Genomic DNA, 57,671 nt, shown 5'->3' with positions numbered 1-57,671 from the left:
CCAGACAAAACCGCGTTGTCCGGCTCTCCAGGCAATACGCTTCCAGCATAATGCCCCACCCCGCTCGCCAATTCGTCTTCATGCGTCCCCTCGATAATCGGCATGCGTGCATCCAACTTGGGGATGAGCAAATCGGCGAAGTGTTCCCCACGCTTTGGACGCTCCTCTTTGGGCACCACCACCCACTGGTCAGCATGTTTGCGCGGCGGCGCTGACTTAAGCTTAGGCGCCTCTTGCCCCGAGCCGGCCGCCGTCGTCACCACCTGCAGTTTTTCGATATAATTCACTGCGGAATAACTGGCGTAAGCGACGCCAGCCGTGACCAAAGCGAGCGCGATGACGCGGTCCCACTTCAAGAACGCTTCACCCGGCTCCGTCTGAACGCGTAAAGCGAACCGATTAGCGCCGTGGCGCCTCCGATCAACACCCCGTTCAAATCATTGCCAGCGGTATTTGGCAATTGCCCCCCATCCACCGTTTTGGGCATCTCGGTTGAGCGGGTGTCGGCAGTCGTCTTAATGGCGTCCTGTTTGGTTTCGGCATCCTTTTTCTCCGTTGAGAAAGCCTCCAGCGACACTTCCCCTTCGACCACCCGCACCGGTTCTTCAATGTGTTGGTTGGTGGATTGGTGTTGCTTGGATTCCTTCTGCGGTTCCATCGTTTGTTCTTCTGATTGATTGAGCTTAGGCGAATGATGACTGGATAAACGATCGTTGGTGATGTGATCTTTGCGGGCAGGCTGTTCAGACTCGGATGTTGGTTGCGATTTTTCTTTTTCTGCGACCACTTCACGAGGCTTTTCTTCGCTTGGAGGCAATTCTGGGGATGTGGATTTCACTTCATCCGGTTGATGTTGTTGCACTTGTGGTTTTTTAGGGATTTCGACCTCTTGCGGACGACGGTCTTCAATGCGGCGTTCCAAGCCCACATTCTTTTGCTCTGGAGCCGGTTGTTCCTGGGTGACTGAAGCTTTGCTCGGCGGCAAGTCAACAGGTTGGTTTGTGTCGGGGCCCACCTCATTTTCGGCAAAGGCGGAACCGACGCCCACCGTTAATCCTGTAACGAGGCAAAGTGATAAAGCAGCAGCAGTATGATTGGGGTTTCTTGCGGCAAATGATTTAGGTTTGCGACGGTTTCCTTTTTGATTAGGATATTCCAGGTCAAACTGCCTCAACAGGTTGGAATAGATGTTACGGGAATGAACATCCGTACGCCAAGAATCCAAGATTTGTTTGGGATCTTTCATAAAACCCCCTCCTCTTATATTGAAGAAACACTTATCAACTGCTATTGGTTATCGATGCCGACCGTATCCGCGCCGAAAGCCGGGAGAAATTGCCGTATCATTTCACATTTTACTCAAATTAACAATATTTTGACATGACTCCCCAGTATCTCGGTCGTTCTCCCATTCTTTTTCCTATAATATTACACAAATCATCACGTTTTCAACACAATTTTGTAAAATTTGCACCAAGGATTATTCTATTCTCCATCGAAATGATATCCTGCAATTTTTCTTTATCCGCTCTTTTTTTCATGACATCGATAACCATAATAAACCATTTACATATACTTAATAAATACGGTTTTTGTTAAATATTAAAAAAATTATTATAATTAATATTCTATCCCTGCCTTGTTCCCTTGCCACCTCTTATACAATAAGACAAAGGAATAAACCGGAAAATGGTTAAACTTCTATTTTCAGCATCGGCAAAAACCGTCCGGGAATCGACCCCGAAGGAACTTTCCCAATCTTGACAGCGCCCATCTTCAAATAAAATCCTTCTGCATGGGGATCGCTATCTACTTTCAAACTAGTGAAACCGTGTGCACGAGCAACATTCTTTGCATGTTCCAACAACATGCGGCCCACTTGTCTGCCCATCGCAACCGGTTCGACAAACAAAGCCTTTACAACAGGCGGCCGTCCTTGGAGGATATAAAATCCAAGCAATCGCCCCGCCCGCTCCGCCACCACCACTTCGCATCCGTGCACCATTTCCGGCGTCACCGTCAGCTCATCGGCCACCTGTCGCATAAACGCTTCGTCATAGCCCCAATGAGCCTTTGAACGAAGCGCCAGCTCTGTGATGGAAGCCGCCTCATGAGCCCGGGCCCGACGAATAACGACCGATTCCATCGCTACCATCCTTTTCTTTTCACCATCGTTAACGTCGCGCTCCCATCCTGTCAACGCCCTAAGAGATGGGTTAGCGCCGGAGCCAACTCCGGAAAACGGAATGTATACCCGGTTTGTAATAATACGCGCGGCAAAACACGACATCCCCCAAGCAACAACTCTTTTCCCATCTGTCCCAATGCCAGTCGGACCAAGGGTGACGGCACATGAAACTTGGCTGGCTTGCCCAGCGCATCAGCCACAGCCCTGGCAAAGTCATGGTTAGTGATTGCGGCGGGGCTCACCACATTGACAGGGCCCGCACACTCTTCCTTCTCCAAGAGGTGTGACACCACATGCGGAATTTCATCCAGCAATACCCAGCTTATTGGTTGCCTTCCGGAGCCCAGTTTGCCGCCCAATCCCCATTTGAAAGGGTACAGCATTTTTGGGAAAGCTCCCCCTTGATTGCTAAGCACCATGCCAAACCGCATGTTCACCACCCGGATACCACTTGCTCGTGCATCCTCTGTTGCCATCTCCCATGCTTCCGCCACCTCGGCCAAAAAGCCTTTTCCTTTTGGGCTGTTTTCATCCACTTCTTCTGTGACTGGACGATCACCATAGTAGCCGATCGCTGAGGCGCTTAACAGCACCTTTGGGGGGCGGGCCATTGCAGCCAACGCTTGGCACAGAAAACGTGTGCCTTGCACCCTGCTTTTTAAGATGCGCTTCTTCTTCTCCCTGGTCCAGCGCAAACCGGCAATGCTTTCACCGGCCAGATGAATGACCGCGTCCATGCCTTCCAGCTTGCCCGCTTCCAACTCTCGGTGCGAAGGATTCCAGTAGATATGGGGCTCTTCGCAAAGCGCCGTCCGAACCAGCGGAACCACTTCATTCCTTTGGCTACGCAGATGCTTCACTACTGCCTCGCCGATCAGGCCTGTCGCTCCGGTCACCGCGATTTTCAACAGATCGTTCCTCCCCATCGCTTCATCCCGCTATCATTTCCATTGTTTCATCCTCTTTTGAAGGTCGCCAGTGAACAGCTCCAACACCAATCCATCCGGATCAGTGAATTGCACAGACCAGCCGCCCCCACGTTCAATCGGCTCCCGCACCAAGGGAACCCTCTTCTCGCGCAGGGTGTTCACCGCCGCGAAGAATGCTTCTTCTGAAATGGAAAACGCCACATGATCCATGCCAAGTCCCTGTGGTGACCCCGCTTCCTCCGGCTTCTCCAGCAGGCAAATCCAAGCATCACCCCAAGACAAATACACATCGGTTCTTCCTCGATGAACCAAGGTCATCCCCAGCACATCGCAATAAAAAGGCAAACTCTTTGCCAACTGCTTCACGCGCAATGTGAGATGGTTAAATCCAAGAACATCCAACCGCTTCCTCTCCTCCGTTCCTTGTGACAAACGGGGATCTGTCCAGCAAATCATCCAACTCGTAATGCACAAGACAGCCGGCTGTTCAACTCCGGCTATCTGCCACTACTTTGCCAGCTTGACTTGCCACACTCTCCCCTAAAACCGACGATCATTGTTACATGATCCTTTGGCGCAAAGCTTCTATCACTATTGTAGACCATTATGTTTGAAAAAACAAAATACATTGGAAACTGTCACGAAACGGCAAATATCCGGAAACCCAACAGCGACTTCGGCTCCCGCACCTGTGTCCGCCCTCCCCTTTCCTTTGCCGAACCGCCAATTTTTCATCTTATACCATCACGGTGAAACGGTACACATCCCGTCCGACCAACCGGCGATAACCGTCAAACACCTGGTACGGAATCTCCACCGTGAACGATTGTTTGAACAGATTGGGGACAAGTCGCAGGCGATCCCGCCCTTCCCAAACCCATTGATATCGTTCTCCCTGATACAAAATCCCATCTTTAAACCATGGATGGTTCGGTTTTTCCCCCGGTTCATTAAAACAAAGAGCCAGCGACAAATCGTCGCAAAAACGGAGCAACCGGAAGTTGGCCGAAATATTCTCCTCTTCCTCTTCGGTAAACAGGGGGCGGAGTTTGTTTTGGCGGCTATACTCTTGCTCGCGAAATTTACGGGCCACCGGATCGTCAATATTGGTGAAAAAAGATGCGTAATGTTTGCTGCATAAGAACCCCGCATAGGGATCATGCGCTACTACTTTGGTGATGCCATCCGTGTACGCTTCTAACTTGGGCAGCATCGGGTAATCTTCAAAAGAGTAGGGCTCATTGGTCTCATCATTCCACAGCGGCGACTGGTCTAAGCTCTCCCATCCCCAATCATGGTGTGAGATGGCGTACAGTGTTTTGGCGAGTGGGCGGATTGGTTTAGCCATTTGCGCCGCTAACTCACCTGAGAGCAAACCATGATCGTGCTGTTTAATGAAAACATAGTAGTTCCCTTTCTTTCTAACAATCATCGCAGTCCCTCCCCCTTTCGCTCATTATACAAAAAGCCCCGGCCAAGCGGTAGATTACAGCAACCGGGACTAACCGCATTTTTTCCTTTTATCTGCCACATTAGGTACCCTTGGTGCATCCACTGCATGAAAAAAGCCAGCTGCGTTTCATTGCTGGCTTTTCTCTCTTTGCTGTTGAACAAGAACTGCTCCCTACAATGCATCATCCATAAACCGGGCGGGGCTGGGTTCTTTCTCCTGCACCGTTTGGTTGCTGTGCTGTTTTTCATGTTGCAAGGCCTGCTCCATCAGTTGAATGATTCCCTCATTGAAACTGAGGTTCCGTTTACGGCAATAATGGGCGAATTCTTTATCCAGTTCTTTTTTCAACAAAATCATGCGCTCCACTTTGCTGTCTTGTGTGCGATCTACATTTTCCTCCACAAATTTCATGAACAAGTCCACATGAAAACCCTCCCCAAAACCGCTCTTTGCTCAGTGTCATTCCATTCAATCCTGTAGCGGCGCGCCCCTAAGATGACCACTTCACCATCGTAGCAAAACCCGTGGCTAAGGCGTGTCTGATGAATAGATCAGCGGCTCCAAATCCGTTTTCCATCCACTTGATTAGCCAGACACGGCCTAGTCCTCCTCTGTGGTTTGAAAAGATGACAACCGTTTCCCCCAGGCATTTTCAAACACCAAATCACCCAACGCCAATCGCTTTTTCCAACCCAACTCCTCCAGCATCGGCTTGTCTCCAAACCGCTTAGGATATCCGACGCACAGGTAAGCGACGAGTTCCACTCCTTCTGGAAGTTGAAGCAACTTTTCCACAAAAGGCTTGTCCAAAATGCTCACCCAGCCGATGCCGATCCCTTCCACCCGGGCCGCTAACCACATGTTCTGAATAGCAAGGCAGGTGCTATACAAATCGGTTTCCGGCATCGGCCCGCGTCCCAACACAAACGGAGCGTCCCGGCGCCGGTCACAAGTCACCGCCACATTGACCGGGGCCTCCATAATCCCTTCCAGTTTTAGCGACCGATACAGCTCTTTCCGCTCCTTCTCCGTCAACTGCGCCAACTGCTGGCGATTGGTTCGCTCAAACGAATCTTTGATCTGACGGCGGATGTCTCTTGAAGTGACCATGATGAAATTCCAAGGTTGCATAAAACCGACGGAAGGGGCATGATGCGCCGCCTCCAAAATACGGTGCATCGCCTCTTCAGGTACCGGTCGGCTTGAAAAATGGCGAATGTCCCGCCGAGCCTTTATCACTCGATGCACCGCATCCCTCTCACTCGCTGTAAACAAATCACTCACCCCTTGTCCCCCTCCTCTTCTCACTTGCCCAGCCACTTCGGACGTTGCGCCTGCCAAAAAGCCCGTATATCACCTTATCTCTATCTTATCTGATATTGCATTTTGTTCACACTATCCAGCCCCATTCTAACCGTACATTTTTTACTTGGCATCAGCGTTTTTATCTTTTTTTCATTAATGTTACACACGGATAACACAGACGGCTCACACCTCGCACGAGGCATCTTCCGTTCGGAGGTGCCACGCAGTTTTCTTATGTTACAAACTGTTACAAACCAGCTTTCCGATCCAGATTTCCCAGTGATTCCAAGCGTCTATGCTCCATTTGGCGTAAAGGTTCCGTCTTTTTTTTGACCATAAGTTACCCCAACATTACATGTGGTTTACAGTTGCGTAAAATCCGGGACAAACCGACAACCTGCCCTATATAATGATCACAGATAAGTCAAACGGAGGTGCGACGTAATGAACAACGCATCGATCGGATTATTCAACGCTACTTTGATCAGCATTCCTTGCTGGGCAATGATCTACTTTACTTGGCAAGCACTGATTGGTTAATCATTGATATATCCTTCGGCATCACGAACATAACGAATTTGATTTTCGGTTCACATACACATAATCATCACAGGAGGAGATCTTGATGAACAACGCATCGGTCGGATTATTCAACGCTACCTTGATCAGCATCCCTTGCTGGGCAATGATTTACTTCACTTGGCAAGCACTGATCGGTTAATCATTGATATATCCTGGTATCATGAACAAAACGGATTTGATTTTCGGTTCACATACACATAATCATCACAGGAGGAGATCTTGATGAACAACGCACCGGTCGGATTATTCAACGCCACCTTGATCAGCATTCCTTGCTGGGCACTCATCCTGTACGGCATGAACTTGTTCTTTTAATCCTGCATCCATCATATCCTGACGAATGCGAACCTCTCCCGGATGAGAGGTCTTTTTATTTGCAAGCTTGTCACCGCATGATTGCCTTCGATATAATGAATCGTTGAAAACAAGCAGGAAACGAGGTGGTAACGGATGACGGGACCCATTTGGTTGCAATGGTTTTATGTTCTTTTTTGGATTGCATTGATCAGCTTGATGGCCATCGGTGGATACTTTATGTTTCGCAAATTCCTTAAAGCGTTACCAAAAGAGGACGGCAAGTCGATTCTCGATTGGCAGGAATACTACATAAAGGAAACACTCCATTTGTGGACCGATGAGCATAAGGCGTTACTCAATGATCTGGTCTCTCCCGTGCCCGAACTCTTCCGCGACGTGGCCAAACAAACCATCGCCGGCAAAATCGGGGAGCTGGTGGTGAAAGAGGAAGCGAAGCAATTGTCGCAGGATCACATTATCCGCGGCTATATCCTTGCTACTCCCAAACGGGATCACAAGTTTTTGATAAAAAAACTAACAGAGCGCAACATTGACATTGCACCTTACCAAGAGTTGCTCAAGTGAGGCCCCTGTGCCAATCTTTCTTGCATCAACAGTTTGATCATGATATGATTGGATTGAGCGTTAAAAGTGGGTGCTTCAATCAAGTTTCATCTTGCGGCCTCTTTGTTTCAAAGTAACAAAAGGTTCCAAGTGCTTGAGGAATTACCGCTTTTGAATTGCCGCTTTTCTTAAATGTAAGGAGGCCCAAAAGATGAAGGGTAAAGTAAAATGGTTTAATGCTGAAAAAGGTTATGGATTCATTGAGCGTGAAGATGGTGGCGACGTATTCGTTCACTACTCCGCGATCCAAACCGAAGGCTTCAAAACCCTTGAAGAAGGCGAAGCAATCGAATTCGATATCGTTCAAGGCGATCGTGGTCCTCAAGCAGCCAACGTTATTCGCGTAACAAGATAAGGATGACCAATCCAAGCACTTCCTTCATGGGAAGTGCTTTTCTTGTACCCATCAAAAACATGGGAGAAAATAAACACTGGGGAACAGCTGACAAGTGATCCCCACATCATATTCATATATAGGAAAGATGGCCGATCAAATGAAACAATCACCTTCCCACAACAAATGGATTACCTACACCATTACCGAAGCGTGGGCCAACCGTACGGTCGAAGAAGTGCTGAAAGGTCCGCTTCTCATCTCTGGGCGTATGCTAAACCGCTTGACACGCAGCAAAGGCATTCTGCTCAATGGGCGTGCGCCCTATCTTAAGAAAAAAGTAAAAACAGGGGACCGCTTGAAAGTCGCCGTCCGACCCCAGGAACAATCGGATCTGACTCCGGAGCCGGTGCCATTTGGGCTTATCTATGAAGACACCGATCTTATAATTGTTGACAAACCGGCTGGTGTGGCCGTCCATCCGGTACGCCCTTCTGATCGAGGTACCTTGGTACATGGCATTTTACACCACTTAACAAAGCAAGGCCGGGTCGGAATCGTCCGGCCTGTCCATCGTTTGGACCGGGACACCTCCGGGCTGATCCTCATCGCAAAAAACGCCTACATGCATCAGCTGTTGGATCGTCAATTACGCGAAAAAAAGCTGGAGCGGGTCTATTTTGCCCTCAGCGGTGCCCCGCTCCCACAAGCTTCCGGCACCATCGTCGCCCCGATTGGTCGTGATCCGCACCACCCCACACGTCGGCAGATTACAGAACGCGGTGAACCCGCAATCACCCATTACCGCGTGTTAAACCACAATGACCAAGCCACCCTCGCCCGCGTGGAATTGGAGACTGGCCGCACGCACCAAATCCGGGTTCATTTCGCCCATATCGGTGCTCCTTTGATCGGGGATCGGCTCTACGGCGGATCGTGCGCTCTTATGAAACGACAAGCGCTACACTCTGCTGAGATGGCCTTTATTCACCCACTCAGTGGCGAGCTGATGCGATTCACTTCACCAATCCCCGCCGACATGGCTGCAACCATAGAACAATTGGGTTTATAACCATATTTGTCTTGGCTTCATCGGCGCTTGTGGACAAATGCAAGCGCCTTCGGTTTTTCCTCCAAAGGCGCTATGTTTTCAGATCATTTTCAGCAATGCTTCTCTCCCTGTCATGCCCGCTCTGATGCCATGCTCCTCGGCCGTGTGCGTTACCATGGTCAATGGCGCGTCCATCAGCTGTTCCAAAGTGCGAACACCTTCCGCACGCGCAGCGATAATCTCCCGCTCTCGCAACCGTTCATTCAACAGCCCCACATCCAGTGCACCGCACATGATATAACCCTTTTCGGTGGTGATAACCAAGAGCGTCGTTTTCGGCAATGCCACTTCGATCCCCAACACGGTATGGCCTTCCACCTCAATCGGTTTCATCGCAATCATTTGGTTCCCTCCTCCAGATGATTCCTTATCAAGGTATGTGCCAACACCCAAAAAAGTGAGACCCATCACATCGCGGCAAAACCAAAAAAGCGGACACCCCATAGGGTATGCCCGCTTATTCATGCCCAAACGTCCAGGCTATCAATGCACTTGCGAAGAAGTCGGTGTCCCGCGAAACGATGGGAGCTTCCCATCTTGCATCATTTTCATCTTTAACATTTCCACCAAGTAGACGCCGACCATCTGAACCACTTCGTCATCAGTCATCTGCTCGATCATCTGCAACACGTGCTCCCGGGATTGTTCTTCCAAGATGCTGAGCACAATGGCCACCGCATCATCTTCGTCATCATTTAACTGATCTCGGTACAACGAGTAAACTTCATCCACAAAACTCATCGCGGCTATCCTCCTTATCCCTATTGTAGCGGAGTCCATACCATATTTCGAGGTCACCATAGGTAACCATTATCTTCCTCTCATATCCGGTGCCATCGTTTAACTTCGCACCGCGCCAAAGCGGCGGGCGTCTGTAATTGTTTCGCCAACAAATCCCGTAAGAACTCTGGCAAATAATATTTTTGTACTTTTCCCTCTTTCAAACCCATGTATCCGATGCCAAAGGTAAACATGTCAATCGTGGCCAAACTAACCAGCTGCTCTTCCTCTAGCCGGGAGCCATTTATCCTGATTTCCTTGATCCGTTGAAAAGGCGGCGCCTCCGGGTCATAAAACACTTCCATTCCCGATACACTAACCGTTCCCAACACTTCCCCCCGAAAGCCGAATCCACGAATCGGCAAGGTCATAAACTCATCAAGCAACGCTTCTTCCAGCGTCCGGCGAATCTCTTTCCCTTCGATCATCATCAACACGGGATTGATAGGATGAGGGCACACCGCGTGCAACTGTTGTCTGGTCACTGAACCCGCAGGAATCTCTGCTAAAAGCTGGCCATTGTTCACTAAGGCAGCTTCAGCGCCAACCCAGTCGCACAGCGCATCCGCCAACAGATTGGGCAATGGGCTTTCTCCATACCAGTCTACCCCCAACGGGCGGGACAGCTGATGAATCGGTTGCGCCATGTTTTCCAAGGCTTCTCCACGATAATGGGCAATCAGTTCCTGCATTTCCCGCTCCTCAGCTCGCCTGGCAAGCGGATAAACCCGTCCCTTGATCGTCCGCACACGGCCTGCGTCAGGGTCTACCTCGATTTCGATATGGCCGAGGTGCTGCCCGTGTTTGCCTGCCCCTGCCAGCCACGTGTCTCCCACCCGCTCCAGCTCTTCCAGCAAATGATGCGTATGGGCTCCAATGATCAAGTCGATCCCTGGCACTTCCTTCGCCAGCAACCGATCATTCATCAAACCCAGATGGGACAGGACCACGATCAAGTCCACTTCCCCGCGCAAGCGGCGCACATGCTCAGCCAAGGTGGAAACAGGGTCTCGCACATCCCAACCCATCAGCTCATAAACGGTTTGATACGGAATGGTCGCGGCCAGCATGCCGATCCGCACCGAACCCAGAGTGACATGGGAACAAGGGCGAATCCAAGCCGGCTGCCCCATGCGCTTCACGTCGTACACATTGCTGCTTAGCACCTGATACGGCGCATCCCGGTATACCGCCGCCAGCTGATCTTGGGAAAAGGTAAGCAACTCATTGTTGCCCAATGTCACAAAATCATAACCCATCCGTTCCAAGATGGTGCCGTTCACCCGACCATCGGTCCCTTCTGTTTCCATCCGCACCCGATCCATATGATCCCCGATGTCCAACAGCAAAGACCGCTCATTTCGCGCTTGCCACTGGGCGCGCAACTCTTCGATCAACGGCGCCATCTTGGACGTTTGATCCAGATGGCTGTGCAAATCATTGGTATGTAATAAATGAATGCGATCGACTCGCGTCACACGCGCCCCTCCTTCAAACCAAATTGAGCCCGTCCAAGATCATGCGCACAGCTGTCACTATAATCGCAATGCGCAACAGATTCAACAGGGTGCGACCGCTCAACTTTGCCGAAATCCAAGCCCCGGCCCTGCCACCCATCCACGCCCCCGGTGCCAGCACCAGCGCCGAAAGCCAGTGAATATTGCCTTGAACCACGTGCATCACACTGGCTGCAATCGAGGAAAGGCAGATAATCAGCATGGAGGTGGCGGTAGCCACATGTGGCGGAAACCGGAATAGCATGATCATCATCGGCACCAACAGCGAACCGCCTCCGATGCCAAACAACCCAGATATCACGCCTACCAGGAAAGAGAGGCCCAAGGCAGTCAACCGATGATAGCCGTACTCATACTCTGTTCCGGCTGGGTCAGTGTATGTCTTAATCACATCCAACCGCACAGGGCGAGCCGTCCCTTTCTCCTTGACGCGCAACAACCATGATACCAATAACATCAAGCAACCAAAAGCAGCGAAAAACGTGTCGGATTGAAACAGGCGAGTTATCCACGCGCCCACCATCGCACCTGGGCCACAAGCCAAAAAAAACACAAACCCGCTTTTCACATCCACCCGCCCCTGCTTGAGAAAAGACAAAGTGGAACTCAGCGCGGTCAAAACAATCAACAACAATGAAGTCCCTACAGCCACAGACGGTGTGATCCCTTGGAAAGCTGGATGAACCCCCGCCAGATAAATGAGCGCCGGCACGATCACGATGCCACCGCCCAATCCGACCAGACTTCCCAACGTGCCGGCTAGTAGACCGACCACAAACAACAGCATCCATTCCATTTTGCGTCATCATCCCATCTGCACTCTTCGGACGCGCTCAGCCGACAGCCCACTGGGGCCGTTCACCCCCTCGACTTAAAAAATGCCCAGCTGGCGCGGGGCCAAGCCCGCAAACTCTACTCCGAGCAACCGCATCATCAGATTGGCGCTGTCGACCGCATCCCCTTGAGAGTTATTATTGAATAGCAACGTGATCCGTTTCACCCTCTGTTCCAACTGCCGCACATAACCTACCCACTCCGCCAGCTCAGCTTCCTCATAACGGTAAGCATAGCGGACATCACGCCAATTGGGTTGGCCGGTGTTGTTCCAACCAGCAACATTGCGCCCATGAAAACGGACAATCGCCTGCTCCGGCACCGTCGCTGCCACCACCAAGGGTACCGATCCTTCTCCCGCTTGGGGTTCATCACAAATGACATGAATGCATTGTTCCCGTTCCAACAACCGAAGGGTTTTGTCGTGAAAGTCAGGATAAAACCAGCTTTGGTTGCGGAATTCCACCGCCACCGGCACATCCCGAAATGCTTCCCGCACCCGTCGGATATACTTCACATGTTTTTGCGAACAATCATACCACGGCGGAAATTGGAACAGCACCGCTTCCAGCTTGCCTGCGCGCAACATCGGTTCAAGCGATGCCCGCATGTCCTCGACCAGCTCCCGCCAAGGACGCACCGGTGCCTTCTCCAGCCGTCCGTGCCCAGTCAATTCCCGATACGCCTTCACCACAAATCGAAAACTCTCCGGCGTCTCATTCACCCAACGCTCCATCCGTTCCACTGGCGCAATCGCATAAAAGGTGCTGTCCACTTCTACCACCGGGAAATGCGCGGCATAGATCGCTAACTTCTCTCTAGCCTGCGTCCCTGGCGGATAGAGGTCATGATCTCCCCAGCCGCACACCCCGATTTGAATAGGATTGATGACGGAACTCATCTGTATGTTCAACCTTTCCGACTTGGGTTATGAATTTTATTTTATCATTTGTTAAGTCTTAAAAAAATGATAGACATAAGGGATTAATTGTATTTTGACCTGTTCATTCATCTGCCTTGTAGACATCTGAAATCGTCAAACCTGGGAGAGGATTACGAAAGAGCGCATATATATCCTTTCGCAATCCCTACAGAAATCCCCCTCAATTAAGGTAATTTTCTTTAAATATCATCATTCGTCTTTCTTTTGTATGAATGCATTCACCAGCCCTTGTATTACTAATCTTTATAAATAATTGATCGCCCATCACTTGTTCAACCTCCTATATTTTATATAATTCCAAACGAAATATATTGCTGACACAATCGAAGAAATAGTTAATATACCTAAAAGATCAAGGTCATACACACCAATGATGTTACCTGTTACAAATAAAACTAATTGGTATAAAAAGAAGCACACGCACTTTAGAGCTAGTTTTTTCATTATGTGTCCCCTCTTTAATGATGATTGGTACTAAATCGAGAAGTCATGCCAATTTATTGAGATTATTCGTAGGTAATGATATATTTTATGTGAGTTGTTCAAATTTTAAATAAATTAGTCGCGATTATCTATTTCAAGGAGGGTACACCATGGGAGTAAGCGGTAATGAGATTTTTCCTTTAATTATTGCTTTAGGTACTTTATTATTGATTCCTGTCAGTCTATTTGCTTTAGTTTTATTTATTCGCGCTTTACTATTAGCCATCCCTATTCTTAAAAAGCTCAACAAAGAAATGAAGTGAGGTAAAAACGTTGGTGAAAAAGCCAACAGTTTTTTATAACATGAATCTTACTTTTTCCACATAGTAGGATAAGTTTCTTAACAAGCCAACTGAAAATGCTAGTTACCAAATAAAAAACGCCTAGTAACCTAGGCGTGAGGCTGCTGACAAACTGCCTTGAAAGGCAGGGTCAGCAGCCTTTTTTGTCGAATCAATAAAAAACACTCTATAAGGAGTTTTTTCTATGTTTAGAACAAACCCGAGTAAAGAACATCAACCAGAACTAGTTAACATAGAAGAATTAGTTCCACGAGATCACTTGTTACGGAAAATTAATGAAACGATCGACTTCTCCTTCATTGCTGAGAAATGTAAAGAATTATACTGCCAAGATAATGGGCGTCCATGTCTTGACCCAATTATGTTATTTAAAATGCTACTCATTGGATATTTGTTCGGCATTCGTTCCGAACGCCGACTCATTGAGGAGATTAAAGTTAACATCGCTTACCGTTGGTTTGTAGGGTTATCTCTAACCGACCCAGTCCCACATGCATCTACTTTCAGTCAAAACCGTCGAAGACGGTTCCAAAGCTCCACTATTTATCAGGAAATATTTGATGAAATTGTCATTCAGGCGATCCAACATGGATTTATTCAAGGAAAAGAGCTTTTTAGTGACTCCACTTTTCTTAAAGCCAATGCCAATAAAGGAAAGTTCAAAAAACAATTAGTTAAAGTTACTCCCAAAGGATATATGGATGATTTAGAACAAGCAATTGAGCAAGATCGAGAAGAGCACGGAAAGAAGCCTTTAAAAAAAAAGCCCATAAAGGTTGAAACGAAAGAAATTCGTGTAAGTACGACCGATCCAGATAGTGGTTATATGGTTCGAGATGGAAAACCCGAAGGCTTTTTCTATCTCGATCATCGTACTGTCGATGGTTTACATAACTTCATTACAGATGTATTTGTTACACCAGGAAATGTCCATGATTCAGTTCCTTATTTAGAAAGGTTAAATCGTCAGAAAAGCCGCTTCGGCTTTTCGGTGAAAGCTGTTGCTCTGGATTCTGGTTATTTAACTATGCCTATTTGTCGTGAATTGAGAGGACAAGGAATCTTTACGGTTATTGCACATCGGAGTTTTCGACCAGATAAAGACCTCTTTCCGAAATGGAGATTTAAGTATATTCCTGAGCAAGATGTATATCTTTGTCCAGCAAAGCATCAACTTACATATCGAACGACCAACCGTGAAGGATACAGACAGTACAAATCCAATCCCGAGATTTGTAAGCAATGTCCTTTTCTTAAGAATTGCACAAAGTCAAAGAACCACACAAAAATCCTAACACGTCATGTATGGGAAGATGCAAAAGAGTGGGTTAGACAAAATCGCTTGAGCCCACGTGGAAAAACTTTATATAAGCGTCGAAAAGAAACGATTGAACGTAGCTTCGCTGACGCGAAGGAACTTCATGGTCTTCGATACGCACGCTACAGGGGGCTTGCAAAAATTCAAGAGCAATGCCTCCTAACTGCTGTGGCTCAAAACATAAAAAAGTTGGCTATGCTGCTTTCGAGAGCAGGTAAGGGAGGTGGTTTTAAGTTTATATGGGTTGATATTCATCCATTAATTGTTTATATCCCTTTTATATACAAAAACCCTGCGATCAACAAAGTTGATTCGCAGGGTTTGTCAACATTCTCAACGCCTAGTAACCTAGGCGTTTTTTCTTTGGATTGTTGTATGCTCAGAAAGTAATCATACGTTTTCTGAATCCCTTCTTCCAAACTCAACGTCGGCTCCCAATTCAATACTTCCTTGGCCCGAGTAGAGTCAAGTGCACTTCGTTTTACGTCACCTGTTCTTTCTTTTTCTCTAACCAGAGGCAGATCTTTGCCAGAAACTTTGAGAATGACATGGTACAGGTCTTCCGTGTATGTTTCGATCCCCGTTCCAATATTCAAGACCTGATCGTCACCTTTCGTCAGAGCAAGCACATTGGCACGTGCAGCATCTTCAACATAGAGATAGTCACGGGTCGTCCCTTTTGGCATATCCTCATATGCAAAGAGAACAGATGGACGATCAGCCAACACATTGTTCATGAAGATCGGCGTTACTCCACAATCGCCATCTGGAATCTGTCTTGGCCCAAATATATTTGCGTAACGCAATACAGTATATTTCATGCCAAATATCGCAGCATAGTAATGCAAATACTTCTCGCATGCCAACTTGTTGATGGCATACGGCGAAATCAGCTGTGGGTTTAAATTTTCAGGTGTTGGGATTTGATCGGTCTCCCCGGCCAAGGCCCCACCAGATGAAGCAAAGATCACCTTCTTGACATCCACCTTCTTGCAGATCTCAAGAACGTTGATTAGCCCCTCCACGTTGATTTTTAAATCTAAAAGCGGGTCTTCAACAGACTTTGGCACCGATTTTTGTGCAGCATGGATGTTAACCACTTCCGGCTGTTCTTCTCTTAAAACCTCTTCAAGTCGGTCGCGTTGTTCAGCAATATCCAGTTCATAAAAGCGGGCATCTGGATGGATATTTTCTCGCTTTCCTGTGGATAAGTTGTCCACAACAACCACTTCATGCCCTTCTGCCACATAATGATCAACGACATGTGAAGCGATAAATCCAGCCCCTCCGATTACCACGATTTTCATCTGTTTCACCCCGGAAATTTAGATTATTTGCTACTATTCTCCTCTTTTGGTGCATAACCACTTTGACAGTTGTGAGGATGAACGTTCCCCCTGCAATAATGATACCAATCCCTTTGTAATCTTTTTGTAACAATATTTCAACAATGTAACAAAAAAGACTTGTTCATTTATAAATTATCTTATCCAGAAACACATTGACCACCCTGATATCCATGATTTCCAAAGGTCTTTTACAAGTATCTCCTCTGATGTATGATTATTCATATAATTATTAATATATTTAAGGATGGGGTTTTGCTAGCCCATACGCAAATGCCGCCGTTATTAACATTCACATGGAGTTCATCTGAACTAAACGCAAGGTTTGTGAAAAATTACGTGGCCACGAACTTATTTTGCAAAGCAATGATAAAGGAAAGGGAGGCCATTGGTGTGGCAAAGTTCATTGTTCAGTTTCGTCGCGATCGGGACTACCTTATCTGGATTGGAATGTACCTTAAACAACTATTCCAGACCAAACGCTTTCCAGACTGGCAACGAATCAAATGCAGCCGTAGTCCCATTCAAATTCGTCTATACGATGCTCTCAAACGTGAAGGATATCGAGTCAAGGCCGAATATGAAACTTGTGGTTACCAGGTTGATTTGGTTATCAAGAAGTACCGCCTGGCCATCGAGTGTGATGGAGCCGCTTTTCACTCTAGTCCAGAACAAAAGAAACGCGATCGAAAAAAAACAGCGGTTTTGTCCAAACATGGTTGGAAAGTGATGCGCTTCAAAGGATGGCAGATCAATAAACAAGTGGAGAAATGTGTAGAACGGATCAATGAGTATACTGGTATCCACCGCAAACGCTGGTGGCAAATATGGTGATTTTTTATGAGGATTCATTGTTTGAACCCGTTCATTTATGTGACATTAAGATGCGGCCATCGTACCGCTGATATACTAATTTTCGAGAAATATCATTCTCCTCCCCGTTTCTGGCCATATCCTTTATATAAACTACCACGATCTGCTCCAATATTTAGTTCATTTAATCACCTATACGCTCAGCTATTACAAGCTATATTTATCAGAAATAACTATATTAAAAAGGGGGAGAAATATAAACAATATATGATTAGTGGAATAAATAGGCAGGCGCACTTTAAAAGCTCCCAGAAATGGGAGCCTTATTTTTTATGTTACTTATCCCATGGATTTTTTTTCTTGGGCGAAAGTGAATCATCCGCTTTGGCCTGCAAATATTGGCGTGGTACGGCATCATAATCACCGTTTGGCCCCTTTACCCAAGATGACTTTGGATGCTTCGGATTTAGATCAGACTTTGCATTTTTAAACCATTCATTCAAAATTAACCAACTCCTATCCACTAATTTTAACTGAACAAAATATTAATTATGACGAAATTGTTTAAAATCCTCTTTTAATCAAAAAAATTAATGAAAACTCGATTATGCTGTCCCAAGATGATATACAAAGGGAAGAAGATTTAACCTCTTTCTCCTCTCACCAATAAATTTTAGCAGTTTCAATAAAAGGAGATAGAGGTTTTATTCTTGTTTTTTTCAATCGATTTCAATGGGTCAAATTATTATGTTATTGCCTTATCGCAATCAGTAGCATTTTTTCTAGTATGTATTGTGGAACAACTTCACTTTATTAGAACCATGCCAACCAATCGCTACAAGTAAAAGCGGCGGAAAAACCTTTTCCCGTCACGCGTGAAGCGATTGGGAAAACGATTCCTCCGCCGCTGCCTATTTATCAGACAACCTTACTCCACTTATGACTCCACTCATCGTTCCGCTTCCATTGCATCTGCTTTCGTTCTATGAACCGTACCAAAAGGATGCTCAGGTGGCGCATAAATGGAATAAAGCTTCAAGGGTTTATTGCCTGTATTCGTTAAATTATGCCATTTTCCGGCAGGTACCATGATCGCATAATCATCATAAACTTCGGCTCTAAAATCCAATCGATCTTTGCTATCACCCATTTGAACCAATCCTCGCCCTTGTTCAATCCGTAAGAATTGATCCACATTGGGATGAACCTCTAACCCAATGTCATCGCCAACACCGATACACATCAAGGTCACTTGCAAATGATCTCCTGTCCATAAGGCAGTGCGATACGTATTATTTTGCTTTGTCGCCTTTTCAATATTCACAACAAAAGGCGTTTTTCCATAATCTTTTAATTCAATGCCGAATGGATTGAACGATAACGAACTTAATCGGTTAGCATGATGCATCTCGTTATGACAAGCACTTAAAAACACCTCGCCCACTGGCGAATGTTGAGTAAGCAAATAACTATTCCAATTTTCTTTATAATCCTTCGTTGCCACTTGAAAAGCTTTTTGTATTCCCTCTTCATAAGTATCAAATGTAATTTGATCAATTTGATAAACAGGCTGTCTTCCCGTGAACATCACATACAGATCAGTCAACTGATGCAAATAGGCTTTTTCATCTTCTAACGTGTGAAAAATCTCCCTTTTATGCTTTTGATTAGGTGCTAATTTGACTAGCCGCTCCAATAAATCAATCTCCGTCGCTTCTCTTTTTATTCCAGCAAGTATAGCATCACACACTTGGCGGTTAGGCTGTGGGAAGTTGCCGTAATAAAAGTATGGATTCATATAATGGGGATAGACCAATCTGCTCATTCCCTTCACCGTTTTTATTAAACATCCTATGCACTCTGATCAGGGAAAATACATTACTACGTACCTGTAGCTAGTGCTGCAGAACTGGTCGGGCATCCTTCAATCAATACGCCTCCACGCTCTTTCTTGCTAAGTCCACCGCTACTTACCAGTAATGATTAATTAACAATCCAAACATTGAGGAACAATAAACTGGTTGCTTTGTTCATTTCAGGATAAAACCATAAACAGTTGGCAAATTCCATAGTCATCTTTGTCATTTGTTTACTTAACCAGTGGTTGAATATACTTGCTCCCACGGGGATCTTGGCTGAAAAGCGGGATATCCTTTTCAGTCTTGCTCAGTGCTATGATCTAGATCTAATTTGTTGAAAAAGATATTTTTAGTAGCATTTAACATTTTATTAGGTAAGAGCTGAAAAATCGGGAATATAATGTAGAAACAAACTATATGGTTTGCTTTATTGCAAACCATCTATTCATTTAAGAGGTGATTAGATTGAATTCATTTTATATCAAGGTGGTAAGTAGTCTCATTGTCTTTTCCGTTGCTGTTGCCGGATGTTCCACACCCGTCTCCAAGACAAAAGAGGGAGGGTCGGGAGAGCAAAACAATGAAGTTAAAAAAGCGTATGCGACAGAGATCGAAGATATATTAAAAGAAGGTCCCGGCAAATATGCGGGTGATGCCTATCATAAAGAAAATGCCAACAGAGAATTGGATGCATTGCCTAAAAATCTCACGGGGGAACAAGCATACCAGAAGTTAGTTGAGCTTTTTGCAGAGGATTATCAACCCTATGTAAAAAAACTGGATACGTTTGATACTACATATACCGTTAGTAGCGACCCAGGCGACTTCAAAACACCTTCAGGCAAGCAGTTGAATGTCATGATCTTGATTGACTCCTCCGGAAGCATGGCTGGCAAGGTCGATGGCTTTTCCAAAATGACCCTTGCGAAACAAGCCGTTTCCCGTTTCGCTTCTTCACTTTCCACACATGCAAATGTCTCTTTAAGGGTGTATGGCCATAAAGGCAGCAATGCTGATAAAGATAAAGACCTCTCTTGTAAGAGCACCGAAGTCGTTTATCCTTTGGGCAAATACGATCAACAAACGTTTAGCAAAGCATTGGACAAGTTTAAACCCACCGGATGGACACCGATTGCATTGGCAATGAAAGAAGCTGCCAATGATCTGTCGAAAATAACTGGCCCCTCAAAAAATTTGATTTATGTAGTAAGTGACGGCATTGAAACTTGTGGCGGAAATCCGGTTCAAGTGGCGCAAGAGTTGAATAAATCCAATGTCAAAGCCGTGGTAAATATTATCGGATTTGATGTGGACAATGCGGGTCAAAAGGCGTTGCAGGAAGTTGCTAAGGCTGGTGGCGGCGAATATGCAACAGTCCGTAATGATGATGAGTTACGGCGATATTTTGATACCCAAAGAATGAAAATCTGGGAAGAATGGTTAATGTGGAAAGTTAGAAATACTAGTAACATTATTCATCAATTTACTCGAAAGGAACGAGAATTGCAAAATCTCACTTTTACGGGGCTTGGAATAGATAAACTATCTTCTACAGAGTCACATCATATGAGAACTGCCCTGAGCCATTTGGAGAGTACTGATAAATTGTCTATCGAAGAAGGTGATAAAGTTGAAGAGTTGATCAATAATCGTGCGGATAAAATTGATGAATATAGAAAGAGTCGTTATGACTCCTTAATAAAACTCTTAAAGGAGAACCAAGAGAAAATAGAAAAACTCGTAGAGCAAAAAGGCAAGGACAAAATGGATGAATATGATACCAACTAGGGCGTGTCTGGTGAATCCATCATGTTTTCCTGTTAGAATGTTCATAACAACAAAAGCAAGGAGACATCATGATGAGACGGCGTTATGAGATTACAGATGAGGCTTGGGAAAAGATCGAGCCTTTATTGCCTTCGAATGGGAAACGAGGCGGACAGTGGAAAGACCACCGAACCATTTTGGACGGAATCCTATGGAAGTTTGGGACGGGAGCTCCCTGGCGGGATCTGCCTGCACGTTATGGTTCTTGGAAAACTTGCTACTATCGTTTTACACGTTGGCAAAAGGATGGGACGTGGGATCGCTTGCTTAAGCATGTTCAGACTTACTCCCACGCCGTTTCCGATGTCGATTGGGTTGTTTTCGTTGACAGCACGATTGTCCGAGCTCATCAGCACGCCGCAGGCGCGCCGAAAAAAGGGGGACCCTCGCTTCCAGAATGAGGCACTCGGACGAAGCCGCGGAGGTCTGACGACCAAAATCCATCTTGCTTGTGACGGAAAAGGTCGACCGCTTGCTTTTACAATCACTCCCGGTCAACAGCATGACTGTACCCAATTACAAGCATTACTCGATTCCATTTCCGTTCCCTGTTTGGGAAAAGGAAGGCCTCGCAAGAGGCCGGATCATCTGATTGCCGATCGCGGCTACAGTTATCCGTCTTGTCGTCGATTTCTTCAAAAACGTGGGATTTCCCATACCATCCCCGAACGCAGAGATCAGGCGGAGCGTCGGGCAAAAAAGCCGGGACGTCCTCTGACCTTCAACAAAGAACAATATTCACGCCGAAACGTGATTGAACGCTGTATTAACCGCCTGAAGCAATGGCGTGGCTTCGCCACTCGTTATGAAAAACGGGCGGTTTATTTTTGTGCTGCCATTACCTTGATTTCCTTGATCATGTGGCTCAATTAATCATTCACCAGACACGCCCTAGAAACAAAGTTTAAAGGTCGTTATGGGGACAATGATTGCCGCAGCGATGTGGTTCATGGGGATAGACCAATCGGCTCATTTCCTTCACCTGGAAAAATACATTACTACGTACCCGTAGCTAGTGCTCAATCAATCATATGCGCCACGTCCCAGAGATCCCATCGTTTATGCTCATAATCAAGGAATATTGGGGACAAAAAAGGTCAATAACTGAATATAGGTTCGGTGAAGCAAGGTTGTTTGGATTGGTTTCCCCTCAAAAATTACGCGTCCCATACGGTGAGAAAACGTGCCATCTCCATAGGTAATGCCCACTGGGACAGAATCGCAGGATCTGTCACTCCTCCCCTCAGCCCCTAGGGATTGCCTGCGGGATGGCCGTTTTTCAAAACAAAAAAGATTCGGCTAATAAACTTTTCGATTTTGGCGCGAATGTGATTATTGTGGCGATCGTTGTAGCTGTTGCATTAATTGGATTAGGTTTAGCACTTGAATTAATCTAAATAGGTAAAAAACGACGATGAGTGGCATCACTTTTCTCATCGTCGTTTCTTATTGCATCCACATATGTCCTCAACTTTTAAAATCGGAGATCGGTGTTACTGTTCCCTTTTCTACTTTATAAACTTCATCACACAACTTCTCGATTTCCTCCATATAATGACTTGCCAAAAGAATACTTACCCCATCTTTGCGTAAGTTTAATAGAAGTTGATGAAGCATTTCCACTCCATCCGTGTCTAATCCATTTGTAGGTTCATCCAATAAGAGGAGTTTTGGTTGTTCCATGATGGCTTGTGCAATCCCTAATCGCTGGCGCATTCCCAATGAATACTTACGAACGGCCTTTTTATCACGGGGATCAAGACCTACTTGCTCCATTACTTGTTCAATGTCCGCATCAGATATTTTATTTCTTAGTGAAGCCAACATTTTCAAATTCTTAAAGCCACTATATTCAGGAATAAACCCTGGTGTTTCGATAATCACACCTACGTCTTGCGGGAAGGTTCCATCTTTGCCTACTTCTTTATCAAAAACAAAAATGCGCCCTTCTGTCGGATAAACAAAACCACTAATCATTCGAAATATCATGGTTTTACCTGACCCATTTCTGCCGACTAAGCCAACAATCTTCCCTTCTGCCACTTCCAGATTGACTTGACTAAGTATCTGCTTTTTATCAATGATCTTCGAAACGTTATCTAATTTCACTGCCAATTTAGATTCCATTATGAAAACCTCCGACTACGTTTTTATTGCAAACTATCTTTATGCGCATATCCGAATATATCGGCTTTTTTCACATACAAATAACCCATATACATAGAAAGGATCAAAACAATCGCATTATAAAATACGGACCAAGACAGGCTAAAACTGGGAACATACGGGTCTACCATGGTATGCCGAAGAAACATCCCCTGATTGCCTGGAAACCATCTTATCAACTGTTTGCCAAGTAAAGGACTAAAACAAGAAACGACATAAAGCACTGAAATAAAAAGAATTGGCTTAAATACACTCTTCCATTTCACAGCCAACGCTAGCTGTAGGACTGCCATCGCTAAACAGGTACTCCAGCATAATACAAATACCCATACTAGCATGGTAAATGGATGGATACCGGTAAACAGCAATGGCCCGTCAGTTCCTTGCCATTTGCCCAAATGAGCCGCCCATGAAAATTGGCTAGATCCTATCACTAAAATTGTACAGATAGCCATGAAATAATAAACAAATGAAGTTACCCCTAATGCAAGAACCTTCTTTATCCACCATTTGCTCCGCTTAAAATAGCGCGGCAAAACAAATGTTGCACGCTCCACCCATTCACTGCACGTAGCGTTCCCAATTAATACAAGGAACAATAAGTTGAGAATAAGCCATTTTGACCATTCATAAAATGATACATCATCCTGAGCAATGGGTCCCCCCAATGAAATCATAACAAGATCCCATACAGTGATTAACTCTTCATGACCACCTGATGAAGAACGGAGCATAGCGGCGCTACTCCAACTGACCAAGGCGAAGAGACCACATGCAATGATCGCGTACCATCTTTTTTTCATTCTGCCACTCCTAGATTTATGTCTTCCTTCGAGATTTTTACACTACCCCATATCCATAATAGAACGGCTACTACCATCCAGTACCCAACCGATATACCTACTTGAGACCAGGATGAGAAAAGATCATTTATATCCAAGAGATGATACACAAAATGTCGCGGAAATAACAATGCACTCTCTACTAACGGAATCCGAAACAACAATAAGACATAGCCCAAAAATGGAATACACGAAGAGATAATAAGCCCCCACACTCCACTTCGTGTATACATGGATGCAATGAAGGTTATAAGGCCAAAGGTAAATAACCCGAAATATAACAAACATCCTATTTGAAACAAGACGATACTGGGCGCCATGCTCCCTATGATCTGTGGTTGTACTGGCAAAGGGAACAAATGCTGTACCTTAGCCACGCTCCATCCCTCTTCCCACGGAAGATATAAGAATCCAATCAAATATGCATACGCCATTAGAAAAAAAACATAACACAAGGTTAATAAAGCAAGAATAACCACTTTACCAAACCACCAACCCGTACGACTACCAATGCGTAACATCCACTGTTCTTTACTGTCTTGATCAAACATTAAATCGCTGACCAAGAATAAAAAAAACGGAATCATAAAGATGAAAATATAACTATAGCTGAACAAATCAAATAAGATGTCCCATATATTTAATACATGTTGTTGAATTCCCATATTGTTTAGCTGAATGATAAATCGATTCGCTTCCTGGTAAAATAAGACAGGACAAATGATTAAGAATACATACCATCTAACTTTCATGAATTGACGCTTAAGTCCAATCCAAATGAAATGATAAAAGGAAGCACCCAAAAAATTCATTATTCCACCTCATGACTAGATACCTTTTTCCAAACAAACACTAAACTAACCATAAATATAATTAGTAGTTCGCCAAAAACAGTCCACCATGTTGAGTAGTTTGCAGTATGAGGTAAAAAAGTTGATGGAGGCTTTAAAGCACTAAGCATATCAATTTGTGCAAACACAAAGTTAAATACATGATAGAATATAAAGGGAATCGTTAAAATCAAATAACGTTTTCGTATGTAGAGTGATAATCCAAAGCCAAAAGTAGCATAAACGACTCCAAATACAAAATGAAGGAACACATAAACAAACATATAAAGCACGACATTCTCTGGTAACAAGCTTGAAAATGCTCCACCTATTTGGTTATCTACATCAAACGTCTTCGGATAAATACTTAGAGTAACAATAGTGAACACCAATGTGGGAACGCAAGTAACTACCCCACCAACCAACGCATTGATTAACAACTTTATTCTCACATAAGTACGATGTTCCATCCGCATCCGCACAAAATTTAGATACCCGCTATTACGTTCCATAGCATATGTATCCGCAAATGGCCAAACACAAATGATCGGTACCACAAACGAGTAAATCTCTAGTCCAAATACCCAAGGAAAATATGCCTGTTCAGCAACAATTGGTCGTGGTAAACCAGCCATCATTATCCCCACACTGCAAAGAGCAATCGCCACAAATAAAGCTAGAAAAAAGTTTTTCCCCAAAAATGCGCGTGATAATTCTTGTCTAAAAACAGCCATGTACTCATACACCCCTATCTAAAGATAAACCGCATTCAACGTTGAATGCGGTTTCTAATGTAAATAGTACGATCTACACCACTTAAAATGGACGTAAATAGAATCAAGCAAAAGAAGGTAAACTTTTTAAATTCCTCTCGCCAATTATCTTAAATAAAACTAACAGGTTAATTTAATATAAAATTTAATATATAGTCAATGAAAAAATCCAATAATCATACATATTCACGAAAACTACTCCTCACCTCTGGGAAAGGAGAATGCAGAAAAGATCCCCCTTTTGTCAGCACCGTTTTATGATTTGCGCATGCTTTACCACTCTCGCAATGAAAAGGAGACATCCCCGCCTTTTGAGGCGACTTCTTCATCTTCCAATGTCAAAAATCTAGCAATGGTGAAATCCAAACGATCCACCTCTCTCACTGTTTCTGGGCTTACGCCATTTAAGTTAATCAACATGAAATTATCAACAGGGACATTCGGCTCAATAATCTCCGTCAAATCATCATTTGTCCAAGCGGTAAACACCTTGTCTTGGCTAATCACATTAAAGGTTCCTTCACGGAGAATGGCTTGGCCCTTCATCAGTTTGAGGTGGCAAAAGGGGTAATGATAACCGTTGGTGCTGTCTATTTTAAGTGGCACTTCTGTTTTGTTTTCCACTCTGTACTTGACGTACAGAAAGTAATCTGTCATTTGCGGGTTGTTGTCCAACGCTCTCTTGATGCGCACGTCTCTGATGTCTGTGGCCCGCAAGAGTTTGATCTGTAGAAAAGAAACGGCCACATTGCCATCATTGAGCATGCGATCTTCCATTTTGGCATCCGTTACTTTTTGCACGGTAAAATCTCCATATGCCGGGTAGCGAATCATAGATTTGTCTTCATCAAACGGAATATTCTCATCTGTTACATAAAGTGTCTCATTGCTTCTCAACGTCCCTCCGCCTTGGTCACTTAAACATTTGGTGAATCGATTACTGAATTGCGTCACCTTGATGGGCTTTAGGACATCCGGATCCGGATCGCGGTTGGCGCACGAGCTTAAACACAAAACTGCGACCACAAGCAATACAGGGAGGCCGTTCATTTTATTCCTCCTTCGGGTTTCTTTAAAGGAAATGGTTCAAAGTCCATTTGCACATGATGCAAATACTTGTAATCATATTCTCTCGCAACCCCGTATTTGAGCCTTAATCTCACGAATTTTATCTCTTTCTGTTTTTCCGTTCCTGCTGCGACCCGTTTTCCAGTAGCATTGGTGACAGTAATGTCCACTTTGGGGCCATCCTCTTTGATCGGCATAAGTTGATATGTGTCATCGACAGTGTAAAATTGCCTTTGCCCATATCTCGTCTTCATGGTCCGCTTTTTGTTTGTCAGGTGAACGACGAGATACTGGTCCTGATAGGTGCCCACAATCAATTTGTTAGTCACTTTCCCATCCTCAACGACGAATGGATAAACTTGGTTATACATTGCGGCGCCTTGGCCTTGAATCACTGAATGGGAATAGGTGAGTACCAAAAAGAAAAAAAGGGAAAACAGAAATGTGAAAAAGCTGACCCAATACATGATCTGCTGTGATCGATCCGGCATGGTTCGCTTTTGAAAAAAAACATAAAACGAAATAACAATCAATGTAATCAAGGGAATTTCATTCAAGGTGGACAAGTCTTGTATCATGAACTGCAAATCAAAATCACTTTGCGCATTACCCCAGATGGCAAAAAGCCGATCGGTTTCTCTTGAGAAAATGAAATAGGCTCCAAGGAAAAGAACGAAACAGACGATCTGCGCCAGCACATGGATTCTGCGCTTTTTCCATGGCGATGGGGTGGCAATCCCCATCTGATTAACAATATGATATGTGCAAATAGCCATGATCCCATAAATGGCAAACAGCAACATCTCGATGAAGGTGACAATCAACCAACTGCTATTTAGCATTTCAGCGATGGTCACTTCCGTGTAATAATGAGGAATGCCAAAATAGGATAAATAACTGGCTTTATAAGAATACACATACAGATAAGCAAAAAGCGCGATCACAGCCAGAATAATTTCCACTGTCAAGATACGCATGATGATGGGATGTCTTTCAGAGAAGCGTACTTCTTGCGTATCCGGGCTGACGAGGTTGATTTTCAATTCGTTGTTTCCACGATACCATGAAAGAGGGCGTGTTGAGTGGCGGCTTGGTCCGTACCTTTTGTTTCGCAAACGATCCACCCCTAAGTATGCCGTTTATTATTCGTTTTCATTATTTTCAGTTTTATCTTATCATTTCTCGAAAGCGGGGTCTAACATGAAGCATTGGCATATCTGGCTCCCAGTCTCCCTTCTAATCATTTCAGGTTGCACTCTGTGGGGAAATGAGCCAGCACCAAGTACACAAGGGCGGCTTGTAGAACAGGGGAAAATCATTTACAAAGATCCCATCTACTATGAGAGTGGCAAATATTATGACCTAAAGCCGAGCGATCTACAACCGCTCCCTGCTTCAAGGATAACAAAATCAAATCCAAGCCTGATGGAAGCCAAAAAGATTTTAAGGGAATTGACCAGCACCTACTTATACATGTATCCAGAAGTGCAAATCATCGATCTTGACAACGACAACCAACCGGAAGTGATCGGTTTCTTTGAAAACATTGCAAACTTCGATGAAGACGGAGCCATGCGAATCTATGTAGCCAAATACAAAAACAAAAAGTGGGTTCTGGAACAAGGCTATTTGCTTGTTGATATTTTTTGCAAAAATAGACGTTTCTTCAAAGGGATGCTAACCGCAGACAAGCATGCAATTTTCTTGGCCTGTGAAAATAACAAGCATGAAAAATGGACCTACTATATTGTCACGATGAAAAACGGAAAGCCTGTGTTTTTGGCGGAAGATGTGCCTTCCCCTTCATGGGCGGTCAACGCCCCTCAAGCAAAGGATGAACCTTATTCCGATCTGCTCGGTAGCCATGTGCCTCTTTTCCCCAAAGACATAAACCAAGATGGAATCATGGAGATTCCCGGTCTTCACTTCCCAATGGAATACAAATCCGGCATCCCGATCATGGGAAAAACAAATCAATCTCCGCAAGTGGCTTGGTATCAAGTCCTGCCAAATAACACATTCACATTGGCCAAAACGACATTATATGACGTAAACAAAGAAGTCAGCAAATTAAAACAGCCATCACACCTTTTCGACCGTTTTCTGCCTGAAAACCTCGTCATCAACACGCCGGCATACCAAAAGGTGCTCAGCGAATTGGCAAAGTTAAAGCAGGACCCGGTGCGATTGGCCACATTTCAAAAAGGCTTGGAAGTGGGAAGCCATATCCTCATCGAAGGGGCAATGAAAGAAACGTCTCCTCATTTCCGAGGTGTACAGTCCGGCCATAGTTTGCTTATCATCCGCTCCGGTAAAACATATGCTCTTATACGTTTCAGCAACTATGCCTTCGCCATTGATCGGAATGGAGACACTCAATCTCTTAGCGCATTGAACAAAATCGACATCCTCAAGCCTCTAACGCCGCAAAATCCCTTTCCTTACACAGATGATCCCGGATATAATGCCTTACTTGATTCCCCTGAACTCTTTTACGCTCATCTGGAGAAATTTATCAACACCTTCTCACAAAGGAAACTAGAAGCTTCTGGCAAGGGGAATTATGAGATCGTGCAAGATCTGATTGCGAGGGATTCGCCCGCGGAAAAGGAAGTGAAGAAGGCCATTAGCAACACACGTGTGAAAAAAAAGGAGCCAATGAAACTGCTTAAGGCCAAGATCGATCGCCACAGCCATGTCATCCTGAACAAATCCCAACATAGCATACGGGTGTCAGAAGAATACCAACTAGCTCAATCTGGCAACACGACGAAGATAAAAGTGATAAACAACTATATTCTATCTATGGATGCATTCGGATTTAAGGTGATCCAACTAGGGCGTGTTTGGTGAATCAAGTTGGTAGGGAAGGAGCGGCGAAAAGTACCAACACAGTGTCCAGAGAAATAATATACTTGATATCAAGGGGGGAAAAGCCTCTCTTCCTCCCTCCAATCCATTACTAGAAACCAGGTGAAACCATGATCGAAACGTATGTGCAAAACGGTGTGAAAACCACCTTGATCGATCTCAGCCAATCTTTGAGCAATGATACGTCCTCCTTTGAACCCAACCCCCATCACATTCAATACTTTGATCATCAACATGGCATCAGCGTCTCCAATCACCTGTTAGGCCTGAATGAATCGCATTGGCCGGAAGGTAAAGCATGGGCGGTAGAAGAAGTGAAGTTGTCCACCCATGCCGGGACACATGTGGACGCCCCATATCATTATGGACCGACTGTCGGCGGTCAGCCGGCCAAAACGATCGATCAAGTACCCCTGCGCTGGTGCTACGGGGACGGGGTGGTGCTGAACATGACCCACAAAGGCAAAGGAGAAGGCATCACCATCGACGATATCCAAACGGAACTCACCCGCATCCGTTATGAGTTGAAACCTTACGACATCGTCCTCATCCGCACCGACACATCAAAAAAGTACAACGAAGCGCACTATGATCTCATCCACCCGGGCCTGCTGGCTTCTTCAACTGAATGGCTGATTGATCAAGGTGTGCGGTTGATAGGCATCGATGCTTGGGGGTTGGATCGCCCCTTCGACGTCATGGCGCAAGAAGCCAAGCAAGGGAAAACACAATTTTGGGAGGCCCACTTGGTCGGCCGGAAGAAGGAATATTGCCAAATCGAGAAATTGTGCAACTTGGACAAGATCCCGGTGCCCCATGGTTTCAAAGTAGCGGCATTCCCAATCAACATCCAAAACGCCAGCGCCGGTTGGAGCCGTGTCGTGGCCATCTTGGAGGAAACCGTCTGACGCGCGCCAGGGGATGATTCAACCTCGCGAATCATGGATCTGCTTCGACACCGCTTTGCTCCGCTGAGAAGCTTGCAAGGCAAATCGGGAACATCCCTCCCCAGCTGCGGTGTCCGACGCTTCGACTTCTATCACCGCTATTTGTTAAAATGATCCAGTGTTTGCCATTTGTCATAGACTTCCGTGTTACCCACACGATACAATAATGAAAGATCATTTGTTTGATTGTTACCCATCCTGCGAGGAGGGCTGGAGATGAAGCCGCCCTATTATTCAATTCGCCGTCATGTGATCCATGGAATCAACGCGTATTGCCTAGAGCAGTATCCGTATGAAGGATACGGCTTTTTGGCCGGGCGCGACTTTACGATCACCCATTTTTTCCCGATTCAAAGCCAGAATCATCGTACTTGCTCTTGGGAGTTGGAGCCAAGGTCTTACAGGGATAACATCAAGCAGATGCGCCAACTCCAGTTGGACTGGCTCGGTGTCATTCATTCTCATCCCGTTTCCCAAGCCTATCCTTCAGCCCGCGATCTGACCGGTTGGCATTTCCACGACAAAAGCTTGTGGATTATGTCGCTCAAGGATAAAGAATTCCAACTTTGCGCTTACTATATACAAGAAAAAAACATCCTTCCCATCATGTTTGAAATTATCGAATAGCACACCATAGGGAGAAGATTAATCATGTCTTTATCCATTTCCGCATTACATACTGACAAATACCAGCTGACGATGATGTACGCTCACTACAAAAACGGGACGCACCAAAACCGGCGGGCTTTTGACTTGTACTTCCGCAAACTCCCTTTCGGCAACGGTTATGTCGTGTTTGCCGGCCTGGAAAGGGTGGTTCAATACTTGGAAGGCCTTCGTTTTCAAGAGGAGGACATCCGTTTTCTTGAGCGAGAGATGGCATTTGAACCTGAATTTCTTGATTTGCTTCGCTCTTTTCGCTTTACCGGCACGCTCCATGCGATGCCCGAAGGAACACTCGCGTTTCCGGGTGAGCCCTTAATCCGGGTAGAGGGCAATATCATGGAACTGCAACTGATCGAAACAGCCCTCTTGAATTTTGTTGGTTACCAATCTCTGATCGCCACCAAGGCTGCCCGGGTTCGCCATGTAGCTGGACAAGACACGCTCCTCGAGTTCGGTACGCGCCGGGCGCAAGAAAAGGATGCAGCAGTTTGGGGCACGCGGGCAGCTTACATCGGCGGATTCGACGCAACATCCAACACGTACGCCAGCCAACGCTTCGGCATACCCAGTAGTGGCACGCACGCACATGCATGGGTACAAGATTTCCCCACTGAGCTGGAAGCATTCCGAGCATACGCCGCCGCCTTTCCCGAAGCCACCACGCTGTTGGTCGACACCTACGATACCCTGAAAAGCGGCGTGCCCCATGCGATTAAGGTGGGGTTAGAGCTGAAACAGCAAGGGAACAAGCTGGCTGGCATTCGTCTGGACAGCGGCGACCTCGCTTATCTGTCCAAACAAGCGCGGATCATGCTAGACGAAGCAGGACTCACCGATACCAAAATCACTGCTTCCAGCGATTTGGATGAGTTTACGATCCTCAACCTGAAGTCGCAGGGAGCCAAGATCGACGCTTGGGGTGTCGGCACCAAATTGATTACCGCGTTTGACCAACCGGCATTAGGGGCTGTCTATAAAATGGTGGCCCGCCTGGAAGATGGGGAATGGGCACCCACGATCAAAATTTCGTCCAATCCGGCGAAAATCACCACGCCGTGCCGCAAGAACGTCTACCGCATCATCGACCGCAAATCGGGCAAAGCGAGAGGCGATCTGATTACGGCCGTCGAAGAAACAATCGATGAAAGCAAACCACTTCATTTGTTCGACCCTGAACATCCATTCAGACGGAAGAAAGTGAAGCATTACCAAGCAATGCCACTATTGCAGCCGATCTTCCAAAACGGGAAGCGCGTTTATCAACTGCCTCCCCTATCGGAAATCCGCAAACACCACCAGCAACAACTCTCCTTGTTCTGGGAAGAGTATTTGCGCATTCTGAACCCAGAAGTATATCCTGTCAGCTTGTCTCGAAAATTGTGGGACACCAAGCAGCAGTTGCTTAACCGCATCTACGATTCCATCAAAGCAGAAGAATAATGTATGTCCCGGCTTTCTTAACCAAACACTGCCGCCTCCTGGGGAAGCGGCAGTTTTTTTGTCTTGATCTCATGGGCGCATAATTCCATAATGAAATGAATCCTTGCTTGAAGGAGTGTGAAAAGATGATTGTGATCCGCCCAGCCACGCTTGCCGATTTGCCAGCACTCGTTGACATTTACAATTACGCCGTCGTGGAGACGACTGCCACCTTCGATTTGGAAGCACAGACTGTGGCCGAACACAAAGCATGGTTTGCCAGCCACTCCCCTGAAGTCCATCCGCTGATCGTCGCCGAAGAAGATGGAACCGTCCTCGGGTACAGCGGACTCTTGCCATACCGCACCAAACCGGCTTACCGCCATACAGTGGAACTCTCCATCTACGTCCATCCTGAGGCGCAAGGCCGCGGACTTGGCAAACAGCTGATGCGATCCATCATTGCACGGGCACAGGAAATTGGCCACCATGTCATCATCGCCGGCATCACCGGGGGCAACGAAGGCAGTTTTCGGTTGCATGAGCAATTTGGATTCAGAGAAGTGGGAATCCTGCGCGAAGTGGGTTATAAGTTTGGCAAATGGCATGATGTTCACTTTTATCAATTGACATTGCCTTCCCGCTAAGCGGTCACAAGCGCTAAGAGACGATACCGGTCCAACTCGCCTTTCCCCCTCCTGCAACAGGGGAAAGGCCTCCCTGTCGCGAATACCTAAACATTGCAATTCATGCGAGAAAGGACGAGCAGGTTTGAAATGTTACGAAGAGTATTGCGCACACATCAAAGCACTGTGGCGTGAGAAGCAGGTGATCCTGCACCTTGTTCATCCTGAGCGGTTGGAATTGCGGTTTGACCCGTCCGCCGTTCAGTCGCTGATCCACAAGCACCAGCTGGAGGAACAAACATTCTACCAATGCCTTGAAGAAATTCCACGTTATTTGCTAGCCATCCTGAATCAAGACGAGGAACTCCTGATCGACATGGAGTTAAAATATTACGAAGAGGAAGGTATTCCATTAGCAGAAGGCGAGCAATTAAGCCGCGAAGTACAGGAGAAACTGAAAACGATCGAAAAGCTCTTCTACCATCCACAATTGTCGCAATCCCTCAAAATCAAACAAACAGCCAAAACCAAATTACTAAGCGGATGCAGCTGGGAAATCAATCAAAAGACATTCGACAACCAACAAGGCAGGCTGGAACCGCTCCGTTATGCCCAATTAAAAATGGAAATCGCATCACCGTCCAATCCCTCACGAAAACAGCCTTGGCTACGCTATATTTTGGACAACGAACCTCATAAAGATGAAGTGACATTAACTTTGACCCCTGATGACATCGACTATCTGCTGATGGAGTTGACAAAAATGAAAAAGGTGATGTCACGTGAATAAGCGCGATGGCCACTTCCCCTACCGAAGAGATAAAACGCGCACCAGCGAAGAAAAACAAATCACCGCTTTGCTCAGGTTTCTTCATCATTCCGCCGTCAAACAGGGTCTGGGTCTGTATCCCGGGCTAGAGGAAGAGCGGGCGCTATCCAAAGATCTGCTCACCCTCCGTCGGCAAGCGTTGTTTCCCCAGTCCCCGGCCAGACAGAACGCCAACTCACTGTGGCGCTTCATGCATGCGGACGCCTTTAGCAAGCTCCGCAAATATTTCACCCTTCTGGAAGAGCGTTTCGATGACATGCATGATCGCGTCCAGACGCTAGGCATTATCAAAGACCTCCTTCATCAGCTCAAAAACGAACTCCACCCTGATTTGCACAAATACGAGCGGCGCATCTGCCTCATCATTCACGACGCCATTCACAAAACCAAGGCGGAACGGTTGACTGCCGAACATCTCGACGTTCTGTCCCGCTCCATCGACGCGCTGGTAAACGGAAACTGCAACAAGCAAACGTTTCGACGCGTGGATCAGTGGTTGCGTCACCACGGTCTCAATTGGATTATGGGGGATGACGGTGAATGAAAACACTTTTTTTGGACACCACCATTTTGGCAGACCGGTATTTAGCCGACACCGAGCGCCAACGGCAAATTCGGCAGCAACTCAACGGCAAATCACTCACTACCTCCAATTATGTCATCGGCGAATTGAAAAACAGCTTTTTGAAAAACAGCATCACCCTTCATACTCTCTTGCTAGAGGAAGAGACAGTAGAAGACGCACTGGCTCGGCTCGGACAGCGATGCTTCAGTACACGGCAATTTGACCGTGTGTTAAAAGTGTTCGCCTATTTAGCCAAAAAGGTGGGATATGACAAAGAAGAATTGCTAGAGCGCCTGGACATCCTGATTGAAGATGAATTTGAAATTCTATTTATCGACGGCATTGATGAAGTGATCGACGAATGCCGATGCATTCGGGCTCATGCCACACCCGTCAAAGAAGGGAAACGGTGGATGCTGGATCTTGGTTGCCGCCAACAACCGCAACCCTCCTGCGGCATTGAAGCATTTTACGCCAAATGCCGAGAAGAATTGGCCTCGCTGACGCAAATCGCCGAAGCTGAGCGCATTATCAACGTGAACAATCTCACCGGCATGCTATCTGGGCAAAAAAGCAAATACGGACGTAATTGTTGGAGTGTGGGCGATGCGATCATTTGCGCAGAAGTTCCTGCCGACCAGTGGATTTACACCTCCAATTTGAAAGATTACGGCCCGCTCAGCAAACGCTTGGGAAAGAAATTATGGAGGGAAGGAACCGAACACCCCCCTTCATCACGAGACTCCATGTGATGCGTCCACTACATGCAAAACGGCAGCTGTACCCCGTCGCTCAAGATGATGATTTAACTGGCCAATTGATTAAAAAAAGAAGCCGGGGCTCACCCAGCTGGCTTGGTTGCGGAAGGGGAGCGAACAACATTGCGTGCTTTTCATTATTGAACGTTCGGTCGGTAAAGCTCTTGAGTCACCTTTCGCACCCATTTAGGCTTGTCAGCAGCCAGAAACCCGGCTCTCCAGCTTTGTTTAAAAATCAAGCTCAATGTTAATGCCATCCTCATCCGTATCAATCTCTACCTCTCTGGTTTCCCCATCCAATTCCCCATGATTCCATTCTAAATCCATCGGATCCCAATCTTTCATCATTATCCCTCCATCTTATCAATTGTCCTAATAATTTATTAAATTTACTGGTGAAAGTATTGGCTATGAATAAACAGATTCCTCCTATATTCCTGTTTTTAATTAAATATCAATTCGACAGCAACAATGAAACATTGCATCCCCCCAGCCCCTATCTTGTTTCATTCCCTTTCTTCCACAAAAATATCTGCAATCAAACTGAAAATTGTGATTTATTATTTAACATTTTTCCTGCACCGCTTCCCATCATAAGGGCGTAAAAACCCCCCGCTATGCACCACGGGAGGTTGTCGTTTAAGACTCTTCTTGCTTGCTCATCGCACGTAACCGCACCAGCCGGTACAGGTGGCTGACCACAACTTTCAACACCGCATAGGTCGGCACCGCTAACAACAATCCCAAAAATCCGCCTAGGCTACCGGCCACGAGCAATAACAAAATGATGGTTAAAGGATGGACATCCAAACTTTTACCCATCACATACGGGGAAACCAAGTTCCCCTCCAATTGCTGGGCTACAAAGGCCACCACCAACACCCAGACCACCATCATCGGTGAATCAATAAGGGCCACGATCACTGCCGGGATCGTCCCGATAAACGGACCGACAAGTGGGATCACATTGGTAAACATAGTTACCAGCGCCAAGATCAGCGAATAATCTAAACCAATAATCAAATAGCCGATATACACCAGCACGCCCACTAACAGGCTGACCAGCACTTGGCCTTTAATGTACGAACTGAGCGCAAAATCCATATCCCCGAGAATGCGGAGCCCCTGTTGCCGCTCTTTCTCAGGCAATAACCGCAAAAGGTAAGGGGGAAACCGTTCTCCTTCCTTCAACATGTAATACAGGATAAACGGGACGGTCACAAATACGAGAATAATATTGGTGATCACTGAAAAAAAGTTGGCAATGTTCGTCCCAATCGTGGAGATGCTGCTCCGCAAATAATTGGACGCCGCCGTCGCCACTTGATTCCAGTCGATATAACTGGCCACCCAGGGATGATGGCTCCAATTGATTAGTTGTGTCTGTACGGAGTCGATCATTTGCGGAAAATTGGCCAACAAGCGGTTAAATTGCTCTTTGAGCAACGGACCGATCAGGAAGCCGACGAGCACCAACAACCCCAGCATCACTAGATAAATCAGCAAAATACCCAATCCCCGCGGAATACCCCGCTTTTCCAAAAACCGCACTACCGGGCGAAATAGGTAAAACAACACACCCGACACAAGGAACGGAAAAAACAGTGTTTGCACCAAAATGACCAACGGCTGGAAAATGAACTTGACCTTGTTTGCCAGCAATATGATCAGCAACACCATGATCATTCCGTATCCTAACCGAAACAGCTTCGACTGCGGCATCTCCTCACCTAACTTTCTATCTGCTCTTTCGTTTTACATATGGCCGCATTTAACAGCCCTCCCAATATTAATACCATAGAAGAGAGGTAAAACCATCCTACCAATACGATAATTCCCCCCAAATTCCCATACACCAAGGAGTAATTGTTGAGGGAAACATAAAATGAAAACGCCAGTGAACTGGCTTGCCACCCCGCCATCGCAAAGAGGGCTCCTGGTAGCGCTTGCCCAAAGGTAACATGGGTGTTGGGAGTAAATTTATACAAACACAAAAACACCATAAAAATAACCAGGCTACTCAATACCCAGCGAATCCACGTCCATACTTCATAAAACCATGCTGTCAAACCAAACATCCGAAATGCATATTGTCCCAACACTTTGCCGAAAATGGGCAACATCAGCGAAATCACCAGCGCCCCAAGCAAACCGAACATCAAGAATATTCCCAGCAAGACCTGCATCCAAAACGGCCTTTCTTTATGGACACGATAGGCATTGTCCATGATGCGAATAATGGATTGAAAAACAACCGAGGCCAGATAGATGGTGATGATCAAGCTAAGCGATAACACTCCTTCGCGTTGCTCGTCCAAAATCACCGCCAGATTGGATTCCAACAATTCATAAGTAGAAGGCGGGGCGTAAGGCTGGATCATGGCCAGAATATCGGAACTGGTGAAAGGCAGAAAGCCTAACACCGTAACAGCAAGCAACAAAAAAGGAAAAATGGACATCAAGATATAATAAGCGAGTTGCGCGGACATATCAAAAACGTGCTCTTCTACGATTCTTTTTTTTAATTCTTTCAGCACAGGAGTTAGTTTCATTGTTCCTCCTCAGGGCGCAAAAACATGGATGTCAATAATTAATGTATCCTTTTTTATACATAATTAACAACCCTTCGTCTACATAACCCTCCATTCTTCTTTTATATTTAAGAAAATTTAAATATAATAGTTCCCAATTTTTTTAATAAGGTGTAATATAATAATAATCCACTACTTGTGAGGTGATCGGCATGAAAACATTAGCATTGCATGAGATTGGGGAAGTGATTCGCAAGGTCAGAAAAGAGCGTGGACTAAGACTGGAGGATTTGGCTGACGAGAACATATCCCCCGCCACGGTCAGTAACATCGAACGCGGCGTCGCCCACGTCAGTCCCGAAAAAATTTCATATTTATTGGAAAAATTAGATCTGCCGATGCATAAACTTCCAGAAATGCTGGTGAAAGAGCAATCCGAGTTAAAAAAAGTAAAATTTAAGATGCTCACGGTTGCTACGCTACGGCAGATCGGTCTGGTCGATGAAGCACTCCAGCAGTTGGAAGAGTTGGTGTTGGATGAATCGCATCCATACATCGCCCACGCCTATTATTTAAAAGGCAAATGCTATATGTCAAAGAAAAAATGGAAACAAGCAGAACGTGCACTGTACAATGCCCTGCGCCTCTCCCAACAAAACGCTTACAAAGAGCAAAATATGGAAGCAGCCAGCTACTTGCTGTTAAGCCTCAGCAGCTACTACCAGAACCAGATGGAACAAGCCCTCTCTTTCACTGACAACGGGCTGGAAGCGTTTTTGGAAAACGGAACCAATCAGCACATCAAAATCCTGCTCTACAGAAACAAAGGCATCTATTTGCATCGGTTGGGTCGGATCACCGAAGGTATGCGTCTGGTTCAAGAGATCTGGAGCCAAATTCCGAATATTGCAGATGCCGCAACTTTGCTTGGTTTCTACTGGTTGCGTGCAGAATTTTCGAGATTAATCGGCTTATATCAGGAGTCAATCGAATATGCCGAAGAAGGCATTGAAATTGCAAGACGTAACAAATTGTACGACAGCATGTGCGACCTCTGGATCGTTTTAGGAAGCGCCTACACGGCGACCAAAGACTGGTCCATGGCTGAAACCTCCTTCAAAATGGCGCTGAAAGTTGAAGAGAAGCACAAGGAAGAACAGCGCATCACCAAAGTATACAACCGCTTAGGCACTTTGTACATGAAGCAGAACAGAATGGAAGATGCCCGAAATGCCTTGCTAAAAGCGATCCAGCAAGCGGAAAAGTATAACGACTCCAAGCATTTGAGCACCAGCCTTCTCACCATTGGCGAGCTCTCGTACACCGCCGGCAACGTGGAGGATGCGATCGCATACTATAAAAAAGCATTGGATTTAACCCAAAAACATGGATATAAAGAGAAAGAGTACAAAGCATGGTTTAATCTGGCCAAATGTTACGATGGCGTGGACGAGCAGGAATTTCAGAATTGCATGCGAAATATGTATAATGTAAAGAGAGACTTTACTAGGATGGAGGTAGAAGAGCATGATTTTAAAGATTAAATATCTGTCAACTGCTATGGTCGTCCTCGGGATTACTACCTCTACCGTATGGGGGCTAACTAGCCAGGTAGAGAATATCACAACCGCTAGCCAAGAGCCCGGCTGGCCGGCTCCCGGTTTTGAAAGCCAAGAACCGGGTTGGCCCACTCCGCCTTTGGCATAACCTTTGTCTGTACTGCGAAACCTGGTCTCATCTTCAGCCCATAGCAACAACATCGGCTGAACGATTTGACTGTAAATTTTAACAAACAAAAGGAAGCACAAGCCTTCTTTGATCTTTTCGCGCCTAATGCCCCTTATAAATCAGATGGGGATGGCGTGGCTTACAAGAGTTTGCCGTACATTTAATAACCCCCTTGATGGGGGTTTTCTTTCTCCTATCAAACCCTATTCCTTTACTTGTTGAACGAATCAGTCACCATGCTGTTATACCTTGAATAGAAGCAGAGCTTAAGATTCCTCACTTACTGCTTACTAATCACCATTGATAATTTATAGTTTGCATACTTGTTTAACTGTAACAAAAACTTGTCTAATACTTCATTGGTCGGAAATCTGCATTCTAGAAGATAACAACTATCTCAACTGATTTTATAGTTATTTATGATGTATTTCTCCTGGCTTTGGATAAATAAGAGATATGGCTGATGGTGTGTATCTTTTATATAGATATTGATGAAAGCGTGTATAAAACACCCTATTTTCGCATGATTTAATTTAATGGTATAACCCTCAATTACACCATTGTCCTCTAATTTAGCAACCCTAGACGCAGTTGCTTGTCCAGTCAAGTGAACTTTCTCCCCCAATTCCTTCATCGTAATCCGACTGTTTTTAGATAGTTCTTCTATTATTTGCATGTCAGTTTTATCCAACAAGAAATGAACTCCTTTCAAAATTCGAGTCAAATGGTCAAAACACTTGATTTTTTTTATGTATTTAAATATTGCCCAAATTATAAACTAAACACCGAAAGGAAACACGAATGAAAACACAAAGGAGTTATCAATATGCACATACAACAAATTCGCAATGCTACAATCATTGTTCATTACGCAGGAAAAAAATTTTTAATTGATCCAATGTTAGCAGAGTGAGGGACTTATCCTCCATTCCCCAATTCATTAAGACAGGACCAATATAATCCTTTAGTCAGCCTGCCTGTATCACTGGATGAGATAATTCATGTAGATGCTGTGATTGTGACGCATTTGCATTTAGACCACTTTGATGAGGCTGCTCAAAAAGAATTACCCAAAGATATAAAAATGTTTGTCCAAAATGAAGAAGATGCACAAGCAGTACGAAAAGCTGGTTTTCAACATGTAGAAGTACTACAAGAAAATACAGTCTTTAGTGGGATCCGGTTGATCAAAACGAAGGGGCAACACGGAAGAGGAGAAATATTAAAACGTATGGGTCAAGTTTGTGGTGTTGTCTTCAAGCACCCGAGTGAAAAAACTTTATATGTAGCTGGAGATACTGTATGGTATAAAGCGATCCAAGAAGTGATCGATATACACAAACCGGAAATCATTGTGGTAAATGGCGGCAATAATCAATTCTTTGCAGGCGGCTCTCTCGTTATGGGGAAAGAGGACATTTATGAAGTGCATATGGCTGCTCCTGATGCCAAAATTGTTGTTGTCCATATGGAAGCTGTCAACCATTGGACATTATCCAGAGAAGAATTGAAAACATTTCTTCATGAAAAAGGCATCTCCTCTCATGTTTTAGTTCCAGATGACGGCGAATCATATACATTTTAAGATAAATGATGCGTTAAACTTTCTCTGATGATGTTATTACGAATTGATAACGTCAAAGTTATAAAGAAAAATGTGTACAAACCCATGTGAATACCGAAGAAAAAGAGGACTCGTGCAGTCCCTCTTTTTTATGTTTGTATATTCCCGTCAGCTAAAGGTGTTTATCTACAAGCCCTTCACTCTGCAAAAGTGGTTGTGATATACTTTCAGTGAACTTGTACCTTCCCACAGAAAGGATGCCTGTACATGAAAGAAATGAACGCTCACCAAATCATCGAGTTCATTCAAAAAAGCGAAAAGAAAACGCCGGTTAAGATACATATCAAAGGTCAATTGGATCGCATCGACTTCGGGCCAAATGTCCAAACATTCATCACCGGGCAAGTGGGCGTTGTCTTTGGAGACTGGAAAGACCTTGAACCGGTGTTGACCGCTAACAAAGAGCACATCGAAGACTATGTCGTAGAGCATGACCGTCGCAATTCGGCGATTCCGCTCTTAGACATGAAAAACATTCCGGCGCGGATTGAACCAGGCGCAATTATCCGCGACCAAGTGGAAATCGGACCAAATGCGGTCATTATGATGGGTGCTGTCATCAACATCGGTTCTGTGATCGGTGAAGGCACCATGATCGACATGAACGCGATCATCGGCGGCCGCGGCACCATCGGCAAAAACTGCCACATCGGTGCCGGTGCGGTCATTGCTGGCGTGATTGAACCGCCATCCGCGACTCCAGTTATCGTGGAAGATGATGTTGTGATCGGTGCTAACGCGGTTGTACTGGAAGGCGTGCGCATCGGTAAAGGCTCTGTTGTAGCCGCTGGAGCGGTTGTTACCAAAGATGTACCGCCCAATGTGGTTGTTGCCGGCACGCCGGCTCGCGTCATCAAAGAGATCGATGACAAAACCCGTTCCAAAACGGAAATCATCCAAGCCTTGCGCGATCTCTAAACCCTTCTCCACAGGCCCTTCGGGGCCTCCTTTTACTATCTGGCCTTCTTAGGGAGTGAACCACCATGCAAACATGGCAACAGCTGGACCAAGCTTACATCATGTCCACCGTTTCGCGTTATCCCATTGCCATCGGCAAAGCCGAAGGAAATTATCTCTACGACACGGAGGGGAAACGCTATTTAGATCTGTTCACGGGGCTGGCGGTCAACACCCTTGGCCATTCCCACCCCCGAATCTTGGAAGCGCTAGAAGAACAGGGGCGACGCTTCCTCCACATCTCCAACCTTTTTTTAAATCCCCCGGCAATCCGGCTCGCTGAGCGTTTGGTAAAGCATACGTTCGGCCAAGGCAAGGTCTATTTCTCCAATTCTGGGGCCGAAGCGACAGAAGCTGCCGTCAAACTGGTTCACAAATGGATTCAGCGCGAACAACATGGACGCCAAGGCATTGTCGTCTTGAAAAACAGTTTCCACGGCCGTACATTGGGCGCATTGCGGCTCACCCGGCAACCCGGGGTCTACCAAGACTTCCCGCAACCGGACTTCCCCGTCTTTGAAGTAGAACCCAACCAGATTGATTCGTTGATGGAAGTTTGCCGCACACATCGTCCAGCTGCTATTCTGGTAGAACCGATCCTGGGTGCAGGTGGGGTCGTGTCTTTAGAGCGCGCATATTTGGAAACGATCGAGCAGTTGTGCAAAGAGGAACAAATGTTATTCTTGGTCGATGAGATCCAAACTGGCATCGGCCGCACCGGCAAACTGTTTGCCTACCAGCACTTCGCTCTCTCTCCTGATGTCATCCTCTTCGCCAAGGGAATTGGCGGCGGGTTGCCGCTGGGAGGCTTGATCGCTAGCGCGCATGTAGCGGACTTGTTTCAACCCGGAGATCACGGAACGACGTTTGCTCCCTCCCCATTGAGCGCCGCTTTGGGCAATGCAGTACTAGATGTCTTGCTGGAAGACGGCTTGCTGGAACAAGGGCGCCAGGTGGCTGATGCTCTTTGGGAAGAGCTTCATCGGTTGCAACAAGCACATCCCCGTGTTTTCAAAGGCGTGGATGGACAAGGAATGATGCTAGGGATACGCACGCATCTATCCGCCGAGCACGTGAAACGCTTGCAAAGCGAATTGCTGGAGGCGGGAATATTGGTTAATGTGACGGCCAAAACCGTTGTGCGCCTGTTACCCCCGCTTACCCTAACTCGCGCGGAAGTCACCTTTTTCATAGAAACATTGGAACGCTTAATCACGCAGATGGAACCTGCCTGGGAGGTAAACTGATGTCCCGGTCACAATTAGAAACACTTATCCAGGTGCGCCGCGAATTGCATCAGATTCCCGAACCTGGCTTTCAAGAGTGGAAAACGCAACAATTTCTCTTAGATTACCTGCGCACCTTACCGAACCGATTGCAAATCAAAACATGGAAAACAGGCATTTTGGTCAAAATCCCCGGAACCCAACCCCAAAAATGCATCGCTTACCGTGCCGATATGGATGGATTGCCGATCACCGAGCAAACCACTTATCCGTTCCGCTCCCGGCATGAGGGCTATATGCATGCATGTGGACACGATATCCATATGACCATCGCCCTCGGCTTGATCAGCCACTTTGCACATCAGCCGTTGCGCGATGATCTGCTCTTCCTGTTCCAGCCGGCAGAAGAGGGGCCAGGTGGCGCGCAGCCGATGTTAAATAGCGAACCATTCAAGGAATGGAAACCGGACATGATCTTCGCTCTACACATCGCCCCAGAGTATCCGGTGGGCACCATCGCCACCAAACCGGGCATCTTGTTTGCCAACACCTCCGAATGCTTCATCGATCTCACCGGTACCAGCGGACATGCAGCCCGTCCGCATCTTGCCAATGACATGGCAATTGCCGCCTCGCAGTTGGTGATGCAGTTGCAGACGATCGTCTCGCGCAATGTAGACCCGATCGACTCGGCCATCATCACCATCGGCAAAATGTCCGTCGGCACCAAACAAAACATCATCGCAGGAGAAGCCCGCCTCGAAGGGACCATCCGCACACTGTCGATAGATACGATGCACAGGGTAAAAACACGCATCGAACAACTGGTGCAAGGCATCGAACAAGGATTTGCTTGCCAAGCTTCCATCGACTGGGGCGCCAATTACTGCCAAGTAGATAATGATGAAGCCTTGACCCGTGCTTTCATGGATTGGGTCGAAGCCGAGACCCCCTACAACTTGATCACCTGCCGGGAAGCGATGACAGGCGAAGACTTCGGCTATTTTCTGCGGGAAATTCCCGGCTTTATGTTCTGGCTTGGGGTGGACACGCCCTACGGGCTACACCATCCAAAAATCGAACCGCAAGAGGAGGCCATCAGCGTGGCCGTGGATGTGATGACCCGCTACTTGACGAAGTTGGGTCAAGCATAGCCTTATTTATGGAAAGGGAGCCTACCCACCTACTTGATTTGCCTGATATGCCCTACTCAAAATAATGTCCGTTGTCCCTTCGCGGCCGAATGAGCCGCATATGCAAACAAGGCTCGTTGAGCGCTGAGTTAGCGTTCAACGAGCCTTGTTGTCTCTCACCAGGTTCTTTGATTGGTTTCTTTGGCGATTGCATAAACAAATACTCCCCGCTGGGTTCAGGCGGGGAGTTGCATAACTCATTTGCGATTAACCGATAGAGCCTTCCATCTCAAATTTGATCAGGCGGTTCATCTCCACAGCGTACTCCATGGGCAATTCTTTGGTAAACGGTTCGATGAAGCCCATGATAATCATCTGCGTCGCTTCGTTTTCTGACAACCCGCGGCTCATCAGGTAGAAGAGCTGCTCTTCGCTCACTTTGGACACGGTCGCTTCGTGTTCAAGCGTAACATTGTCCGCTTTGATCTCGTTGTACGGAATCGTGTCCGATGTGGATTGGTCATCCAAGATCAGCGTATCGCATTTCACATTGGCTTTGGAGCCTTCCGCGTTTTTGCCAAATGCCGTCAAACCGCGGTAAGTCACTTTACCGCCCTGTTTGCTGATCGACTTAGAAATGATCGTGGATGTGCAGTTTGGAGCCAAGGCGACCACTTTCGCACCTGCATCTTGGTGCTGCCCTTTTCCGGCCACAGCGATGGACAGAATGTCAGCTTTGGCACCTTCCCCTTTCATGATGACAGCGGGATATTTCATGGTCAATTTCGAACCGATGTTGCCATCGACCCATTCCATATGGGCGCCTGCATGAGCCACCGCCCGCTTGGTTACCAGGTTGTAAATGTTGGGAGCCCAGTTTTGGATGGTGGTGTAACGGCAACGCGCGTTATCTTTTACCACGATCTCCACTACTGCGCTGTGCAGGGAGTCCGTGCTGTAGATCGGCGCCGTACAACCTTCCACATAATGCACAAACGCACCCTCATCCACGATGATCAGTGTCCGCTCAAACTGCCCCATGTTCTCCGAGTTGATACGGAAGTAAGCTTGTAGCGGCACTTCGCAACGTACTCCTTTGGGGACATAAATAAAGCTTCCACCGCTCCACACCGCACTGTTCAATGCGGCAAACTTGTTGTCCGTAATCGGAACAACCGTACCGAAGTACTCTTTCAACAGCTCTGGGTACTCGCGCAAAGCGGTATCCGTGTCGCAGAAGATAACCCCTTGCTCTTCCAACTCTTTTTGCATGTTGTGATATACAACCTCAGACTCGTATTGCGCAGACACCCCAGCCAAAAACTTCTGTTCCGCCTCGGGAATGCCCAGCTTGTCGAAGGTTTGTTTGATCTCATCCGGCACTTCGTCCCAGGAACGTCCTTGCCGCTCGGATGGTTTAACGTAGTAGGTGATGTCATCGAAATCCAGTTCATCAAGGTTTCCCGGCAACAGGGAGAACCATTTGCTGTTGGTTGATTCCGGCATGGGCATTTTGTAGAATTGCTCCAATGCCTTCAAACGGAATTCCAGCATCCATTCGGGTTCGCCTTTCATGCGGGAGATCTCCTCCACTACTTCGCGGCTCAGCCCTTTTTTGGACCGGAAAACCGAGACGTCCTTATCACGAAAACCGTACCTGTATTCCGATATCTCGGGAATGTTTTGTGCCACGGCCTTCTCCTCCTCTTCGTTTATCCATATGCCATCAGGAGCCGGGGCCCTTTTGTGCTGAACCAGTCGTCCTGCGCACAAGGGCGATCCCGTTCCTTCCATCAGGTCAATGCTTTTCTTTCAAACCTTTCTCCAATGCCTTCCAGGCCAAAGTCGCACATTTGATCCGCGCGGGGAATTTGGCCACTCCTGTCAATGCCTCAATATCCTCAAGTGGAAACTGTTCCATGTCAACTTCTTCCCCTTGCATGAGGCGTGAAAAAAGGTCAACCAGCTCCAACCCTTTCTCCGGTGACAATCCGATCACCGCTTCCGTCATCATCGAAGCGGAAGCCAGGCTGATGGAGCATCCTTCTCCCAAAAACTTCGCATCTTGGATCACACCGTCTTCCACGCGCATTTGCAACGAGATGCTGTCACCGCAAGTGGGGTTGTTCAGATCAACAGTGACCGCCCCATCTTCGATCCGTCCCCGGTTGCGCGGGCGTTGGTAATGATCCATTATCACCCGGCGATACAGATCATCTAATGACATGTCCAAAGTACTCCTTTGTTTTTTGTAAACCTTTTACCAACAGGTCAATATCGGCTTCATCGTTGTATAGATAAAAACTCGCCCGGGCGGTGGCCGTCACTTGCAATTGGCGCATGAGCGGCTGGCAACAATGATGCCCAGCCCGCACGGCGATGCCCTCCGCATCGAGCACCGTCGCTACATCATGGGGATGAACGTCGCCCAAATTGAAAGTGACCACACCCATCCGTCCTTCACGCGGACCATAGATGGTCAACCCTTCAATCTGGCTTAAGCGGTCCACTGCATAGCTGGCCAACTTCCGGTCGTGCTCTTCGATCTTATCAAGTCCGATCGCTTCCAAATAATCGATGGCTGCGCCCAAACCGATGGCGCCGGCGATAATCGGCGTTCCCCCTTCAAACTTCCAAGGCAACTCTTTCCACGTGGCATCATACAGATCCACATAATCGATCATTTCGCCACCAAATTCGATCGGTTCCATCTGCTCCAGCAACTCTTCCTTGCCGTACAGCACCCCGATTCCGGTCGGCCCACACATCTTGTGGCCAGAGAAAGCGAAGAAGTCCACATCCAACTCCCGCACATCCACTTTCAAATGGGGAGCGCTTTGCGCGCCGTCGATCACGATGACGCCGCCTTGGGCATGAACGAGCTGGGCAATTTCTTTGATCGGATGTACCGTTCCCAGCACATTGGACACATGTTGCATCGCGACGATCTTGGTTTGGGGTGTGATCATCTCTTTCACTTTCCCCATCTCCAGTGTACCATCCGCTGCAAGCGGAAAATATTTCAGCGTCGCGCCAGTCGCCTTGGCTACTTGTTGCCAGGGAATCAGGTTGCTGTGATGCTCAGCCGGGGTCAAAATGATTTCATCCCCAGCTTGCAAGCGTGGTTTGGCGTAGCTTGCAGCTACCAAGTTGAGCGCCGTGGTGGTGCCACGCGTGAAAACTATTTCCTTCACGGAGCGAGCATTCACAAAGCGGCGCACTTTTTCGCGCGCCCCTTCATACGCGTCCGTCGCTTTGGAGCCAAGGGTGTGAACACCCCGATGCACATTGGAATTGTATCCGCGATAATACTCTTCCAACGCTTGAATCACTTGCAAGGGCTTTTGCGAGGTCGCGGCACTGTCCAAGTATACGAGCGGGTGCCCATTCACCTCTTGCCGCAATATCGGGAAATCCCGTTTCAGGCCGTTCATGATTGGAGCTTCCTTTCAATCAGGCGATGGATGCTGGCTTGCAGGCTTTCAGAAGGAATTTGGGAAACCACCGCATCCAGGAACCCGCGGATGATCAACTTTTCAGCTTCGCGGCGGCTGATTCCGCGGGACATCAAATAATAAAGTTGGGTCGGATCGATCCGCCCTACACTCGCAGCGTGCCCTGCAGTCACATCGTTCTCATCGATCAAGAGAATCGGGTTAGCGTCCCCCCGGGCATCTGGGCTCAACATCAATACCTTGCCTGACTGTTGGCCGTCAGACTTACTCGCCCCTTTTTCAATCTTGGTGATACTGTTCAAAATGCTGGTAGCCGAATCTTTCATCACCGAACGCGCATTGATGTCGCTGGCCGTGTGACGACCCCAATGATGAATGGACGAAGTAACGTTGGCTCTCATCTCATCCGTGCCCAACACGACGGTTTTCACATTTACCGTGCCACCTTCGCCCTTTAAGTGTGTGGTGTTATCAGAAATGACGCGACCTTCACTCAAGTCGGCTACAATCCATTCCAGTTGGCCGTCACGGCTAACAAGGGAACGACGGTAAATGACATCGACAGTCTCTTTGCCAAGGCTACTCACCGTCGCCACGCGCACACGTGCCCCGTCGCTGACGAACACTTCGATCGCACTATTGTTAAACGCCGCTTCATCACCGGGACGAGCGATGAAATTGGCTACAAAGTCGATGCGGCTGTTGGCTTCCGCCACAATGATGATATGAGGCATCATCGCCGCTTTCTCACCGGCGAGCCAGAACAACCCTTGAATCGGCACCTTCACTTCCACATTGCGCGGCACATAGAGGAAGACGCCACCGCTGTTTAAAGCCGCGTGAAGCGCCGACAGGCGATGTTCATCCCGTTTGATGCCGTCAGTCATGAAAAACTTCTTCACCAACGCTTCGTTTTCCCGCGCCGCACTAGCCAAATCAGTGAACAACACACCTTGTTCAGCCAAGTCATCGCCTAAGCGGCGGAAAATAACGCTTCCGTTTTTCTGAACCATGACATGGGCTTGCTCATTGTCAAAGATGAACTCCTGCACATCTTCGGGCAACTCAGTAAGCGAACCGATCGCCGCTTCTTCAGTGAATGGCGTAAAGTTGGTGAAATTCCAACGGTCGATATTGGTACGCTCCAGTTTTGGTAAAGGCAAATTGGGGATATCTTTCAAAGCTTCCAGGCGGGCATTGAGCATCCAAGCCGGTTCTTGCGTTTTGGCGGCAATTCCTTTCACAACGCTCTCATCAAAAAGCACGCAGGTTTCTACACTCATCTTATGCACCACCCCTTACGCCTTTTGACCGACGGTCTCGTCTTCAATGCCCAGTTCTTCTTTGACCCAATCGTAGCCTTCTGCTTCCAAACGCTCCGCCAATTCCGGTCCACCCGATTTCACGATGCGCCCTTGCATGAATACATGCACATAATCTGGCTTGATGTAGTTCAGCAAACGTTGGTAGTGGGTGATCATCAACACACCCAACTCATCGCTCAACATCGAGTTTACCCCTTTGGCTACCACTTTGAGCGCGTCGATATCCAAACCGGAGTCGATTTCGTCCATAATGGCAATGCGGGGTTGCAGCATCATCATTTGCAAAATTTCATTCCGTTTCTTTTCCCCACCGGAAAAACCTTCGTTCAGGTACCGGGTCGCGAACTTCTCATCCATTTCGAGCAGTTCCATCTTCTTATCCAGCTCACGGATGAATTTCATCAGGGAAATCTCATTACCTTCGCCGCGTTTAGCGTTGATCGAGCTACGCAAAAAGTCGGAGTTGGTCACCCCGCTCACTTCTGCCGGGTACTGCATCGCCAGAAACAGGCCTGCACGGGCGCGCTCATCCACTTCCATCTCCAGCAGGTTTTCTCCGTCCAAAGTTACTTCCCCTTGCGTCACCTCATAACGCGGATGGCCCATTAACGCAGATGCCAGCGTACTTTTACCGGTTCCGTTCGGACCCATGATAGCATGCACTTCGCCACCTTTGACCTCGAGGTTCACCCCTTTCAAAATCTCTTTCCCATCAACGGAAGCGTGCAAGTTCTTTATCGTCAGTTTTGGTGCTTTCGACATCTTCATTCCTCCATCGTTCATTCGTTATATATCTCCTGCCGGTTGGTGCGGGATTATTTTCTGGAGATATGATTTGCGGACCCATGGATGGTAAAATAAAGTGGAATAAAAACCATGGGTGTGTTATGCCAGAACCACCTTCTACCACCCACTGACTAAATTAGAGTGATTATCATGTGATTCTCATTTTATTTTACTTCACACATATCCCTATAGCAAGCGAAGTTTCACACGTTCCGCGGAAATCCTTGATATTAGGATATCTTCCCCTCTCGCGCTTCACTCTCCAGCCGAGGAATTTGTTATATTCGCAATCGTCCGTATCCGTTTGCTGTCCAAGAAAGGAGTTTTTTCATGAAACCAATCCGTTGCCTCGCATGCTATGAAAAACGGCCGGGCGGCCGATGCGATTTCTGTCCGTTGCACAAGAAAAACAAGTCGTCGTATCGCCACATCGGTGAAGGCTGGTACGTTCCTCTCCCGCAAACAAACTCCTTCGAAATACCTGCCCCAGGCACCGCCAAATCCACCTCCAGCAAAAAGGAAAAGCCATGAACCTGGGATAACCATGGCAATTGCGGGGAGGTTTTTTCGCGGTTCTTACGTATCGACACTAACACATTTGTCAAAAAAAAGAAAACCGCAGCTTTATGATGGCACTGCGGTTTGTGTATTTCGTTCTCTCCAGATGAGCCATGAAGTAGCCACCAGCAAAACGATCGTACAAGCAGCACTCCCTTCCGGGCCAAATGCACCGCCCGACAAAAAAAGCCCGCCTTGCGACCTGATTTGCAAAAACGACTGCATTTCCAACCCCGACACCTTAAATCCGTATACGGGCCCTTGGAAAAAATTCCACGTGAAGTGAAAGCCGATAGGCGCCCACAATCCGCCTGACACATCCCGATAGACGCTAAACAGCACGCCCACCAAAATGAGATTAAAGATGGGAAACCCGTGACTCCAAACCCCGGGGTTGAACCCGTGAAGCAGTGCGAAGACCAGCGCCGAAACACCCCATGCCACCCACTTGTTAAACCGATGACGAAGCAAGCCTTGTACATACCCACGGGACATCAATTCTTCCGATAATCCCACCAACAGGAACAAAATCAGCGTTTGCCATGCGCTCTGCAATACCGGAGGGGTAAATCTCACTTCAATGATCCGGGCTCCCCCAAACACAAAGATCATCAGCACTACTATGCTGATCAGCGCCATACCAAACCCGGCCCCTTCGGCAAATCGCACCCATCCATCTCGTTGCCGCAAGCCGAGCTCCCATCCCCGACGCCGTTCAAACAATCCATACATGGAGAAAACCGCCAGGATGAGAGCGACATCCTGTCCGGCGAGGCTAAAGTTCGCATTGCTGGTGTTCAGCATAAACGGCATAGAGAAAACAGTTGCCAAACCCATCAACAGCAACAACTTCCCTGTAAATTCCAATATTTTTACTATAACCGACTCCCTCACTCTCCTAATTTTAGGGAAAACAGGAATTTTCCCGTTGCATACGGAAATATATGATGAGACATTTACAAACCACAATTTAGACCGCTCGCATTTTACATTATATTACGAAAATAGATAAACCTTACTGAAAAAAATATCTAAGAATTGTTCAAATATCAGGCGAAATTAAGCTGATATTCACTTGCTTAAAACACATTTTTAAGGCAGAATATTCTATAGAAGGCGCGATTTGAACGCCTTTCATCTTTTTTATCATTTTATTCTGTCTTCATTCGTTTTTTTAATTTTTACCACTTGTTCGTCTGATGCAGAAGTGCACTTGTAGGAGGAATAGTTATGGAAAAAAACAATATGCTATTGTCGAGAGGCCATCTTTCCATTTTGAAATCTATTGCTTCACCGGTTGATTTTTTAAGCAAAAAAACCTCTTCAGCAGCGTTGAATGCCGACCCCTACAAGAAGTCTGAACGATCCTTTTTTTATGAAAACAAGGCACGTGAAAATAAACCTTCTTTTCGCGTCCCACTCGATCCAAAGGATCAAGACAGATACCGCAACAGCTTCCTAAAAAAACGCATGCTCCACATTTGGAAAAAACAGCGCCCCTTGGTACACGCCGCAGCGAAACTACCGGAAACGCTTGAAATCACCATTCTGAAAAGTGCTTACCGCGAGTTGGAACCCATCCTGATGTCTTGTTATAAAGAGGACTTTTCTTTTCCATTCATCCCCTTCTCCTTCTTTGGGTGGCTACAATACGTCAAATTGACTGCGCAAATTACTGAACGGCAACAAGAAGCTGCACTTTGGCAAGAATTGAGCCAGTTTTTCCAGCAGTGCCATCAGCATCAACTGTTGGATGACCTGTTTGTGGAAGTGAAAAACTGAACAAATGCATGGCACTTATTATTTTTTATGTTTATTCTTTTTTATTTTCTTTATGTAGAAAAACATGCAGCAGATTAGAGAAAACCGCCCAATCACATTGGAGCGGTTTTCCTTTACCCCATCTTCTCTCCTGGTCTTTCAGGCGTTAAATTTGATCTGCCACTGTATTCATATATTCTTCTTTGAAATATTCAATCACTTGTTCCATCATGACTTTTCTGGTCAAAATCCCCACAAACATCCCTTTTATATCAATGATGGGAATATATGATCGATTGATCAACACCTCAAAGGCGAATGAAAAAATCGAGTTGGCCAGAATGCCAGAATGGTTTTTGTTCATCGCTTCCTGCACTTTGTACTTGCTAAGTTGGCTGAAGTCAATTTCGTTTCCTTGGCTGATTTTAAACATGAAATCAAGTATTTCTGTTTTGCTGATCAGACCCTCTACTTGACCCACCTTATTGATCACAGGAACCGAATTCGTCCCCTTGCGTGTCAATACTAGAAGCGCCCTTTCCAGTGACCAATCCGGATCAACGACTACCACTTGCTCTTTCGGAATGATGAAAGGGGTAATCTTGCGTTCAAACAAATAGCCGGCTTGATCTCGTTTTAGCATGTGCTCAAACTCCCTTACTCTCGGTAATCAAACGCAAACTACCATAGAGTAGCTCAACACGGAACGCCCCGGGCTTCTCTTGTTAATTCATTCTCCCGGAAGCCCTTATTCCCCAATATGGCTAAACTTAAACCGATTTGGAGCCATTTTTGCGTATGCGCAATTCCTTTCCCATCGTACTCTGGACTTTCCCCCTTGTCAACAAGCATTTCTCTATTTTAAAAAAGTTAATAATCCTACCATAACATCAATTGACTTTCTCGAATTGTTGTTGTTTTTTTAAATTTTATAAACCTCCCCTGTTAATTGTAGAAGTGAAACAAAACTTTTTTCTTGATAACATATTTTCATCTAAATAAAAATGATCGATCCGGTTCCATACCGAAACCGGATCGATCCACTCATTTTCCTTTCAATTCATCAAGCGCCTCAAGCAGAACCGTCACCGCTTGGGACATCGCCATGCCGCCCCCAAACGCGGCACTCACTCCAGCTGCTTCCAACACTTCTTGTTCGCTCGCCCCATTGTCCACCGCACCTTTGGTGTGATAAACGATGCAGTATTCGTCATTGGAGAACACGCCCAGTGCTAAGGCGATGAGGTGTTTCTCCTTCAGGGACAAGGCGCCTTCACTGAAGCAAGCCCCAGTAAACTGATTATAAGCGTGCGCCACTTCAGGAAGATGCTTCGCCAACCGGCCAAGTCCTTCCTTGTATTCAAGTAGCGCTTGTTCAATTCCTCGCTCCACCATGCTCGCCACCTCCTGATCCAAGATGACCCTGATGAAACCGCAGGGTGTCCACCCTAGTTTCTCTCTTTCCGGAAAAAAATGCAAACAGGAGGCCACTGCTTGGAGCAAGAGAAAAAACCAAATCAATCTTCTATTCGCAACACAATCTTGCCTTTGTTCTTATTCTGTTCCATATAGCGGTGGGCTTCTTGCACTTCTGACAACGGATAGACGGTATCAATGACCGGCTTTAATTCTCCGCTGACCAACCGGGGAAGCGCGAACGAAGCGAAATCACGGTTAAGTGCTTCTTTATACGCCAATGAACGGGAGCGCAGAGTCGTGCCGGTAATTGTCAAGCGCTTGCGCAAAATTGCGCCGATGGAAGCTTGGTCCAGCTTGGTACCACCCAGCGCGCTGATGAAGACCAAGCGGCCATCCATCTTCAGCACACTCAGGTTTTGTTGCCAATAAGGGGCACCCACAAAATCCAATACCACGTCAACGCCCTGGCCATCGGTAGCTTCTAACACCTTGTCGGAAAAATTCCCTTCGCGGTAATTGAATGCATGTTTGGCTCCCAAACGTAAGCAGAAATCCCGCTTTTCCTCCGAACCGACAGTGACCAACGCTTCGGCCCCAGTCGCCCGCGCCAACTGGATCGCAGCTGTACCCACCCCGCTGGCGCCAGCGTGAATCAACACCTTTTCCCCTTTTTGCAGACGCCCGATCCAAAATAAGCACTGATATGCGGTTAAAAACACTTCGGGAATGGCGGCCGCTTCTTCAAAAGATAACGACTCCGGAATTGGGAGCGCCAGCACACCAGGCAATACGGCATATTCCGCATACCCCCCGCCCGATAGCAGTCCAAACACCCTGTCTCCTACCGCCCATCTGTCCTGGCATGCTTCCCCCACTTCCTCCACAATCCCGGCCAACTCCAACCCCAAGATGGGACTCGCCCCAGGAGGCGGCGGATATGCGCCTTCCCGTTGGGCGATATCGGCGCGGTTCACGGCGGTCGCTTTCACACGAACGAGTAATTCATCTTCTTTGCATATGGGTTTGGCGATTTCTTTAATCTCTAATTGCTCCGCCCCGCCCTTTTCTTTGATCACGACTGCTTTCATGGATTGAACCCCTCCTAATTGGCAAGTTAACCGAAATCAAGTGCAGAATTTCAATTTAATCTGTTATAATACCCTTTAGTACCATTATAAAGAAAGAAGAAAGGGAGTTAGAATGGATCAACAAAAAAAACACCTCATCGGCATTATACTTAAAATGGTCAAAGATATTTATCATAAGACAAGTCAGTTGGAAACCTTATTTCAATCAAACAGCATACATATCTTAGCTCGTGATTTTGACCCATTCAACGAGCTGTTGGAAACATTGAATCTGCCTGAGGACAAAAACACCCTTTTCCTAGAGCTGGTTCAGTTGTATTTGGAAAACCAAATGACATTGGAAGAACTATTGCTTGAATTTGAAAATCAAGTAAACTCCTTACAAAACGCCTAAAAAACGGACTCCGCCAATCTGGAGTCCGTTTTCATGTAGTTGCCAACAAAAGAAAAGCTTAAACCAATGCGGCTTTGATCGCTTTCACTTCGCTTTCAAACGCCTCATCCGACAAAACGGGAACTCCTTTCAATCCGTGTAGCTCTTCCGGCAATTGATGCCACGATTTGCAACCAAAATACGCGTCGCGAACTGGAATGACAAAGGGCTGTTCCAGTTTGTACACTCGCAACAGCAACACATGCAGCGGGTGTTTCTTCTTCCACTTTAACCGCTCCGTCGCAAACCGGTCATTCCAGATATGATAGGGGGACAAGCGCAGTAACACTTCTTCATCGCGCACTTCGATATCCTCATGCAATACGGCGAAATATTTGATGGTCACCATTTGTTGCCCATCCGTCCACTCCTTGCGGGTTTCTGCGATTCCTCCCTGATATTCGGGCTTCAACAGCTCTTCTTTTTGATGTTCATATGCCGGAAACAAATAAAACCGATCACTTTGGACGGTAAAATGGCGAGTCTCCTCGGCAATGCCCCCTTTGCGCAAGACCAGAATTTGCTTGCCTGAACCCAATGCTTCAACAGCTACCGCCCAATCTTTCAAACCGACCGTGGTCTCTGCGATGATCCCCGCCGCCATGTTCCGCCCCCTTTCTCATTCTCCATCGCGATATCGTACCGCTTCAATCAAACGGTTCATAGCCGCCTCGCCATTTCCTTCCCGATGTAACCGCTCTGCTTGCTCCACGCCGGCTTCATCGACGGAAGTAGCGTACGGAATCATGCTTTTCGCTTTTTCATATGCGCGATCCCAATCTCCCTCCATCGCATAGAACAAAGCCCACTGATGCAACGCATAACACAAGCCGGGGCCAACCAAAGCCTTTGCATCTCTGAGCTCCATCTCCCGAAAGGCTTGCTCCTCACGCGCGCAAAGCGCAGCGATACCCGACAGCGCTTCGTCTTTTCTGCCCGCTTGGTATTGGTAATAAGTCAAATACACTTCCAGATGAACCCTGCTCATCATATATCCCATCGATTCCGGGTATTCAGCCAACGCCGTGGCCATATGTTCAGCCGCCTGCGAGTAGCGTTCGTTTTCAGCATCGATTTCAGCCATCTCTACCAAACTCCGCACATAAGCGAAGTGATGGTTGGCATTCTCCTTCGGACCTTCCTGAGCAATCGATTCAAACAAGCGGTAAGCCACATTTACTGCCCCGACCCGCAGACAGGTGACCCCGATTAACAGGCGGTTGTTCGGATGTTCCGCATCCCTAAACGTTTCTTTCGGTAGCCGCTGGCCGACAAAATCGTATGCTTCTTGCAACAATCCATCTATTGATTGCACAATCTTTCCCCCCACTCTCTTTTATTTTTTAGCATGCCTGTCCACCCTAGGTGTTGTCAACTCCCGCCCGGTGCGCAAATATTTGCCGCCCCCAAATATAAGAATAAGAAAGAGTCTCCTACTGGTAGACGTGATTATTGAGTCACGTTATCATGGAATCGTTGTCGCAAGCAACCGCATTATCATTGGCACGAACCGACACAGAAAGGATTATCGCTCCATGTGGTTCATACTTGCACTGTTCAGTTCACTCACCTTCGGCTTGGCGGGTTTTATGATGAAAATCAGTTCCCACCATAAAGGATCCAACAATTATCTGCTGCTCGGCTTATATGTCAGCGGGGCGATGGGCTTTTTGTGGTGGATGTTGCATACGGAGGCAACGTTATTCACTTGGCCCGTGCTGTTATTCGGATTAGTGATCGGCATCGGTTCCGCCGCGGGCAATCTGTTGTTCATGAAAGCACTAGAAGTGGGACCCGCTAGTTTGACCGCTCCTTTGACGAACAGCAACATCTTGCTCACCGTCATTATGTCGATCTTGTTCTATCAGGAAACCATCTCTTGGACTGAGATGATCGGTGTGATTCTGCTGGTGGCTGCAATTTCTCTGTTGCCGATTGACCCCAACGAAAACTTACGAATCCGCAATATCTCATGGTATGGATTGGTGTTAACAGCAACGCTCCTCTTTTTCTTGCGCAATGGCGGTCTCAAAATCACGGAAGAGCTTCACCTGCCAGGCGCCACCATCTTATTCGTCAGCTATGTGGTGGGAATCGCTTGGTTTGGCATCAGCATCCTGCGCGACCGCCCCGAGCCACCACGAACCCGGGCAATCGGCTGGTGGTGGGGTCTTGGCGCAGGCGTGTTCTCGTTCGCTGGATTGCAAATCTATTCCATCGCTTTGTCAAAAGGGCCGGCAAGTATCATCGCTCCCATTTTCGCCACCAACAGTTTGGTTGTCGCACTGCTGTCGATCTTGATATACCGCGAGCGCTTATCATGGATGCAACGCCTTTGCTTGCTCTTGTTGTTTGCTGGGTTGATCTTGATTCGGATGTGAGGGGGAGTTTCTATGGACAAGCCACTGGCTCCTTCGTTCGCCCTGGTTGATCTAGAAGGGA

Annotated in this window: 61 protein-coding genes and 3 pseudogenes (2 of these 64 running past the window's edge); 28 read left to right on the top strand and 36 right to left on the bottom strand. The window is 46.7% G+C overall.

Going from position 1 to position 57,671, the window contains the following annotated elements; genetic code table 11:
- The 8 genes from srtD to bluB all read right to left on the bottom strand — a co-directional run.
- Nucleotides 1-356, bottom strand: the 5' portion of a protein-coding gene (gene srtD, locus NYR52_RS02680; protein WP_246026805.1) for a class D sortase, LPxTATN-specific. The gene continues 277 nt to the left of window position 1, outside the view; the window shows 356 of its 633 coding nt (coding positions 1-356); the start codon lies at nt 354-356; its stop codon lies off the left edge, out of view.
- A complete protein-coding gene (locus NYR52_RS02675; RefSeq protein WP_259436218.1) occupies nt 353-1,246 on the bottom strand; it encodes a hypothetical protein in 894 nt (297 codons plus the stop codon). Before NYR52_RS02675 ends, srtD begins: the two co-directional genes overlap by 4 nt.
- 447 nt (nt 1,247-1,693) lie before the next feature.
- The gene (locus tag NYR52_RS02670) at nt 1,694-2,146 is read right to left on the bottom strand and encodes a GNAT family N-acetyltransferase (protein WP_259436217.1); all 453 of its coding nucleotides are present in this window, start codon (nt 2,144-2,146) and stop codon (nt 1,694-1,696) included.
- A 50-nt stretch (nt 2,147-2,196) separates the two neighbouring features.
- Entirely contained in the window at nt 2,197-3,096 is a 900-nt protein-coding gene (locus NYR52_RS02665) for a TIGR01777 family oxidoreductase (protein WP_259436216.1), read from the bottom strand.
- 33 nt (nt 3,097-3,129) lie between these two features.
- Nucleotides 3,130-3,519, bottom strand: a complete 390-nt coding sequence (locus NYR52_RS02660; protein WP_132219554.1) for a VOC family protein — start codon at nt 3,517-3,519, stop codon at nt 3,130-3,132.
- A 334-nt stretch (nt 3,520-3,853) separates the two neighbouring features.
- Complete coding sequence (locus tag NYR52_RS02655; RefSeq protein ID WP_259436215.1) at nt 3,854-4,549, bottom strand: DUF3891 family protein; 696 nt, start codon at nt 4,547-4,549, stop codon at nt 3,854-3,856.
- Between the two features lie 192 nt (nt 4,550-4,741).
- Nucleotides 4,742-4,993, bottom strand: a complete 252-nt coding sequence (locus NYR52_RS02650) for a hypothetical protein (protein WP_132219552.1) — start codon at nt 4,991-4,993, stop codon at nt 4,742-4,744.
- A 177-nt stretch (nt 4,994-5,170) separates the two neighbouring features.
- Nucleotides 5,171-5,854 carry a 5,6-dimethylbenzimidazole synthase gene (gene bluB / locus NYR52_RS02645; protein WP_259436214.1) on the bottom strand — a complete coding sequence of 228 codons (684 nt, stop codon included), beginning with the start codon at nt 5,852-5,854 and terminating at the stop codon, nt 5,171-5,173.
- 1,053 nt (nt 5,855-6,907) lie between these two features.
- Between bluB and NYR52_RS02640 the strand changes: the two genes are divergently transcribed.
- From NYR52_RS02640 to NYR52_RS02630, 3 genes are all read left to right on the top strand, one after another.
- Nucleotides 6,908-7,339 carry a DUF2621 family protein gene (locus tag NYR52_RS02640; RefSeq protein WP_132219550.1) on the top strand — a complete coding sequence of 144 codons (432 nt, stop codon included), beginning with the start codon at nt 6,908-6,910 and terminating at the stop codon, nt 7,337-7,339.
- A 190-nt stretch (nt 7,340-7,529) separates the two neighbouring features.
- Entirely contained in the window at nt 7,530-7,733 is a 204-nt protein-coding gene (locus tag NYR52_RS02635; protein ID WP_022737732.1) for a cold shock domain-containing protein, read from the top strand.
- Nucleotides 7,734-7,872: 139 nt separating this feature from the next.
- On the top strand, nt 7,873-8,784 hold the full coding sequence (locus NYR52_RS02630; protein ID WP_259436213.1) for an RluA family pseudouridine synthase: 912 nt from the start codon (nt 7,873-7,875) through the stop codon (nt 8,782-8,784).
- Between the two features lie 78 nt (nt 8,785-8,862).
- Here NYR52_RS02630 and NYR52_RS02625 read toward each other — a convergent pair whose 3' ends face one another.
- The 5 genes from NYR52_RS02625 to NYR52_RS02605 all read right to left on the bottom strand — a co-directional run bounded on the left by NYR52_RS02625 (nt 8,863) and on the right by NYR52_RS02605 (nt 12,855).
- On the bottom strand, nt 8,863-9,165 hold the full coding sequence (locus NYR52_RS02625) for a YunC family protein (RefSeq protein ID WP_132219548.1): 303 nt from the start codon (nt 9,163-9,165) through the stop codon (nt 8,863-8,865).
- A gap of 141 nt (nt 9,166-9,306) precedes the next feature.
- Entirely contained in the window at nt 9,307-9,564 is a 258-nt protein-coding gene (locus NYR52_RS02620) for a DUF6154 family protein (RefSeq protein ID WP_102991512.1), read from the bottom strand.
- 80 nt (nt 9,565-9,644) lie between these two features.
- Nucleotides 9,645-11,081 carry a bifunctional metallophosphatase/5'-nucleotidase gene (locus tag NYR52_RS02615; RefSeq protein WP_259436212.1) on the bottom strand — a complete coding sequence of 479 codons (1,437 nt, stop codon included), beginning with the start codon at nt 11,079-11,081 and terminating at the stop codon, nt 9,645-9,647.
- A 13-nt stretch (nt 11,082-11,094) separates the two neighbouring features.
- The gene (locus tag NYR52_RS02610) at nt 11,095-11,916 is read right to left on the bottom strand and encodes a sulfite exporter TauE/SafE family protein (RefSeq protein WP_132219546.1); all 822 of its coding nucleotides are present in this window, start codon (nt 11,914-11,916) and stop codon (nt 11,095-11,097) included.
- 75 nt (nt 11,917-11,991) lie between these two features.
- A complete protein-coding gene (locus tag NYR52_RS02605) occupies nt 11,992-12,855 on the bottom strand; it encodes a DUF72 domain-containing protein (protein WP_132219545.1) in 864 nt (287 codons plus the stop codon).
- A gap of 635 nt (nt 12,856-13,490) precedes the next feature.
- Between NYR52_RS02605 and NYR52_RS02600 the strand changes: the two genes are divergently transcribed.
- Both NYR52_RS02600 and NYR52_RS02595 read left to right on the top strand, forming a co-directional pair.
- Complete coding sequence (locus NYR52_RS02600; protein ID WP_259436211.1) at nt 13,491-13,643, top strand: hypothetical protein; 153 nt, start codon at nt 13,491-13,493, stop codon at nt 13,641-13,643.
- Between the two features lie 223 nt (nt 13,644-13,866).
- Nucleotides 13,867-15,216: pseudogene (locus NYR52_RS02595) on the top strand (IS1182 family transposase); the annotation flags it as partial.
- Between the two features lie 50 nt (nt 15,217-15,266).
- Here the strand turns inward: NYR52_RS02595 and NYR52_RS02590 are convergent.
- The gene (locus NYR52_RS02590; RefSeq protein ID WP_259436210.1) at nt 15,267-16,307 is read right to left on the bottom strand and encodes an NAD-dependent epimerase/dehydratase family protein; all 1,041 of its coding nucleotides are present in this window, start codon (nt 16,305-16,307) and stop codon (nt 15,267-15,269) included.
- A gap of 432 nt (nt 16,308-16,739) precedes the next feature.
- Here NYR52_RS02590 and NYR52_RS02585 point away from each other — a divergent pair, with 432 nt between their 5' ends.
- On the top strand, nt 16,740-17,180 hold the full coding sequence (locus NYR52_RS02585) for an endonuclease domain-containing protein (protein WP_022737721.1): 441 nt from the start codon (nt 16,740-16,742) through the stop codon (nt 17,178-17,180).
- Between the two features lie 314 nt (nt 17,181-17,494).
- Here the strand turns inward: NYR52_RS02585 and NYR52_RS02580 are convergent, their stop codons facing one another.
- Nucleotides 17,495-17,662 (bottom strand): hypothetical protein, encoded by a 168-nt coding sequence (locus NYR52_RS02580; protein WP_022739106.1) that lies wholly within the window; start codon nt 17,660-17,662, stop codon nt 17,495-17,497.
- A gap of 446 nt (nt 17,663-18,108) precedes the next feature.
- Entirely contained in the window at nt 18,109-18,984 is an 876-nt protein-coding gene (locus NYR52_RS02575; RefSeq protein ID WP_132219543.1) for a cupin domain-containing protein, read from the bottom strand.
- A gap of 499 nt (nt 18,985-19,483) precedes the next feature.
- Between NYR52_RS02575 and NYR52_RS02570 the strand changes: the two genes are divergently transcribed.
- The 3 genes from NYR52_RS02570 (at nt 19,484) to NYR52_RS02560 (ending at nt 22,242) form a co-directional block, all read left to right on the top strand.
- A complete protein-coding gene (locus tag NYR52_RS02570; RefSeq protein WP_259436209.1) occupies nt 19,484-20,806 on the top strand; it encodes a vWA domain-containing protein in 1,323 nt (440 codons plus the stop codon).
- Nucleotides 20,807-20,877: 71 nt separating this feature from the next.
- Nucleotides 20,878-21,718 (top strand): IS5 family transposase gene (locus tag NYR52_RS02565; RefSeq protein WP_375163157.1). Its coding sequence is split into 2 segments (ribosomal slippage): nt 20,878-21,213 and nt 21,215-21,718, totalling 840 coding nucleotides; the frame shifts between segments, so codons are not numbered across the junction.
- A 395-nt stretch (nt 21,719-22,113) separates the two neighbouring features.
- Nucleotides 22,114-22,242, top strand: coding sequence for a hypothetical protein (locus NYR52_RS02560; RefSeq protein WP_259436208.1), 129 nt, complete (start codon nt 22,114-22,116; stop codon nt 22,240-22,242).
- Nucleotides 22,243-22,312: 70 nt separating this feature from the next.
- On the opposite strand, the gene NYR52_RS02555 is transcribed toward NYR52_RS02560, so the two are convergent.
- From NYR52_RS02555 to NYR52_RS02530, 6 genes are all read right to left on the bottom strand, one after another.
- Entirely contained in the window at nt 22,313-22,972 is a 660-nt protein-coding gene (locus NYR52_RS02555) for an ABC transporter ATP-binding protein (RefSeq protein ID WP_259436207.1), read from the bottom strand.
- Between the two features lie 23 nt (nt 22,973-22,995).
- Nucleotides 22,996-23,814, bottom strand: a complete 819-nt coding sequence (locus NYR52_RS02550; RefSeq protein ID WP_259436206.1) for a DUF2705 family protein — start codon at nt 23,812-23,814, stop codon at nt 22,996-22,998.
- The gene (locus tag NYR52_RS02545) at nt 23,811-24,665 is read right to left on the bottom strand and encodes a hypothetical protein (protein ID WP_259436205.1); all 855 of its coding nucleotides are present in this window, start codon (nt 24,663-24,665) and stop codon (nt 23,811-23,813) included. The genes NYR52_RS02550 and NYR52_RS02545 overlap by 4 nt, the downstream gene beginning before the upstream one ends.
- On the bottom strand, nt 24,665-25,417 hold the full coding sequence (locus NYR52_RS02540; RefSeq protein ID WP_259436204.1) for a hypothetical protein: 753 nt from the start codon (nt 25,415-25,417) through the stop codon (nt 24,665-24,667). The genes NYR52_RS02545 and NYR52_RS02540 overlap by 1 nt, the downstream gene beginning before the upstream one ends.
- Before the next feature lie 312 nt (nt 25,418-25,729).
- Nucleotides 25,730-26,506 carry a hypothetical protein gene (locus NYR52_RS02535; protein ID WP_132219537.1) on the bottom strand — a complete coding sequence of 259 codons (777 nt, stop codon included), beginning with the start codon at nt 26,504-26,506 and terminating at the stop codon, nt 25,730-25,732.
- On the bottom strand, nt 26,503-27,639 hold the full coding sequence (locus tag NYR52_RS02530; RefSeq protein ID WP_259436203.1) for a hypothetical protein: 1,137 nt from the start codon (nt 27,637-27,639) through the stop codon (nt 26,503-26,505). Before NYR52_RS02530 ends, NYR52_RS02535 begins: the two co-directional genes overlap by 4 nt.
- An 85-nt stretch (nt 27,640-27,724) precedes the next feature.
- On the opposite strand from NYR52_RS02530, the gene NYR52_RS02525 reads away from it, so the two are divergent.
- The 8 genes from NYR52_RS02525 to NYR52_RS02490 all read left to right on the top strand — a co-directional run bounded on the left by NYR52_RS02525 (nt 27,725) and on the right by NYR52_RS02490 (nt 35,199).
- On the top strand, nt 27,725-29,377 hold the full coding sequence (locus NYR52_RS02525) for a TcaA NTF2-like domain-containing protein (RefSeq protein WP_132219535.1): 1,653 nt from the start codon (nt 27,725-27,727) through the stop codon (nt 29,375-29,377).
- A gap of 128 nt (nt 29,378-29,505) precedes the next feature.
- A complete protein-coding gene (locus NYR52_RS02520; protein ID WP_132219534.1) occupies nt 29,506-30,303 on the top strand; it encodes a cyclase family protein in 798 nt (265 codons plus the stop codon).
- A gap of 255 nt (nt 30,304-30,558) precedes the next feature.
- Complete coding sequence (locus NYR52_RS02515; RefSeq protein ID WP_132219533.1) at nt 30,559-30,969, top strand: M67 family metallopeptidase; 411 nt, start codon at nt 30,559-30,561, stop codon at nt 30,967-30,969.
- 24 nt (nt 30,970-30,993) lie between these two features.
- Entirely contained in the window at nt 30,994-32,448 is a 1,455-nt protein-coding gene (locus NYR52_RS02510; RefSeq protein WP_259436202.1) for a nicotinate phosphoribosyltransferase, read from the top strand.
- Nucleotides 32,449-32,573: 125 nt separating this feature from the next.
- On the top strand, nt 32,574-33,074 hold the full coding sequence (locus tag NYR52_RS02505; RefSeq protein ID WP_132219531.1) for a GNAT family N-acetyltransferase: 501 nt from the start codon (nt 32,574-32,576) through the stop codon (nt 33,072-33,074).
- A gap of 124 nt (nt 33,075-33,198) precedes the next feature.
- Nucleotides 33,199-33,843, top strand: coding sequence for a hypothetical protein (locus NYR52_RS02500; RefSeq protein WP_132219530.1), 645 nt, complete (start codon nt 33,199-33,201; stop codon nt 33,841-33,843).
- Nucleotides 33,836-34,426: a hypothetical protein gene (locus tag NYR52_RS02495; RefSeq protein ID WP_054095683.1), complete on the top strand. Its 591-nt coding sequence runs from the start codon at nt 33,836-33,838 to the stop codon at nt 34,424-34,426. The genes NYR52_RS02500 and NYR52_RS02495 overlap by 8 nt, the downstream gene beginning before the upstream one ends.
- Entirely contained in the window at nt 34,423-35,199 is a 777-nt protein-coding gene (locus NYR52_RS02490; RefSeq protein ID WP_054095684.1) for a hypothetical protein, read from the top strand. The genes NYR52_RS02495 and NYR52_RS02490 overlap by 4 nt, the downstream gene beginning before the upstream one ends.
- A gap of 645 nt (nt 35,200-35,844) precedes the next feature.
- Here NYR52_RS02490 and NYR52_RS02485 read toward each other — a convergent pair.
- Nucleotides 35,845-36,927: an AI-2E family transporter gene (locus NYR52_RS02485; protein WP_022738558.1), complete on the bottom strand. Its 1,083-nt coding sequence runs from the start codon at nt 36,925-36,927 to the stop codon at nt 35,845-35,847.
- Nucleotides 36,928-36,935: 8 nt separating this feature from the next.
- On the bottom strand, nt 36,936-37,757 hold the full coding sequence (locus NYR52_RS02480) for a YihY/virulence factor BrkB family protein (RefSeq protein WP_022738557.1): 822 nt from the start codon (nt 37,755-37,757) through the stop codon (nt 36,936-36,938).
- A gap of 191 nt (nt 37,758-37,948) precedes the next feature.
- On the opposite strand from NYR52_RS02480, the gene NYR52_RS02475 reads away from it, so the two are divergent.
- Both NYR52_RS02475 and NYR52_RS02470 read left to right on the top strand, forming a co-directional pair.
- Complete coding sequence (locus NYR52_RS02475) at nt 37,949-39,280, top strand: tetratricopeptide repeat protein (RefSeq protein ID WP_022738555.1); 1,332 nt, start codon at nt 37,949-37,951, stop codon at nt 39,278-39,280.
- The gene (locus tag NYR52_RS02470; RefSeq protein ID WP_022738554.1) at nt 39,264-39,443 is read left to right on the top strand and encodes a hypothetical protein; all 180 of its coding nucleotides are present in this window, start codon (nt 39,264-39,266) and stop codon (nt 39,441-39,443) included. The genes NYR52_RS02475 and NYR52_RS02470 overlap by 17 nt, the downstream gene beginning before the upstream one ends.
- A gap of 301 nt (nt 39,444-39,744) precedes the next feature.
- Here NYR52_RS02470 and NYR52_RS02465 read toward each other — a convergent pair.
- Nucleotides 39,745-40,158, bottom strand: a pseudogene (locus NYR52_RS02465) (Lrp/AsnC family transcriptional regulator).
- A 132-nt stretch (nt 40,159-40,290) separates the two neighbouring features.
- On the opposite strand from NYR52_RS02465, the pseudogene NYR52_RS02460 reads away from it, so the two are divergent.
- The 4 genes and pseudogenes from NYR52_RS02460 (at nt 40,291) to NYR52_RS02445 (ending at nt 44,425) form a co-directional block, all read left to right on the top strand.
- A pseudogene (locus NYR52_RS02460) lies at nt 40,291-41,049 on the top strand (MBL fold metallo-hydrolase).
- 246 nt (nt 41,050-41,295) lie between these two features.
- Complete coding sequence (gene dapD / locus NYR52_RS02455; protein ID WP_132219528.1) at nt 41,296-42,006, top strand: 2,3,4,5-tetrahydropyridine-2,6-dicarboxylate N-acetyltransferase; 711 nt, start codon at nt 41,296-41,298, stop codon at nt 42,004-42,006.
- Between the two features lie 65 nt (nt 42,007-42,071).
- The gene (locus tag NYR52_RS02450) at nt 42,072-43,292 is read left to right on the top strand and encodes an aspartate aminotransferase family protein (protein ID WP_022738548.1); all 1,221 of its coding nucleotides are present in this window, start codon (nt 42,072-42,074) and stop codon (nt 43,290-43,292) included.
- On the top strand, nt 43,292-44,425 hold the full coding sequence (locus NYR52_RS02445; RefSeq protein ID WP_054095687.1) for an N-acetyldiaminopimelate deacetylase: 1,134 nt from the start codon (nt 43,292-43,294) through the stop codon (nt 44,423-44,425). Before NYR52_RS02450 ends, NYR52_RS02445 begins: the two co-directional genes overlap by 1 nt.
- A 246-nt stretch (nt 44,426-44,671) precedes the next feature.
- On the opposite strand, the gene sufB is transcribed toward NYR52_RS02445, so the two are convergent.
- The 5 genes from sufB to sufC form a co-directional block, all read right to left on the bottom strand.
- Entirely contained in the window at nt 44,672-46,096 is a 1,425-nt protein-coding gene (gene sufB, locus NYR52_RS02440; RefSeq protein WP_022738545.1) for a Fe-S cluster assembly protein SufB, read from the bottom strand.
- Between the two features lie 106 nt (nt 46,097-46,202).
- Nucleotides 46,203-46,631: a Fe-S cluster assembly sulfur transfer protein SufU gene (gene sufU / locus NYR52_RS02435; protein ID WP_022738544.1), complete on the bottom strand. Its 429-nt coding sequence runs from the start codon at nt 46,629-46,631 to the stop codon at nt 46,203-46,205.
- Nucleotides 46,618-47,838, bottom strand: coding sequence for a cysteine desulfurase (locus tag NYR52_RS02430; protein ID WP_022738542.1), 1,221 nt, complete (start codon nt 47,836-47,838; stop codon nt 46,618-46,620). Before NYR52_RS02430 ends, sufU begins: the two co-directional genes overlap by 14 nt.
- Entirely contained in the window at nt 47,835-49,142 is a 1,308-nt protein-coding gene (sufD, locus tag NYR52_RS02425) for a Fe-S cluster assembly protein SufD (RefSeq protein WP_022738541.1), read from the bottom strand. The genes NYR52_RS02430 and sufD overlap by 4 nt, the downstream gene beginning before the upstream one ends.
- Nucleotides 49,143-49,157: 15 nt before the next feature.
- A complete protein-coding gene (sufC, locus tag NYR52_RS02420; RefSeq protein ID WP_029072113.1) occupies nt 49,158-49,946 on the bottom strand; it encodes a Fe-S cluster assembly ATPase SufC in 789 nt (262 codons plus the stop codon).
- 354 nt (nt 49,947-50,300) lie between these two features.
- Here sufC and NYR52_RS02415 point away from each other — a divergent pair, with 354 nt between their 5' ends.
- A complete protein-coding gene (locus NYR52_RS02415) occupies nt 50,301-50,501 on the top strand; it encodes a hypothetical protein (protein WP_054095688.1) in 201 nt (66 codons plus the stop codon).
- Nucleotides 50,502-50,594: 93 nt separating this feature from the next.
- Here the strand turns inward: NYR52_RS02415 and NYR52_RS02410 are convergent, their stop codons facing one another.
- Nucleotides 50,595-51,422 (bottom strand): CPBP family intramembrane glutamic endopeptidase, encoded by an 828-nt coding sequence (locus NYR52_RS02410; protein WP_132219521.1) that lies wholly within the window; start codon nt 51,420-51,422, stop codon nt 50,595-50,597.
- A 336-nt stretch (nt 51,423-51,758) separates the two neighbouring features.
- On the opposite strand from NYR52_RS02410, the gene NYR52_RS02405 reads away from it, so the two are divergent.
- Entirely contained in the window at nt 51,759-52,310 is a 552-nt protein-coding gene (locus NYR52_RS02405; protein WP_132219520.1) for a hypothetical protein, read from the top strand.
- A 145-nt stretch (nt 52,311-52,455) separates the two neighbouring features.
- Here the strand turns inward: NYR52_RS02405 and NYR52_RS02400 are convergent, their stop codons facing one another.
- The 3 genes from NYR52_RS02400 to NYR52_RS02390 all read right to left on the bottom strand — a co-directional run bounded on the left by NYR52_RS02400 (nt 52,456) and on the right by NYR52_RS02390 (nt 54,796).
- A complete protein-coding gene (locus NYR52_RS02400; RefSeq protein ID WP_022738535.1) occupies nt 52,456-52,932 on the bottom strand; it encodes a CBS domain-containing protein in 477 nt (158 codons plus the stop codon).
- A gap of 401 nt (nt 52,933-53,333) precedes the next feature.
- Nucleotides 53,334-53,684, bottom strand: coding sequence for a carboxymuconolactone decarboxylase family protein (locus tag NYR52_RS02395; protein WP_022738532.1), 351 nt, complete (start codon nt 53,682-53,684; stop codon nt 53,334-53,336).
- 122 nt (nt 53,685-53,806) lie between these two features.
- Complete coding sequence (locus NYR52_RS02390) at nt 53,807-54,796, bottom strand: NAD(P)H-quinone oxidoreductase (RefSeq protein ID WP_132219519.1); 990 nt, start codon at nt 54,794-54,796, stop codon at nt 53,807-53,809.
- Nucleotides 54,797-54,908: 112 nt separating this feature from the next.
- Here NYR52_RS02390 and NYR52_RS02385 point away from each other — a divergent pair, with 112 nt between their 5' ends.
- On the top strand, nt 54,909-55,190 hold the full coding sequence (locus NYR52_RS02385) for a hypothetical protein (protein ID WP_022738529.1): 282 nt from the start codon (nt 54,909-54,911) through the stop codon (nt 55,188-55,190).
- A gap of 58 nt (nt 55,191-55,248) precedes the next feature.
- Here NYR52_RS02385 and NYR52_RS02380 read toward each other — a convergent pair whose 3' ends face one another.
- Both NYR52_RS02380 and NYR52_RS02375 read right to left on the bottom strand, forming a co-directional pair.
- Nucleotides 55,249-55,833 carry a DUF1802 family protein gene (locus tag NYR52_RS02380; protein WP_259436201.1) on the bottom strand — a complete coding sequence of 195 codons (585 nt, stop codon included), beginning with the start codon at nt 55,831-55,833 and terminating at the stop codon, nt 55,249-55,251.
- Nucleotides 55,834-55,848: 15 nt separating this feature from the next.
- Nucleotides 55,849-56,544, bottom strand: a complete 696-nt coding sequence (locus NYR52_RS02375; RefSeq protein ID WP_259436200.1) for a hypothetical protein — start codon at nt 56,542-56,544, stop codon at nt 55,849-55,851.
- 220 nt (nt 56,545-56,764) lie between these two features.
- Between NYR52_RS02375 and NYR52_RS02370 the strand changes: the two genes are divergently transcribed.
- Together NYR52_RS02370 and NYR52_RS02365 are read left to right on the top strand one after the other, a co-directional pair.
- Nucleotides 56,765-57,610, top strand: a complete 846-nt coding sequence (locus NYR52_RS02370; protein ID WP_259436199.1) for an EamA family transporter — start codon at nt 56,765-56,767, stop codon at nt 57,608-57,610.
- Nucleotides 57,611-57,622: 12 nt separating this feature from the next.
- Nucleotides 57,623-57,671, top strand: partial view of a TlpA family protein disulfide reductase gene (locus NYR52_RS02365; protein ID WP_132219515.1) — the beginning only. Its footprint extends 377 nt past the window's final position; only the first 49 of its 426 coding nucleotides appear in the window; the start codon lies at nt 57,623-57,625; its stop codon lies off the right edge, out of view.

The organism is Laceyella sacchari, from assembly GCF_024927925.1.
GTDB lineage: Bacteria > Bacillota > Bacilli > Thermoactinomycetales > Thermoactinomycetaceae > Laceyella > Laceyella sacchari.
The sequence above is the reverse complement of the archived record's forward strand: the minus strand, read 5'-3'. Positions and strand labels throughout refer to the sequence as shown.

Bases quoted from the DNA above. Each gene is read 5' to 3' on its own strand.
- NYR52_RS02535 (WP_132219537.1), bottom strand. From the start codon at position 26,506: ATGAACGGCCTCCCTGTATTGCTTGTGGTCGCAGTTTTGTGTTTAAGC.
- NYR52_RS02470 (WP_022738554.1), top strand. From the start codon at position 39,264: ATGATTTTAAAGATTAAATATCTGTCAACTGCTATGGTCGTCCTCGGG.
- NYR52_RS02525 (WP_132219535.1), top strand. From the start codon at position 27,725: ATGAAGCATTGGCATATCTGGCTCCCAGTCTCCCTTCTAATCATTTCA.
- NYR52_RS02395 (WP_022738532.1), bottom strand. From the start codon at position 53,684: ATGGTGGAGCGAGGAATTGAACAAGCGCTACTTGAATACAAGGAAGGA.
- NYR52_RS02515 (WP_132219533.1), top strand. From the start codon at position 30,559: ATGAAGCCGCCCTATTATTCAATTCGCCGTCATGTGATCCATGGAATC.
- dapD (WP_132219528.1), top strand. From the start codon at position 41,296: ATGAAAGAAATGAACGCTCACCAAATCATCGAGTTCATTCAAAAAAGC.
- NYR52_RS02415 (WP_054095688.1), top strand. From the start codon at position 50,301: ATGAAACCAATCCGTTGCCTCGCATGCTATGAAAAACGGCCGGGCGGC.
- NYR52_RS02605 (WP_132219545.1), bottom strand. From the start codon at position 12,855: ATGAGTTCCGTCATCAATCCTATTCAAATCGGGGTGTGCGGCTGGGGA.
- NYR52_RS02450 (WP_022738548.1), top strand. From the start codon at position 42,072: ATGCAAACATGGCAACAGCTGGACCAAGCTTACATCATGTCCACCGTT.
- NYR52_RS02620 (WP_102991512.1), bottom strand. From the start codon at position 9,564: ATGAGTTTTGTGGATGAAGTTTACTCGTTGTACCGAGATCAGTTAAAT.
- NYR52_RS02635 (WP_022737732.1), top strand. From the start codon at position 7,530: ATGAAGGGTAAAGTAAAATGGTTTAATGCTGAAAAAGGTTATGGATTC.
- NYR52_RS02510 (WP_259436202.1), top strand. From the start codon at position 30,994: ATGTCTTTATCCATTTCCGCATTACATACTGACAAATACCAGCTGACG.
- NYR52_RS02475 (WP_022738555.1), top strand. From the start codon at position 37,949: ATGAAAACATTAGCATTGCATGAGATTGGGGAAGTGATTCGCAAGGTC.
- sufD (WP_022738541.1), bottom strand. From the start codon at position 49,142: ATGAGTGTAGAAACCTGCGTGCTTTTTGATGAGAGCGTTGTGAAAGGA.
- NYR52_RS02590 (WP_259436210.1), bottom strand. From the start codon at position 16,307: ATGAAAATCGTGGTAATCGGAGGGGCTGGATTTATCGCTTCACATGTC.
- NYR52_RS02575 (WP_132219543.1), bottom strand. From the start codon at position 18,984: ATGAGCAGATTGGTCTATCCCCATTATATGAATCCATACTTTTATTAC.
- NYR52_RS02370 (WP_259436199.1), top strand. From the start codon at position 56,765: ATGTGGTTCATACTTGCACTGTTCAGTTCACTCACCTTCGGCTTGGCG.
- NYR52_RS02445 (WP_054095687.1), top strand. From the start codon at position 43,292: ATGTCCCGGTCACAATTAGAAACACTTATCCAGGTGCGCCGCGAATTG.
- sufU (WP_022738544.1), bottom strand. From the start codon at position 46,631: ATGTCATTAGATGATCTGTATCGCCGGGTGATAATGGATCATTACCAA.
- NYR52_RS02400 (WP_022738535.1), bottom strand. From the start codon at position 52,932: ATGCTAAAACGAGATCAAGCCGGCTATTTGTTTGAACGCAAGATTACC.
- NYR52_RS02540 (WP_259436204.1), bottom strand. From the start codon at position 25,417: ATGGCTGTTTTTAGACAAGAATTATCACGCGCATTTTTGGGGAAAAAC.
- NYR52_RS02560 (WP_259436208.1), top strand. From the start codon at position 22,114: ATGGCCGTTTTTCAAAACAAAAAAGATTCGGCTAATAAACTTTTCGAT.
- NYR52_RS02545 (WP_259436205.1), bottom strand. From the start codon at position 24,665: ATGAATTTTTTGGGTGCTTCCTTTTATCATTTCATTTGGATTGGACTT.
- NYR52_RS02655 (WP_259436215.1), bottom strand. From the start codon at position 4,549: ATGATTGTTAGAAAGAAAGGGAACTACTATGTTTTCATTAAACAGCAC.
- NYR52_RS02480 (WP_022738557.1), bottom strand. From the start codon at position 37,757: ATGAAACTAACTCCTGTGCTGAAAGAATTAAAAAAAAGAATCGTAGAA.
- NYR52_RS02610 (WP_132219546.1), bottom strand. From the start codon at position 11,916: ATGGAATGGATGCTGTTGTTTGTGGTCGGTCTACTAGCCGGCACGTTG.
- NYR52_RS02380 (WP_259436201.1), bottom strand. From the start codon at position 55,833: ATGGCGGCGGGGATCATCGCAGAGACCACGGTCGGTTTGAAAGATTGG.
- NYR52_RS02505 (WP_132219531.1), top strand. From the start codon at position 32,574: ATGATTGTGATCCGCCCAGCCACGCTTGCCGATTTGCCAGCACTCGTT.
- NYR52_RS02555 (WP_259436207.1), bottom strand. From the start codon at position 22,972: ATGGAATCTAAATTGGCAGTGAAATTAGATAACGTTTCGAAGATCATT.
- NYR52_RS02625 (WP_132219548.1), bottom strand. From the start codon at position 9,165: ATGATTGCGATGAAACCGATTGAGGTGGAAGGCCATACCGTGTTGGGG.
- NYR52_RS02630 (WP_259436213.1), top strand. From the start codon at position 7,873: ATGAAACAATCACCTTCCCACAACAAATGGATTACCTACACCATTACC.
- NYR52_RS02675 (WP_259436218.1), bottom strand. From the start codon at position 1,246: ATGAAAGATCCCAAACAAATCTTGGATTCTTGGCGTACGGATGTTCAT.
- NYR52_RS02430 (WP_022738542.1), bottom strand. From the start codon at position 47,838: ATGAACGGCCTGAAACGGGATTTCCCGATATTGCGGCAAGAGGTGAAT.
- NYR52_RS02385 (WP_022738529.1), top strand. From the start codon at position 54,909: ATGGATCAACAAAAAAAACACCTCATCGGCATTATACTTAAAATGGTC.
- NYR52_RS02390 (WP_132219519.1), bottom strand. From the start codon at position 54,796: ATGAAAGCAGTCGTGATCAAAGAAAAGGGCGGGGCGGAGCAATTAGAG.
- NYR52_RS02405 (WP_132219520.1), top strand. From the start codon at position 51,759: ATGGAAAAAAACAATATGCTATTGTCGAGAGGCCATCTTTCCATTTTG.
- NYR52_RS02490 (WP_054095684.1), top strand. From the start codon at position 34,423: ATGAAAACACTTTTTTTGGACACCACCATTTTGGCAGACCGGTATTTA.
- NYR52_RS02600 (WP_259436211.1), top strand. From the start codon at position 13,491: ATGGGAGTAAGCGGTAATGAGATTTTTCCTTTAATTATTGCTTTAGGT.
- NYR52_RS02485 (WP_022738558.1), bottom strand. From the start codon at position 36,927: ATGCCGCAGTCGAAGCTGTTTCGGTTAGGATACGGAATGATCATGGTG.
- sufC (WP_029072113.1), bottom strand. From the start codon at position 49,946: ATGTCGAAAGCACCAAAACTGACGATAAAGAACTTGCACGCTTCCGTT.
- NYR52_RS02550 (WP_259436206.1), bottom strand. From the start codon at position 23,814: ATGAAAAAAAGATGGTACGCGATCATTGCATGTGGTCTCTTCGCCTTG.
- NYR52_RS02640 (WP_132219550.1), top strand. From the start codon at position 6,908: ATGACGGGACCCATTTGGTTGCAATGGTTTTATGTTCTTTTTTGGATT.
- NYR52_RS02520 (WP_132219534.1), top strand. From the start codon at position 29,506: ATGATCGAAACGTATGTGCAAAACGGTGTGAAAACCACCTTGATCGAT.
- NYR52_RS02670 (WP_259436217.1), bottom strand. From the start codon at position 2,146: ATGGAATCGGTCGTTATTCGTCGGGCCCGGGCTCATGAGGCGGCTTCC.